The 57,015-nt window shown below is 63.3% G+C and carries 50 protein-coding genes (1 of these 50 only partly in view); 25 read left to right on the top strand and 25 right to left on the bottom strand.

The features are described 5' to 3' along the window. The coding region (locus tag P8H27_RS16165) for a retention module-containing protein (protein ID WP_289638643.1) at positions 1-949 on the bottom strand (949 nt) is incomplete at its 3' end. Between the two features lie 331 nt (positions 950-1,280). Here P8H27_RS16165 and P8H27_RS16170 point away from each other — a divergent pair. Genes P8H27_RS16170 through P8H27_RS16180 form a run of 3 tightly spaced genes read left to right on the top strand, consistent with a single transcriptional unit; the run spans position 1,281 to position 6,177 of the window. Continuing rightward, positions 1,281-2,624: a TolC family outer membrane protein gene (locus tag P8H27_RS16170; protein ID WP_289638645.1), complete on the top strand. Its 1,344-nt coding sequence runs from the start codon at positions 1,281-1,283 to the stop codon at positions 2,622-2,624. A gap of 33 nt (positions 2,625-2,657) precedes the next feature. Beyond that, positions 2,658-4,814: a type I secretion system permease/ATPase gene (locus P8H27_RS16175; RefSeq protein ID WP_289638646.1), complete on the top strand. Its 2,157-nt coding sequence runs from the start codon at positions 2,658-2,660 to the stop codon at positions 4,812-4,814. A gap of 58 nt (positions 4,815-4,872) precedes the next feature. Further along, positions 4,873-6,177, top strand: a complete 1,305-nt coding sequence (locus P8H27_RS16180; protein WP_289638750.1) for an HlyD family type I secretion periplasmic adaptor subunit — start codon at positions 4,873-4,875, stop codon at positions 6,175-6,177. A gap of 117 nt (positions 6,178-6,294) precedes the next feature. On the opposite strand, the gene mmsB is transcribed toward P8H27_RS16180, so the two are convergent. The 7 genes from mmsB to P8H27_RS16215 form a co-directional block, all read right to left on the bottom strand. Further along, positions 6,295-7,179 carry a 3-hydroxyisobutyrate dehydrogenase gene (gene mmsB / locus P8H27_RS16185; RefSeq protein WP_289638647.1) on the bottom strand — a complete coding sequence of 295 codons (885 nt, stop codon included), beginning with the start codon at positions 7,177-7,179 and terminating at the stop codon, positions 6,295-6,297. Positions 7,180-7,208: 29 nt separating this feature from the next. Beyond that, the gene (locus tag P8H27_RS16190) at positions 7,209-8,045 is read right to left on the bottom strand and encodes an oxaloacetate decarboxylase (protein WP_289638648.1); all 837 of its coding nucleotides are present in this window, start codon (positions 8,043-8,045) and stop codon (positions 7,209-7,211) included. Positions 8,046-8,059: 14 nt separating this feature from the next. Beyond that, the gene (locus P8H27_RS16195) at positions 8,060-9,163 is read right to left on the bottom strand and encodes an enoyl-CoA hydratase/isomerase family protein (protein WP_289638649.1); all 1,104 of its coding nucleotides are present in this window, start codon (positions 9,161-9,163) and stop codon (positions 8,060-8,062) included. A 44-nt stretch (positions 9,164-9,207) separates the two neighbouring features. Then, positions 9,208-10,026, bottom strand: coding sequence for an enoyl-CoA hydratase (locus tag P8H27_RS16200; protein WP_289638650.1), 819 nt, complete (start codon positions 10,024-10,026; stop codon positions 9,208-9,210). 152 nt (positions 10,027-10,178) lie between these two features. Then, positions 10,179-11,345 (bottom strand): acyl-CoA dehydrogenase family protein, encoded by a 1,167-nt coding sequence (locus P8H27_RS16205; protein ID WP_289638651.1) that lies wholly within the window; start codon positions 11,343-11,345, stop codon positions 10,179-10,181. 6 nt (positions 11,346-11,351) lie between these two features. Beyond that, positions 11,352-12,599, bottom strand: coding sequence for a substrate-binding protein (locus P8H27_RS16210; RefSeq protein ID WP_289638652.1), 1,248 nt, complete (start codon positions 12,597-12,599; stop codon positions 11,352-11,354). Positions 12,600-12,700: 101 nt separating this feature from the next. Continuing rightward, a complete protein-coding gene (locus tag P8H27_RS16215; RefSeq protein WP_289638653.1) occupies positions 12,701-14,194 on the bottom strand; it encodes a CoA-acylating methylmalonate-semialdehyde dehydrogenase in 1,494 nt (497 codons plus the stop codon). A 119-nt stretch (positions 14,195-14,313) separates the two neighbouring features. On the opposite strand from P8H27_RS16215, the gene P8H27_RS16220 reads away from it, so the two are divergent. Beyond that, positions 14,314-15,195 carry an AraC family transcriptional regulator gene (locus tag P8H27_RS16220; protein ID WP_289638654.1) on the top strand — a complete coding sequence of 294 codons (882 nt, stop codon included), beginning with the start codon at positions 14,314-14,316 and terminating at the stop codon, positions 15,193-15,195. Positions 15,196-15,273: 78 nt separating this feature from the next. Beyond that, a complete protein-coding gene (ung, locus tag P8H27_RS16225; RefSeq protein WP_289638655.1) occupies positions 15,274-15,966 on the top strand; it encodes a uracil-DNA glycosylase in 693 nt (230 codons plus the stop codon). Positions 15,967-16,103: 137 nt separating this feature from the next. On the opposite strand, the gene P8H27_RS16230 is transcribed toward ung, so the two are convergent. The 5 genes from P8H27_RS16230 to P8H27_RS16250 form a co-directional block, all read right to left on the bottom strand. Next, positions 16,104-17,138: an AbrB family transcriptional regulator gene (locus P8H27_RS16230; protein ID WP_289638656.1), complete on the bottom strand. Its 1,035-nt coding sequence runs from the start codon at positions 17,136-17,138 to the stop codon at positions 16,104-16,106. Beyond that, positions 17,131-18,639, bottom strand: a complete 1,509-nt coding sequence (locus tag P8H27_RS16235; protein WP_289638657.1) for a tripartite tricarboxylate transporter permease — start codon at positions 18,637-18,639, stop codon at positions 17,131-17,133. Before P8H27_RS16235 ends, P8H27_RS16230 begins: the two co-directional genes overlap by 8 nt. A 1-nt stretch (position 18,640) precedes the next feature. After that, complete coding sequence (locus tag P8H27_RS16240) at positions 18,641-19,084, bottom strand: tripartite tricarboxylate transporter TctB family protein (RefSeq protein WP_289638658.1); 444 nt, start codon at positions 19,082-19,084, stop codon at positions 18,641-18,643. A 153-nt stretch (positions 19,085-19,237) separates the two neighbouring features. Next, a complete protein-coding gene (locus P8H27_RS16245; RefSeq protein WP_289638659.1) occupies positions 19,238-20,215 on the bottom strand; it encodes a tripartite tricarboxylate transporter substrate binding protein in 978 nt (325 codons plus the stop codon). Between the two features lie 29 nt (positions 20,216-20,244). After that, on the bottom strand, positions 20,245-21,510 hold the full coding sequence (locus P8H27_RS16250; RefSeq protein WP_289638660.1) for an OprD family porin: 1,266 nt from the start codon (positions 21,508-21,510) through the stop codon (positions 20,245-20,247). Positions 21,511-21,817: 307 nt separating this feature from the next. On the opposite strand from P8H27_RS16250, the gene P8H27_RS16255 reads away from it, so the two are divergent. Continuing rightward, entirely contained in the window at positions 21,818-22,489 is a 672-nt protein-coding gene (locus P8H27_RS16255; RefSeq protein WP_289638661.1) for a response regulator, read from the top strand. Positions 22,490-22,505: 16 nt separating this feature from the next. After that, a complete protein-coding gene (locus P8H27_RS16260; protein ID WP_289638662.1) occupies positions 22,506-23,897 on the top strand; it encodes a sensor histidine kinase in 1,392 nt (463 codons plus the stop codon). A 72-nt stretch (positions 23,898-23,969) separates the two neighbouring features. On the opposite strand, the gene P8H27_RS16265 is transcribed toward P8H27_RS16260, so the two are convergent. Then, on the bottom strand, positions 23,970-24,806 hold the full coding sequence (locus P8H27_RS16265) for an HDOD domain-containing protein (protein WP_289638663.1): 837 nt from the start codon (positions 24,804-24,806) through the stop codon (positions 23,970-23,972). A 39-nt stretch (positions 24,807-24,845) separates the two neighbouring features. Then, the gene (locus P8H27_RS16270) at positions 24,846-25,787 is read right to left on the bottom strand and encodes a folate-binding protein YgfZ (RefSeq protein WP_289638751.1); all 942 of its coding nucleotides are present in this window, start codon (positions 25,785-25,787) and stop codon (positions 24,846-24,848) included. 200 nt (positions 25,788-25,987) lie between these two features. Here P8H27_RS16270 and P8H27_RS16275 point away from each other — a divergent pair, with 200 nt between their 5' ends. Both P8H27_RS16275 and P8H27_RS16280 read left to right on the top strand, forming a co-directional pair. Next, a complete protein-coding gene (locus tag P8H27_RS16275) occupies positions 25,988-26,242 on the top strand; it encodes a succinate dehydrogenase assembly factor 2 (RefSeq protein WP_289638664.1) in 255 nt (84 codons plus the stop codon). Further along, positions 26,226-26,678 (top strand): protein YgfX, encoded by a 453-nt coding sequence (locus P8H27_RS16280; RefSeq protein WP_289638665.1) that lies wholly within the window; start codon positions 26,226-26,228, stop codon positions 26,676-26,678. The genes P8H27_RS16275 and P8H27_RS16280 overlap by 17 nt, the downstream gene beginning before the upstream one ends. Here P8H27_RS16280 and nadB read toward each other — a convergent pair. Further along, a complete protein-coding gene (gene nadB / locus P8H27_RS16285) occupies positions 26,647-28,263 on the bottom strand; it encodes an L-aspartate oxidase (protein ID WP_289638667.1) in 1,617 nt (538 codons plus the stop codon). The two genes, P8H27_RS16280 and nadB, sit on opposite strands and share 32 nt — an antisense overlap. A 385-nt stretch (positions 28,264-28,648) precedes the next feature. On the opposite strand from nadB, the gene rpoE reads away from it, so the two are divergent. The 12 genes from rpoE to pdxJ all read left to right on the top strand — a co-directional run bounded on the left by rpoE (position 28,649) and on the right by pdxJ (position 39,167). Beyond that, positions 28,649-29,230: an RNA polymerase sigma factor RpoE gene (gene rpoE / locus P8H27_RS16290; RefSeq protein ID WP_289638668.1), complete on the top strand. Its 582-nt coding sequence runs from the start codon at positions 28,649-28,651 to the stop codon at positions 29,228-29,230. A 30-nt stretch (positions 29,231-29,260) separates the two neighbouring features. Further along, positions 29,261-29,851, top strand: coding sequence for an RseA family anti-sigma factor (locus P8H27_RS16295; RefSeq protein WP_289638669.1), 591 nt, complete (start codon positions 29,261-29,263; stop codon positions 29,849-29,851). A gap of 8 nt (positions 29,852-29,859) precedes the next feature. Next, entirely contained in the window at positions 29,860-30,816 is a 957-nt protein-coding gene (locus P8H27_RS16300) for a MucB/RseB C-terminal domain-containing protein (RefSeq protein WP_289638670.1), read from the top strand. Next, the gene (locus tag P8H27_RS16305; protein ID WP_289638671.1) at positions 30,813-31,268 is read left to right on the top strand and encodes a SoxR reducing system RseC family protein; all 456 of its coding nucleotides are present in this window, start codon (positions 30,813-30,815) and stop codon (positions 31,266-31,268) included. Before P8H27_RS16300 ends, P8H27_RS16305 begins: the two co-directional genes overlap by 4 nt. 36 nt (positions 31,269-31,304) lie before the next feature. Then, positions 31,305-32,732, top strand: coding sequence for a DegQ family serine endoprotease (locus tag P8H27_RS16310; protein ID WP_289638673.1), 1,428 nt, complete (start codon positions 31,305-31,307; stop codon positions 32,730-32,732). Positions 32,733-32,951: 219 nt separating this feature from the next. Beyond that, on the top strand, positions 32,952-34,751 hold the full coding sequence (gene lepA, locus P8H27_RS16315; protein ID WP_289638674.1) for a translation elongation factor 4: 1,800 nt from the start codon (positions 32,952-32,954) through the stop codon (positions 34,749-34,751). A gap of 5 nt (positions 34,752-34,756) precedes the next feature. Then, on the top strand, positions 34,757-35,611 hold the full coding sequence (lepB, locus tag P8H27_RS16320; RefSeq protein ID WP_289638675.1) for a signal peptidase I: 855 nt from the start codon (positions 34,757-34,759) through the stop codon (positions 35,609-35,611). Positions 35,612-35,723: 112 nt separating this feature from the next. Beyond that, positions 35,724-36,101 (top strand): DUF4845 domain-containing protein, encoded by a 378-nt coding sequence (locus P8H27_RS16325; protein ID WP_289638677.1) that lies wholly within the window; start codon positions 35,724-35,726, stop codon positions 36,099-36,101. Beyond that, positions 36,098-36,787 carry a ribonuclease III gene (gene rnc / locus P8H27_RS16330; RefSeq protein ID WP_289638678.1) on the top strand — a complete coding sequence of 230 codons (690 nt, stop codon included), beginning with the start codon at positions 36,098-36,100 and terminating at the stop codon, positions 36,785-36,787. Before P8H27_RS16325 ends, rnc begins: the two co-directional genes overlap by 4 nt. Beyond that, positions 36,780-37,682: a GTPase Era gene (era, locus tag P8H27_RS16335; RefSeq protein WP_289638679.1), complete on the top strand. Its 903-nt coding sequence runs from the start codon at positions 36,780-36,782 to the stop codon at positions 37,680-37,682. The genes rnc and era overlap by 8 nt, the downstream gene beginning before the upstream one ends. A gap of 50 nt (positions 37,683-37,732) precedes the next feature. Then, entirely contained in the window at positions 37,733-38,431 is a 699-nt protein-coding gene (gene recO, locus P8H27_RS16340) for a DNA repair protein RecO (RefSeq protein ID WP_289638681.1), read from the top strand. Further along, positions 38,424-39,167, top strand: coding sequence for a pyridoxine 5'-phosphate synthase (pdxJ, locus tag P8H27_RS16345; protein ID WP_289638682.1), 744 nt, complete (start codon positions 38,424-38,426; stop codon positions 39,165-39,167). The genes recO and pdxJ overlap by 8 nt, the downstream gene beginning before the upstream one ends. Before the next feature lie 147 nt (positions 39,168-39,314). Here the strand turns inward: pdxJ and cmoB are convergent, their stop codons facing one another. The 6 genes from cmoB to P8H27_RS16375 form a co-directional block, all read right to left on the bottom strand. Beyond that, positions 39,315-40,283, bottom strand: coding sequence for a tRNA 5-methoxyuridine(34)/uridine 5-oxyacetic acid(34) synthase CmoB (cmoB, locus tag P8H27_RS16350; RefSeq protein ID WP_289638683.1), 969 nt, complete (start codon positions 40,281-40,283; stop codon positions 39,315-39,317). Beyond that, the gene (gene cmoA / locus P8H27_RS16355) at positions 40,280-41,023 is read right to left on the bottom strand and encodes a carboxy-S-adenosyl-L-methionine synthase CmoA (RefSeq protein WP_289638684.1); all 744 of its coding nucleotides are present in this window, start codon (positions 41,021-41,023) and stop codon (positions 40,280-40,282) included. Before cmoA ends, cmoB begins: the two co-directional genes overlap by 4 nt. Before the next feature lie 185 nt (positions 41,024-41,208). Next, positions 41,209-41,781, bottom strand: coding sequence for a hypothetical protein (locus tag P8H27_RS16360; RefSeq protein ID WP_289638685.1), 573 nt, complete (start codon positions 41,779-41,781; stop codon positions 41,209-41,211). 160 nt (positions 41,782-41,941) lie between these two features. Further along, entirely contained in the window at positions 41,942-42,334 is a 393-nt protein-coding gene (locus P8H27_RS16365; RefSeq protein ID WP_289638686.1) for a protease inhibitor I42 family protein, read from the bottom strand. 115 nt (positions 42,335-42,449) lie between these two features. Continuing rightward, positions 42,450-44,861 (bottom strand): endopeptidase La, encoded by a 2,412-nt coding sequence (lon, locus tag P8H27_RS16370; protein WP_289638687.1) that lies wholly within the window; start codon positions 44,859-44,861, stop codon positions 42,450-42,452. A 57-nt stretch (positions 44,862-44,918) separates the two neighbouring features. Beyond that, positions 44,919-45,641 (bottom strand): hypothetical protein, encoded by a 723-nt coding sequence (locus tag P8H27_RS16375; protein ID WP_289638688.1) that lies wholly within the window; start codon positions 45,639-45,641, stop codon positions 44,919-44,921. Positions 45,642-46,042: 401 nt separating this feature from the next. On the opposite strand from P8H27_RS16375, the gene P8H27_RS16380 reads away from it, so the two are divergent. The 3 genes from P8H27_RS16380 to gdhA all read left to right on the top strand — a co-directional run bounded on the left by P8H27_RS16380 (position 46,043) and on the right by gdhA (position 50,898). After that, positions 46,043-46,795 (top strand): AraC family transcriptional regulator, encoded by a 753-nt coding sequence (locus P8H27_RS16380; RefSeq protein WP_289638689.1) that lies wholly within the window; start codon positions 46,043-46,045, stop codon positions 46,793-46,795. Positions 46,796-46,935: 140 nt separating this feature from the next. Beyond that, positions 46,936-49,278: a bifunctional diguanylate cyclase/phosphodiesterase gene (locus P8H27_RS16385; RefSeq protein ID WP_289638690.1), complete on the top strand. Its 2,343-nt coding sequence runs from the start codon at positions 46,936-46,938 to the stop codon at positions 49,276-49,278. 279 nt (positions 49,279-49,557) lie between these two features. Then, on the top strand, positions 49,558-50,898 hold the full coding sequence (gene gdhA / locus P8H27_RS16390; protein WP_289638691.1) for an NADP-specific glutamate dehydrogenase: 1,341 nt from the start codon (positions 49,558-49,560) through the stop codon (positions 50,896-50,898). Between the two features lie 169 nt (positions 50,899-51,067). Here the strand turns inward: gdhA and P8H27_RS16395 are convergent, their stop codons facing one another. Then, positions 51,068-53,083 (bottom strand): U32 family peptidase, encoded by a 2,016-nt coding sequence (locus tag P8H27_RS16395; RefSeq protein ID WP_289638692.1) that lies wholly within the window; start codon positions 53,081-53,083, stop codon positions 51,068-51,070. Between the two features lie 499 nt (positions 53,084-53,582). Continuing rightward, the gene (locus P8H27_RS16400; RefSeq protein ID WP_289638693.1) at positions 53,583-54,977 is read right to left on the bottom strand and encodes a PLP-dependent aminotransferase family protein; all 1,395 of its coding nucleotides are present in this window, start codon (positions 54,975-54,977) and stop codon (positions 53,583-53,585) included. A 340-nt stretch (positions 54,978-55,317) separates the two neighbouring features. Between P8H27_RS16400 and P8H27_RS16405 the strand changes: the two genes are divergently transcribed. Beyond that, a complete protein-coding gene (locus tag P8H27_RS16405; protein ID WP_289638752.1) occupies positions 55,318-56,526 on the top strand; it encodes a benzoate/H(+) symporter BenE family transporter in 1,209 nt (402 codons plus the stop codon). A 269-nt stretch (positions 56,527-56,795) separates the two neighbouring features. On the opposite strand, the gene P8H27_RS16410 is transcribed toward P8H27_RS16405, so the two are convergent. Further along, positions 56,796-57,015: the 3' end of a fumarate hydratase gene (locus P8H27_RS16410; protein ID WP_289638694.1), read on the bottom strand. The gene runs 1,304 nt beyond the window's last position; only the last 220 of its 1,524 coding nucleotides appear in the window; the start codon falls outside the window, past its right edge; its stop codon occupies positions 56,796-56,798.

Genomic DNA, 57,015 nt, shown 5'->3' on the forward strand with positions numbered 1-57,015 from the left:
CGGTCTGACGCACGTGAATGGTGTTGCTGCCTTCGACGGCAACCGGAGGCGTAGTGCTCCAGGTGCTGCCATCGGTGCTGTATTCGACGGTGGCGCCGGCTTCCAGGCCGCTGACGCTGTAGCTGCCGTCGTTGCTGATCAGATCGCCGGCCACACCGCTGTCGGTGTCGAGGCTGAGGGTCGGCGCGGCGACCAGGGTGTCGAGGGTGAAGGTCAGGCTGGACGGCGCCGAGGTGTTGCCGGCGACATCGGTCTGACGCACGTGAATGGTGTTGCTGCCTTCGACGGCAACCGGAGGCGTAGTGCTCCAGGTGCTGCCATCGGTGCTGTATTCGACGGTGGCGCCGGCTTCCAGGCCGCTGACGCTGTAGCTGCCGTCGTTGCTGATCAGATCGCCGGCCACACCGCTGTCGGTGTCGAGGCTGAGGGTCGGTGCGGCGACCAGGGTGTCGGCAACTACGACAGCGTTTTGAGCGTCGATACCGAGTTGCTCAGATTGGACAGAGTCATTGAAGTCCAGCCCTGCAGTCTCAAACCCAATTGTCGGATCAAGCTGCTGACCCGTTTCATTCAGCATCACAAAGCTGAGGCCGCCGCCTGCCGCGCCGCCTGCACCACCTGTCGCACCCGGGCCTGCGGCGGTAGGTTCGAGGTCGGCTGTCGGGTCGAAGCCGGCGGCGATGGCTTGTTCCAGTTCGGAGGTAGGCTCTTGCGCCGCCTCTGCTGGTTCTGAGGGTTGATCGCCTGCAGCTTGCCAGTTGCCGTTGGCAGCAATATCGATCACATCGCCATTGGCCAGTTGCAAGGTTGCCGAGCCGCCTGATGCGGTCACTACCTGGTCGCCCTGGAACAGGCGTTCACCTTCGAACACTTGCCGCTTGAGGCCGTCGAGGGAAACAACAAATACCTGGCCCACAAGACCTTTAATGACTGCGACAAAATTGCTCATGCTTAAGCTCCAGACGCGCAGGGCGTGGTGTGATCCTTGATTAATGCTACATAGGTCAGGATAGCGCCGAATTGACGTGCCAATTTAATGGCGTCAGCGGTGTGGTTCTGTTCCGATTAGGAATGCTACCATGCCAAACTATTGACCACTCTTTCGCGATGATACACACTCGCTATCGCTGATGTCACTTTGATATTGATCTGGTTGCTCATGCTGCATCCGCCACCTGACAAGGGTGAATGAGTGATTTTGTTGATTGAATTGCCGTGCATTAATCCACTTTTCCAGTATGCCGTCAGCCCCCTTCTGACTGAAAGGAATCTTATCTATCATGCGTTTCTCAGCTCTGCTTCCCCTGGCTCTGGCTGTTTCTCTGTCGGCCCACGGCCAAACACTCAATGAGGCCATGCAGAGCGCTCTTGAGGTGCATCCAGAAATCCAGGCGGGGATCAATGCACGTCTGTCCGTCGAGGAGCAGATGAAGGCGGCCCAGGGCGGTTATCTGCCGCAGGTCGACCTGCTTGCCGGCTATGGCCGCGAGGGCAGCGACACTCCGGGCACTCGTGGGCTTACCCACAACACCGAGACCCTGACCCGCGGCGAGTCGAGCCTGCGCTTGCAGCAGATGCTGTTCGACGGTTTTGCCACCAGCAGCGAAGTCGGCCGCCAGCGGGCGACTGTCAATGCCCGTGCCTATGAGTTGTTGGGCACGTCCGAGCGCACGGCGCTGACCGTGGTGCAAGTTTATCTGGAAGTGCTCAAACGTCAGGATTTGGTGCGTCTGGCGGCGGATAACCTGCGCAGCCACGAGCGCATCTACGACCAGATTTCGCTGCGCAGCGAACGCGGAGTCGGGCGTATGGCCGATCTTGATCAGGCCGAGGCGCGCTTGGCTCAGGCGCGGAACAACCTGATCACCGAACAGACCAATCTGGCCGACGCGCAGGTCAATTATTACAGCGTGGTTGGTCGCGATCCCAGTGAGTTGAGCATGCCGCAAGGGCTGCCGGGTCGTTTGCCGGAAAGCCTGCAGACCGCTCGTGAAGAAATGCTGGCGAACAACCCGTTTTTGAGTTCGGCCGAGTCCGATGTGCAGGCTACCGAGCAGCAGTATGAGGCGGCCAAGTCGGCGTTTTATCCGCGTTTCGATGCCGAACTGTCGCGCGGAATGGATAACAACCTGGATGGCGTGTCTGGTCATAGCAATGAATGGCAGGCGATGCTGCGCATGCGCTACAACCTGTTCGCTGGCGGCAGCAACAAGGCCGACTTGCAGTCCAAGGCGCACCAGATCAACCAGGCCATGGATGTTCGCAATAACGCCTTGCGCGTACTGATCGAAGATCTTGGCCTGGCCTGGAACGCCCTGGCGAATGCGCGTCAACAATTGCCTATCGCTCAGCAATATGTCGATTACAGTAGTCGGGTTCGCGATTCCTATCAGAAGCAGTTCGGCCTGGGCGAACGAACCCTGCTGGATCTGCTCGACAGCGAGAACGAACTGTTCACCGCTGCGCGCCGCCTGGAAGAAGTGCGCTTCACGGAACTGTTTACTCAATACCGGATCAAGGCGACCATGGGCTCCCTGCTGCAAAGCCAAGGTGTAGTCGCACCCATGGCCGCGGCACCGCTGGATGTGGTCAAGGCCAAGGTGACACTGCCGGGCCTGAACTGAGAGCGGCTTTCCTTCGAGCATGAGTGAACCTTTGTGGCAGTAGAAGTCAGCCAGGCCCCGACCCGTAGCGATCCGCGCGATCGCTACGATGACCCACTGCTCGACAGCTTGCTGTCACTTTGTGGCTTGCACCAGAAGTCGGTCAGCCGCGCCATGCTCACCGCTGGCTTGCCGCTGCCCGAACAGCGCCTGAGTGTCGATTTGCTACCGCGTGCGGCGGCCCGCGCCGGCTTGCAAGGGCGCTGGTTGCGCCGCGGTTTGCAACAAATTCCGGCGCTGGCCATGCCCGCCCTGTTGTTGCTGCACGAAGGTCGCAGCGCGGTGTTGCTCGGCTGGGACGAGCAGGGCCGTGCGCGGGTCATGCCCAGCGAGAGCGAGGGTGGTGAAGTCCTCGTCAGTGCCGAGGTGTTGGCCGAGGATTACAGTGGCCAGGTGTTCTTTGCCCAGCCGCTGCACAAGTTCGATTTCAACCGCGGCGAGTTGATTCCACGGGCCACTTCCTGGTTTCGCGACACCCTCAAACGCTCCCGCTGGCTCTATATAGACGCTATCGCGGCCAGTTTCCTGATCAGTCTGATCGGCCTGGTCACGCCGCTGTTCGTCATGAATGTTTACGATCGGGTGGTGCCCAACCAGGCAGAGGCCACGCTCTGGGTGCTGGCGATCGGTATCTGCGGGGTGTATCTGTTCGATCTGCTGCTGAAGACCTTGCGCGGTCTGTGCCTGGATCTGGCCGGTAAGAAGACTGACCTGATCATTTCGGCGACGCTGTTCGAACGTGTCGTCGGCATGGCCATGAAGTTCCGTCCGGCAAGGGTCGGTAGTTTCGCCCAGAACATCCATGAATTTCAGAGCCTGCGCGATTTCCTCGCCTCGCTGACCCTGGCCAGTGTCATCGATCTACCCTTTACCCTGTTGATTTTGGCGGTCATCGCGATGATCGGCGGCCATCTGGTGTGGATTCCGGTATTGGCCTTTCCGCTGGTCGCCCTGATCGGCTGGGCGTTGCAGCGGCCCCTGGCGGAAACCATGGAGCGCACCATGGCGCTGGCCGCCGAGCGGCAGTCGAGCCTGATCGAAAGCCTCGCCGGACTGGATGCAGTCAAGGTCAATAATGCCGAGAGCGAGCGCCAGTATCTGTGGGAGCAGACCATCGGCACCCTCAGTCGCCTGGAGTTGCGTGCGCGCATGCTCTCCAGTCTGGCGATGAATGCGACCATGCTGCTGCAGCAACTGGCCGGCGTCATCGTGATCGTCTTCGGCGTTTACCAGATCATCGACGGCCAACTGAGCATGGGTGGCCTGATTGCCTGCTACATGCTCAGCAGCCGTGCGCTCGGCCCCCTGGCCCAATTGTCCGGTCTGTTGACCCGTTACCAGCAGGCCCGCGTCACCCTCGACTCGGTCAATCAGATGATGACCCTGCCGCAGGAGCGTCAGGAAGAAGAGCGTCCGCTCAAACGTCAGGCATTGCAGGGCGCCATCGAGTTCCGCCAGCTGGATTTCCATTATCCGGATCAGCAGCAGGCCGCCCTGCAGAACATCAACCTGGTGGTGCGACCCGGCGAGAAGATCGGCATCATCGGCCGCAGCGGCTCCGGCAAGAGTTCGCTGGCCAAGCTGATCGTCGGTCTGTATCAGCCGGATGCCGGCAGCCTGTTGGTCGACGGCGTCGATGTGCGCCAGCTGGACGTCAGCGATCTGCGCCACAACATCGGCTACGTGCCCCAGGATATCCAGCTGTTTTCCGGCACGCTGCGCGACAACCTGGTGACGGGCGCGCGCTACGTGGAGGATGAGCTGGTCTTGCAGGCGTCCGAGTTGGCCGGGGTGCATGAGTTCGTGCGCCTGCATCCCAAGGGCTACGAACTGCAGGTCGGCGAGCGGGGGCAGAACCTTTCCGGTGGGCAGCGGCAGAACGTGGCCCTGGCCCGGGCGTTGTTGCTCGATCCGCAAATCCTGCTGTTCGACGAGCCAACCAGCGCCATGGACAACACCGGCGAAGAGCGGCTCAAGCAGCGTTTGGCGGCCGTTATCGGCAGCAAGACCCTGCTGCTGGTTACCCACCGTGCCTCCATGCTCAGTCTGGTCGACCGGCTGATCATCGTCGACCGCGGGCAGATCATCGCCGACGGCCCTAAAGGCAGTGTCATGGAAGCGCTGAAAAAGGGGCAGATCAGTGTCAGCTAAACCGTCGTCAAAAGGTCTGCGGCAAACCTTGGCATCTTACTTCGGCAGCCATGACGCCATGGGCGATGAACCCCTGCCGGAAGTCAGCAAGGCGCTGATCGAGGATGCGCCCAGGGTCATTCGCCTGACCATCTGGGGCTTGATTGCCTTCGTGGCCTTCTGTTTGCTGTGGGCGCATTTCGCCGTGGTCGACGAAGTGACCCGTGGCGACGGCAAGGCGATTCCTTCCTCGCGCCTGCAGAAAATCCAGAACCTGGAAGGCGGTATCGTTTCCGAACTGTTCGTCCGCGAGGGGCAGATCGTCAATGTCGGCGATCCGCTGCTGCGTCTGGATGACACGCGATTCGCTTCCAACGTCGGCGAGACCGAGGCCGACCGCCTGGCCCTGCTGCTGCGGGTCGAACGCCTCAGCGCGGAAGTGCAGGGGCGCGAATTGCTGGTGGTCGAGGAAGTGCGCGAGAAGGTACCGCGTCAGGCCGAGAACGAGGAGCAGTTGTTCAACAGCCGGCGCCAGCAGCTGCAGGACGAGGTGGCCGGGCTGGAAGAACAACTGACTCAGCGACGCCAGGAGCTGCGCGAGTTTGCTTCCAAGCAGAACCAGTTCCGCAGCAGCCTGGAGCTGTTGCGCCAGGAAATTCGCATGTCCGAACCCCTGGTGGCCGAGGGGGCGATTTCTCCGGTTGAAGTGCTGCGCTTGAAGCGTGCCGAGGTGGAGAGCCGCGGCCAGTTGCAGGCCACCACCCTGGCGATGCCGCGTGCCGAGGCCGCGATCAAGGAAGTCGAGCGCAAGATCGACGAAACCCGCGGGCGTTTTCGCAGCGAGGCGCTGACCCAGTTGAACGAGGCGCGCACCGATCTGAGCAAGATCCAGTCGACCGGCAAGGCGCTGGAGGATCGGGTCAATCGCACCCTGGTCACCTCACCGGTGCGCGGTATCGTCAAGCAGCTGCTGGTCAATACCATCGGCGGGGTGATTCAGCCGGGCAGCGACCTGGTGGAAATCGTACCGCTGGGCGAGAACCTGCTGGTGGAGGCGCGTATCCGTCCGCAGGACATTGCCTTCCTCCATCCGGGGCAGGAGGCCATGGTCAAGTTCACCGCCTATGACTACACCATCTACGGCGGACTCAAGGCCGAGCTGGAGCAGATCGGCGCCGACACCGTGACCGACGACGATGGCAACAGCTTCTACGTGATCAAATTGCGCACCAACAGGAGCCACCTGGGCAGCGAAGAACATCCGTTGCTGATCATTCCCGGCATGGTCGCCTCGGTAGACATCATCACCGGCAAGAAAAGCGTGCTCAGTTACCTGCTCAAACCGATCATCCGTGCCCGTGCCGAGGCGTTGCGCGAGCGCTGATCGGAGCTATGGGCAGATGAAAAAGCCGCAGGTATCTGCGGCTTTTTGCTATCTGCAGATCGTAGCCTCGTAGCCCGGATTGCACCCGCGCTACACGAGCGGCCCGTAGCCCTGCGCTTACTCGACGAACAGCTGCTGCACCACCGAAAAGTCCTGCTTGCCCTTGCCTTGTTTGAGCAGCAGGCGATACAGCTGCAGGGCCAGGGCGCCCATCGGTGTGCTGCTGCCGCTGAGTTGCGCGGCTTCCTGGGCCAGGCCCAGATCCTTGGCCATCAGCTCGGCCATGAAACCACCGGAATAGCCTTTGGAGGCCGGGGCGTTTTCCATCACCCCGGGCCAGGGGTTGTATTTCTCCAATGTCCAGTTGCCGCCGGAGCTCTGGCGCATGATCTCGGCCAGTACCGCCGGCTCCAGGCCGTTGGCCACACCCAGGGCCATGGCTTCGGCGGTGGCGATCATCTGCACCGCCAGCACCTGGTTGTTGCACACCTTGGCCACCTGGCCGGCGCCATCCGGGCCGGCGTGGAAGATGTTGCTGCCCATGGCGGCAAAAACGGGACGGGCTTTTTCCAGGGTGGCCGCTGCGCCGCCGATCATAAAGGTCAGAGTGCCGGCCGCCGCCCCGGCGGTACCGCCGGAAACCGGCGCATCGAGCAGGGCCAGGCCGCGCTCGGTGGCGGCCTGGTGTACCTTGCGCGCCGATTGCGGGGCGATGGTCGAGCATTCCAGCACCAGGGTGCCGGGCTTGAGCGCCTCGAGAAGGCCGTTCTCGCCCAGGTAGAGTGCTTCGACATGCCGGCTGGCCGGCAGCATGCTGATCACCACAGCCGCGCCTTGCACGGCGTCGACGGCGCTACTGGCGGCTTGCGCCCCGTCCTTGGCCAGTTCGTCGACAGCCGCTTGCACCAGATCGAAGGCGCTGAGTTTGAAGCCGGCCTTGAGCAGGTTGCGCGCCATGGGCAAGCCCATGTGGCCGAGGCCGATAAAGGCGATTTGCGTCATGGTTGTTCTCCTGGCCTGTGGTGTGGGGCTCAGCGTTGCGCGCTGAACAGCGTATTGATGCGGGCGAAAGGCTCTGCCTGTTCGGCGAAGGTGAAGCTGCCGTGCTGACGAACTTCTTCGGCGGCGCGCAGGAAGGCACCGAAGGCCGCGCGGGCCAGGGAGGAGCCCAGGCTGATGCGCTTGACGCCCAGCTCCGCCAGCTCGGCGACGGTGAAGCTGGGTGAAGCCAGCCCCATCACCACGTTGACCGGCTTGGGCGCCACGGCGCGCACCATCGCGGCGATTTCTTCGCGGCTGCGCAGGCCCGGTGCGTAAAGCACGTCCGCACCTGCTTCGGCGTAGGCCTGCAGGCGGCGGATGGTATCGGCCAGGTCGGTGCGGCCATGCAGGAAATTCTCCGCCCTGGCGCAGAGGGTGAAAGGGAAGGGCTGGGAGCGGGCGGCCGCGACCGCCGCCTGGATGCGTTCCAGCGCCAATTCGAAGGGGTAGATGGGGGCGTCCGCCAGGCCGCTGGCATCCTCGATGGAACCGCCGACCAGGCCGCTCAGGGCCGCCTGCTGGATGGTTTCGGCGCAGGCCTGTGGGCTGTCGCCAAAGCCGTTTTCCAGGTCGGCGGCGACGGGCAGGCGGGTGGCGGCGATGATCGTGCGGGCGTTGTCCAGCGTCTCCTCGCGACTGATCAGGCCTTCTCCATCGCGCCGGCCCAGGCTGCAGGCCAGGCCGGCGCTGGTGGTGGCCAGCGCTTCGAAACCGAGGGCGGCCAAGGCCTTGGCTGAGCCGGCATCCCAGGGGTTGGGGATGACGAAGCAGCCAGGGCGCTGATGCAGTTGCTGCAGGGCCAGGGCCCGTTGCAGTTGATTGGGCATGGGCTTGCTCCCGGTCACAGATCCAGCAATGGGTGTTCGCCTTCCCAGGCCGCGGCGAAGTGCGCCTCGATCACTTCCTCGGGAATGCTCGCGATATCCGGCCAGTGCCAGCGTGGGGCTTGATCCTTGTCGATCAGCCGGGCGCGCACGCCTTCGGCCAGTTCCGGGTGGCGGCAGCAGTTCAGGCTGATGGCGTATTCCATCTGGAACACTTGCGCCAGGGATAGGTACTTGGCCCGGGCGAGCTGCTGCCAGACCAGGTGCGCGCTCAGGGGGCAGCCGCCGGCCAGGGTCTTGGCGGCACGCGCCAGCAGCAGGTCGCTGTCGTTGTGCAGGGCGCTGAGGGCGCGCCAGGCGCCAGGTAGATCGGCCTGGTCGAGCACCGCGTCGATGCGTTCGCGGCGCGGCAGCCATTGGGCCTCCGGCAACTCATCGAGGGCTTCGTGCTGCAGGGCCTGGAGCAGGCTGTGCAGTTGCAGCCGGGTCTGTTCCTGCCAGTTCAGTTGCACCAGACCTTCGATCAGGGCGTCCTGCTGGCTGTCGAGCAGGAAACGGTCGGCCAGATCCAGATCCAGGGCGTCGCGGGCGTTGATGCTGCTGGCGGTCAGGCCGAAGAACAGCCCGAGCTTGCCCGGCAGGCGAGGGAGGAACCAGCTGCCACCGACGTCCGGGTACAGGCCGATATTGATTTCCGGCATGCCCAGACGGCTCGACGGGGTGACGATGCGCAGCCCGGCGCCCTGCATCAGGCCCATGCCGCCGCCCAGCACATGGCCGTGGGCCCAGCAGATCAAGGGCTTCGGGTAGCTGTGAAGGCGATGGTCGAGACGGTATTCGTCGGCGAAGAAGCGTCGCGCCAGGGGCGGTACTTCGCCGGGGTGTTCGCGGCACTGCTGCGCCAGTTGCACCACGTCGCCACCGGCGCAGAAGGCTTTGGTGCCGTTGCCGCGCAGCAGCACGCAGGCGATGCTCGGATCATCCGCCCAGGCCGCGAGTTTGGCATCCAGTGCCTCGATCATCGGCAAGGTCAGGGCGTTCAGGCTTTTTTCTGCATCCAGGCTGGCGATGCCGATGCGAAAGCCATGCAGGCTGTGCGGTTCTTCGAAAATCACGTTCATGTCGCGGATTCCTGGTGCGCACGGCGCACCCTGCGGGAATAGGCTTATTTATTGCGCCACTGCGGCGCGCGTTTTTCCAGGAAGGCGTTCACCCCTTCGCGGGTGTCGTCGGCGTCGAACAGGTCGATGAAGCGCTCGCGCTCCTCGCTCAGCCAGGTGCTCGGGCTGCGTGCGCGGGCGCCCTGGATCAACGGTTTGATGGTGCGCACCGCCACCGGGCTTTGCCGCGCGACCTTGGCCGCCAGCAGCAGGGCATGGCCGCGCGCTTCGCCGCTGTCGACCAGTTGTTCGACCAGACCGATGCGCAGCGCGGTTTCGGCGTCGATGCGCTCGCCGCAGAGGATCATGCGCTTGGCCCAGCCTTCGCCGACCAGCCAGGCCAGGTGCTGGGTGCCGCCGGCGCAGGGCAGCAGGCCTACCGCGGCTTCCGGCAGAGCCATTTGTGCCTGGCGTTCGGCGATGCGCAGGTCGCAGGCCAGGGCGCATTCCAGGCCGCCACCCATGGCGTAGCCGTTGATTGCGGCGATCGACACGCCGCGGAAGTCGCGCAGCGCCTCGAAGGCTTCGCCGAAGCGTCGGGCCATTTCCCGGGCGCGGGCCTTGTCGCCGTCGGCGAACAGGTTGAGGTCGGCGCCGGCGCTGAAGAACTTACCGCCCTGACCGGTCACCACCAGGGCGTAGATGTCGTCGTCGTGGTTGAGGTGCTCGAGCAGTTGCTTGAGGCCGATCAGCGAGTCGCGATCCCAGGTATTGGCCGGCGGGTGATTGAGGGTGATCAGCGCGGTGTGGCCGTGCTTTTCCACGGTGATCTTGTGGGTCAGGTCGAAAACGCCGGGATGGTAGGGTTCGATGGCGTGGCTCATAAGTGTCCTCGTTTTCAGTATGTTCCGATGGTGCCCGCGCTCTGCGTGGGCACCCAGCCTGGGACGCTCTGCGTCCCGCTTGCCCTGTGTCAGGACGCGGAGCGTCCGGGGCGGCGTTCCCGCGCGGGAAGTGGGAACGATCAAGTTGAACCTTACAGCAGGCGGTCGAGCATACCGCCCTGGTCGAGCAGGCGGCGGGCGATGATCAGCCGCATGATTTCGTTGGTGCCCTCGAGAATCTGGTGCACGCGGCTGTCGCGCAGCCAGCGCTCCAACGGGTAGTCGTTAAGATAACCGTAGCCGCCATGCAGCTGCAGCGCATCGTTGCACAGGGTAAAACAGTGATCGGTGGCGAAGCGCTTGGCCATGGCGCAGTACAGGCTGGCCTCGCCGTGGCCCTGATCCAGCTTGTGCGCGGCCAGACGCACCATCTGCCGGCTGGCGGTGAGGTCGGTGAGCATGTCGGCCAGCTTGAATTGCAGGGCCTGGAACTCGCTCAAGGGTTTGCCGAACTGTTTGCGCTCCTCCACGTAGCGCAGCGATTGCTCCAGCGCCGCCTGGGCCGCGCCGAGCGAGCAGCTGGCGATGTTGATGCGGCCGCCGTCCAGGCCCCGCATCGCATAGACGAAGCCCTGGCCCTCGGGGCCGATGCGGTTGCCGGCGGGGATGCGCACGCCTTCGAAGCTGATGGTGCGGGTCGGTTGGGCGCGCCAGCCCATCTTCAGTTCGTTGCGGCCGTATTTCACCCCGGCGGCATCGGCCGGCACCAGGAAGCAGGAAATGCCCTTGGCGCCGCTGTCCTCGCCGCTGCGTGCCATGACGATCAGCACCTCGGTCGAGCCGGCGCCGGAGATAAAGCACTTGCTGCCGTCGAGCACATAGTCGTCGCCGTCACGCCTGGCGCGGGTGCGCAGGTGCGCGGCGTCGGAGCCGGCATCCGGCTCGGTCAGGCAATAGGAGGCGAGCAGTTCGCCGCTGACCAGGCCGGGCAGCCACTGATCCTTGAGCGCCTGCTCGGCAAAGGAGGCGAGCATCCAGGTCGCCATGTTGTGGATGGTGAGGAAGGCCGTGGTGGCGACGCAGCCGGCGGCCAGTTGCTCGAAGATCAGCGCCGCGGACAGCCGCGACAGACCCAGGCCACCGTCGTCTTCCTCGAGGTACAGGGCCAGGTAGCCCTGCTCGGCGGCCAGCTTGATAACGTCGACCGGGAAGTGGTGGTCGCGATCCCAGTCGGCGGCATGCGGCGCCAGTTCGCGGCTGGCGAAAGCGCGGGCGCTGTCGACCAGCAGGCGTTGTTCATCGCTGAGTTCGAAATCCATAAATCCTCATTGCAGGGTCAGGGGTTGCCCGGCGGCGCGTCTTTCGGCCTGCCATTCGGCCAGGTTGGGCGCCGCCTGGCTGGCGTCGAGGCGATCGACGATTTCAAAGTAGTCCTGTTTCAGCGGATCCTTGAGCACCTCGGCGCGGGCTTTGACTTTGACGGCATACACCGTCTGCAGGTTCTGGTGATCGAAGGCGCGCCACTCTTGCGGGCCCTTGAGCAATTGGTAGCGGTGCCCCTCCAGGGCCTTGATCAGGGCTTCGCTGTCCAGGCTCTTGGCCCGCTGGGCAGCATCGGCCCATTGATAGACGATGCTGTAGGCCGAGGCGGCGGAACTGGACGGGTACATCGCATAACGCTCGCTGAAGGCGTTGACGAAGGCTTCGCCCTGGGCGGATTGCTCCAGTTTAGGCACGCGCCAGGTCCACGGCTCGCTGCCGAGCACGCCTTGCATCAGGCCGGGACCGGCTTGCTCGATGATGCTCTGGGTCAGGTTGGGTGCGACTATCTGCATGCGTTCGGTCAGGCCGAGATCCTTGGCGATGCGCATGGCGCGCACCAGATCCTCGCCGAACAGCACCAGGGTCAGCACCTCGGCGTTGCTCGCCGCCGCCTGGTTCAGCGCGTCCAGGTAGTCGGCCAGACGCGCGCCGGGGAAGGGCACCTTGAGCCCGGGGTGCTTGCCGGTATCTTCACTGCCGGTGGTCTGGCGTAGCGAGTTTTCGGTGGTGTGGCCCCAGGTGTAGTCGGAGGTCACGTAGAAATAGCGTCGATCCGGCAGGTGCTTGTTCAGGTACTGGCCGAGCACCCGCGCACTCATCCAGGCGTTGTTGCACTCGCGGAACAGGTAACGGTGCGCGTCCTTGCCGGTGGTGTCGTTGGAGTAGGTGAGGGTGCCGAAATACAGCAGGCCATGGGTCGCCGCGCGCTTGCCGGAGGCGATGGCCACCGCGCTGGAGGAGCCGCCGAACAGCATGGCCGCGCCCTCGCTGGCCAGCTTGTCGACATTGTGCACGGCTTTTGCCGGGCGCGAGGCGGTATCGCGGCTGGACAGGCGCAACGGGCGCCCGAGCACGCCGCCCTTGGCGTTGAGCTCGTCGATGGCGAGCAAGGCGCCGCGCATCTGGGCCAATCCTTCTTCCTTATAGGGGCCGGTGCGCGGGTAGTTGAGGCCGAGGGTGATCGGCTCTGCGGCCTGCGCGCAGGCGGTTAGCCCAGCCCAAAGGGCCAGGGCGGTAGTCAGTCGTGGCATAACAGCTCTCCTTGTTCTTTTTGTTGGAACCAGAAGAACTTTTTACTCGGTTAGACTAATTGCCGAGATCGTCTATTGGTCTAACAGGCCCTACGCCGTTCTCATTTCAACTGAATGGTCATGTTCGCTCCGGCCACGGCGTCTTCATCGAACCAGCGGCTGGTGACGGTCTTGGTCTCGCTGTAGAAGCGCACCGCCTGTTTGCCGTAGGCGTGCAGGTCGCCGTAGAACGAGCCTTTCCAGCCGGTGAAGGAGAAGAACGGCAGCGGCACCGGCACCGGGACGTTGATGCCGACCTGGCCGACCTCCACCGCGTGCTGGTAATGCCGGGCGGCGGCGCCGGAGCGGGTGAAAATCGAGGTGCCGTTGCCGTAAGGGCTGGCGTTGACCAGGGCGATGGCTTGTTCCAGGGTGTCGACCTCCATGCACACCAGCACTGGGCCGAAGATTTCTTCGCGGTACAGGCTCATCTTCGCCGTGACGCCACGGAACAGGGTCGGGCCCAGCCAGTTGCCGTTGGGGTAGCCCGCCACCGCGCAGTGCGAGCCGTCGAGCAGGCACTCGGCGCCCTCCGCCTTGCCCTCGGCGATCAGGCGTAGCACCCGTTGTTTGGCCTGCTGGCTGATCAGCGGACCGAAGGCGGCGTGGGCATCGCTCCAGTAGCCGGGCTGCAGTTCGGCCATCTGCGCCTGCAGCGCCGCGATCCATTGCTTCGACTCGCCGACGAACACCGCCACGCTGATCGCCATGCAGCGCTGGCCGGCGGCGCCGCAACTGGCGCCGACCAGGTTGCTCAGCACCTGCTGCTGGTTGGCGTCGGGCATGATCACCATATGGTTCTTGGCGCCGGCGAAGGCTTGCACGCGCTTCAGGTGCGCGGTACCGGTGCGGTAGATGTGTTGGCCGACCGGCACCGAGCCGACGAAGGAGACGGCGCGGACATCCGGGTGGGTGAGCAGGCTGTCGACCACCTCGCGGGCGCCGTGCAGCACCTGCAACACGCCCTTGGGCGCACCGGCCTTGATAAACAGTTCGGCCAGGCGGTTGGGGGTCAGTGGATCCTGTTCCGAGGGCTTGAGGATAAAGCAGTTGCCGGCGGCGATGGCCAGCGGGAACATCCACAGCGGAATCATCGCCGGGAAGTTGAACGGGGTGATGCCGACGCAGACACCCAGCGGCTGAATCCAGCTGGCGGTGTCGATGCCCGCGGCGACGTTCTCCATGGTCTCGCCCAGCATCAGGCTGGCGATATTGCAGGCCTGCTCGACCACCTCGATACCGCGCCAGACATCGCCCTTGGCATCGGCCAGGGTCTTGCCGGTTTCGCCGGCGAGGATTTGCCCCAGCTCGTCGTGATGTTCCTTGAGCAGGTGCTGGTAACGCAGCATCAGGCGGGCGCGCTCGGACACCGGCACCTCGCGCCAGGTGACAAAGGCCGCCTTGGCGCTGGCGATGGCCGCCTCGATTTCCTCGGCAGTGGCCTTGGGCGCCAGGGCCAGGACTTGCTGGGTCGCCGGATCGGTGACTTCGATGAATTCGCGCGCGCGGCTCTCGCGCCATTCGCCGTCGATCAATTGCGCGATTGCCTTGCTCATGGCGCTCTCCGCTTGGATTCGCTCGTTGTGTCAGTGTTATAGCCGCCTCTCGAGGTTTTGTGGATTGACGATCTTGGTCGCTGGATGGACTATCTTGCTGTTGAGTTGGCGGAGGACAGATGAGCGCTCGAGTCGAAACATCGAATTGGCCATTGCCGGCCAACGGCGTGCGCTTTATCACCCCGCCGCGCTTGCGCCGCACCTTGAGCCGCCACCCGCTGGCCGCTGGCTGCTTTCCACTGGCGCTGGGTTTTTATCCGCAAGCCTGTGGGCATCGCATGAATCGTCCGCTGCCGGACGATTACCTGCTGATCTATTGCCGTGCCGGCCAGGGTTGGCTGGAGGCCGGTGATGGACGAATCGCTATCGCAGGGGGCGATCTGTTGCTGTTGCCCAAAGGCATCCCCCACGCCTATGGTACCGACCCCGACAAGCCCTGGACGCTGTACTGGGTGCATTTCGATGGCGAGCTGGTGGCGGAGTTTCTCCGCCCTCTGGGCAAGGGACCGCTGTGGCGCATCGGCGTGCAGCCGCGCCTGCTGGCCGAGTTCGATGCGCTGCTCAATCTGCGCAAACAGGGTTTGCACCTGCCGCACTTTATCCATGCCGCGCACCAATTGCAGGCGCTGCTGACCTCGCTGGCGGTGCTGCCGGCGCGGACCACGCTGAAATCGGGGCGGGTGCTGGATGTCGATGCGGTGCAGGCGGTGATGCGCGCCCACCTGCATGGCAGCCTGAATCTGGATGAGCTGGCGGCGCAGTTCAAGCTGTCGCGGTTTCACTTCGCCAAAACCTACCGCGCCCTGACCGGCCACGCGCCTATCCAGGATTTTATCCAACTGAAAATGGCCCATGCCTGCCGCTTGCTCGATGAAGGCGCGCAGGGCATCCGCCAGATCGCCGAACAGCTGGGTTATGACGATGTGTATTACTTCTCGCGCTTGTTTCGCAAGGTGGTGGGCATGGCGCCCAGCCATTACCGGGCGCTGCACCAGGGCTGATTGGGCGGGCCGCGCCTTGACTTGCCCCAGGCGCTTGTCTAGCGTGCCGTTTCCGTTCGCACGCTCAGGAGTCAGGCAATGACCGCCGCCGATAACATCAAGCTCGAAGCGGGCTGGAAAGCGGCCCTGCGCGAGGAGTTCGCCAAGCCTTATATGCAGGCACTGGCCGACTTTCTGCGCCAGGAGAAAGCCGCCGGCAAGGAGGTTTATCCACCGGGGGCGCTGATCTTCAATGCGCTCAACTCCACCCCGCTGGAGCGGGTCAAGGTGGTGATCATCGGCCAGGATCCCTACCACGGCCCGGAGCAGGCCCATGGTCTGTGCTTCTCGGTGCAGCCGGGGGTGGCCACGCCGCCGTCGCTGCTGAATATCTACAAGGAACTCAAGCGCGACCTGAATATCGACATCGCCGCCCATGGCTGCCTGCAGCACTGGGCCGAACAGGGGGTGCTGTTGCTCAACACCTCGTTGACGGTCGAGCGCGGTATTGCCGGCTCCCACGCCGACAAGGGCTGGGGGGTATTTACCGACCGGGTGATCGAGCTGGTCAGTGCGCACTGTCCACACCTGGTCGTTCTGTTGTGGGGCAAGCATGCGCAGAGCAAGGCGCGCCTGATCGACCCGAGCAAGCACCTGGTGCTGTGTTCGCCGCACCCTTCGCCGTTGTCGGCCCATCGCGGTTTTATCGGCAACGGTCACTTCAGCCGCTGCAACAAATTCCTCGTGCAGCACGGCATGGCGCCTATCGACTGGCGTCTGCCGGCGCTTTAGGCGGAGGCGACACCGGGCGGCTCGAGCAGATCACGGTGCAGGTTGCGCCGGCGTTCGCGTTGTGGGCTGCGGGGCGATTGCAATATTCGCTAAAAAAGAGCCCGCGCGAGGCGGGCTAAACGTGGCCGAAATATGCGCTAGCGACGTTGCCACAGGCGGAACAACGGCTCGGCCAGAAACATCACCAGGAACAGCCGCAGCACCTGCAGCGCGGTGACCAGCGCCACCGACAGCTGCAGGGCTTCGGCGGTCAGGCACAGCTCGGTGATGCCGCCGGGCATCATGCCGAGCATCAAGGAGGGCGGGTCTTGGCTGGCCAGCCCGCTGAACCCTTGTGCCAGTAATGCGGCGCCGAGCATGGCGAGTAGGCTGAACAGCAGGATACGGGCGAGAAAACCCGGGGCGCTGCGAAAAAACGTGCGGTCGAAGTGGCAGCCCAGGGCGCAGCCGATCAGCCACTGGCCGGCCTGGCCGAGGCCGCTCGGCAAGCCGATGTGCAGGTCGAAGCCGACGCTGGCGACGGCGCACGCCGTCAGCGGCCCGAGCATCCAGGGGTTGGGTTGTCTGAGTCTTTTCCACAGCAACGCCAGCAGCGCGCCGGCGGGTAACAGTGCGGCCAGCCAAGGCCAGCTCACAGTCGCAGCCGCTGGCGGCTCGATGGGCGGCAGGCTCCAGGTGAACAGCGCCGGGATCAGCAGCACCACCAGCAACAGGCGCAGGCTGTGCGCGGCGGCGACCCGGGCGATCTGCGCGTCGTGGCGTTGCGCCAGGTTGACCATCTCGCTGGCACCGCCGGGCATGCTGGCGAAAAACGCCGTGGCGCGGTCGACCCCGGCGCGGCGCAGCAGGGCAATGCCGATCAGGCTGAGCAGCAGGGTGCCGAGTGCGCCGGCGAGGATCAGCGGGAAATGGCTGAGCACTTGCGCCATCACCGCGCCGGTGAAGTGCAGGCCGAGGCCGCTGGCCACCAGCCATTGACCGGTCTGCCGGCCGCCCGGCAGCTCAGTGACCAACCAGCCGCTGCAACGGGCGGCGATCACCGCCAGCAGCGAGCCGATGATCCACGGCAGCGGCCAGCCGATCAGGCTGGCCAGGTAGCCGCCGGCCAGACCAATCGGGGGCGTGAGCCACCAGCTGCGCCAGTGCTGCAGCGCCGCGGGCAGTTTAGGCATGGGCCAGGCGCGCCTTGTTGCGCGCACGCCACCAACGCAGGCCGGGCAGGGCCAGCATCAGCGCCGCCAGCGCCCACAGGCACAGGCTGATCGGGCTTTGCCAGAGGATGCCTAGCTCGCCAGCGGAGATCGACAGGGCGCGGCGCAGGTTGTCTTCCATCAGCTCGCCGAGGACGAAGCCGAGGATCACTGCCGACAGCGGGAAGTCCAGCTTGCGCAGGATATAGCCGAACACCCCGAGGCCGATCATCAGCACCAGGTCGAAGGTGGTGCTGTGCACCGCGTAGACGCCGACCATGCTGATCACGCTGATCGCCGGCACCAGTATCCAGTTGGGCACGCTGAGCATGCGCGAGAACAGGCCGACCAGCGGGATGTTCATCACCAGCAGAATCACGTTGCCGATGAACAGCGAGGCGATCAGGCCCCAGACCACATCCGGCTGCTGCTCGAACAGCAGCGGGCCGGGGGTGATGTTGTACAGCGACAGGGCGCCGATCATCACCGCGGTGGTGCCCGAACCGGGTACGCCCAGGGTCAGCATGGGAATCAGCGAGCCGCAGGCCGAGGCATTGTTGGCCGCTTCCGGGGCGGCCAGGCCGCGCAGGTCGCCTTCGCCGAACTTGCCGCCGCTGCCGGCCAGGCGCTTCTCGGTCATGTAGGTCATGGCGCTGGCGATGGTCGCGCCGGCGCCGGGCAGGGTGCCGATGACGAAGCCGGCCAGGGAGCTGCGGATCATGGTCCAGAAGGTGGCGCAGAATTCCTTGAAGTTGAACAGCAGGCGACCGCTGGCTTTCACCGCCTTCTGCCCGCTGTGGGTGTTTTCCAGCATGACCAGGATCTCGCTGACGCTGAAGAAGCCGATCACCACGATGATGAACTGGATGCCGTCGGACAGGCTGACGCTGCCGAAGGTAAAGCGGTACACGCCGGTGGTGGAGTCGACGCCGACGGTCGCCAGGGCCAGGCCGATCAGTGCGGCCATCAGGGTTTTCACCGGCTTGTCGCCGACCATGCCGCCGAGGCAGGCGATGGCGAAAATCATCAGCACGAAGTATTCCGCCGGGCCGAAGGCCACCGCCCATTTCGCCAGCAGCGGGGCGAACAGCACCACGCCGCAGGTGGCGATGATGCTGCCGGTAAAGGAGCTGACCGCCGACAGCGACAGGGCGATACCTGCCTTGCCCTGACGCGCCAGCGGGTAGCCGTCGAGGGTGGTCATCACCGCTGCGGCGTCGCCCGGTACGTTGAGCAGGATGGCCGAGATGCGGCCGCCGTACTCGCAACCCAGGTACACCGCGGCCAACAGGATCAGTGCGGTTTCCGGCGGCAGGCCGAAGGCGAAGGCCAGCGGCAGCAGCAGGGCCACGCCGTTGATCGGGCCGAGGCCCGGCAACAGGCCGACGATGGTGCCGACGAAGGCGCCGAACAGCGCCACCAGCAGGTTGTTCGGGCGGGTGGCGACATCGAAGCCTTGTAACAAGAAATGTAGGGTTTCCATCTCAGCTCTCCACCAACGCTTCGAACAGGCCGAGGGGCAGCGGCACGTCCAGGACTAAATCGAACAGGCCAAACAGCAGCACACCCATCAGCACGCCACTGATGGCGCAGGGCAGCAGGCGGCCGGTGAACAACAGGCCCATGGCGAAGGTGGCCAGGGCGGTGCTGAGGACAAAGCCCAGCGCTTCGAACGTCAGGGCATAGGCCAGCAGGGTCAGCACGCACAGCAGCGCGCGTTTAGCGCTGGGCAGATGCAGTTGTTGCTGCAGCACGCCCGGCTTGAACAGCAGCCACAGCGAGCCTGCGCTCATCAGTGCCAGCAACAGCAAGGGGTAGGCGCGAGGGCCGACCGGGTCGTAGGCGAAGGGCGCCTGGAAACCCCAGGCGATAACGGCGAGCCCGGCGCAAAGCAGCAGCCAGACCGCGGAAAACAGGCGGACGTACATAACTGGGGTACCTCGACGAGGTCAGGAGATTCGAGCAAGCGTAGCGAGCGATGGGAAGGCAAGGCGGCAAGCGGTGAGAAAGCGCAGTTTACGTCTGTAAATGAGCATTTCGAGCCGCTTGCCAGCGCTGCATTATCGAGCGCAGTAGCTTCCTTACTGGACCAGGCCGAACTCGCCGGCCAGCGTCTTGTACTCTTCCACTTGCTTGAGGACGAAGGCCTTGAGCTCGTCGCCGGTCATCGACAGCGGCAGCAGGTCGCGCTGCTCGCGCAGCTTGGCGAAGTCTTCGCTGGCCAGCAGGCTGTCGAACTGCTGCTTCCACCAGTCGTACTGTTCGTCGCTGACCTCGGGGCCGACATAGAAACCGCGAATTACCGGCCAACTGATGTCGTAGCCCTGCTCCTTGGCGGTCGGGATGCTGGCCAGCTTGCCCGGCAGGCGCTCATCGGCGAGTACCGCGAGGATGCGCACCTTGTTCGCTTCCAGTTGCGGGGTGACCTCGCCCAGGCCGCTGCTGGTCACCTGCACGTGGCCGCCGAGCATGGCGGTGAGGGTTTCGCCGCCGCCCTCGAAGGCCACGTAACGCAGGTTCTTCGGGTCGATGCCGGCGAGGCGGGCGATCAGCGCGGTCTGCATCCAGTCCTGGCCGTCGATGGTCGCGCCGGCGCCGAAGACGATGCTCGACGGGTCTTTCTTCAGCGCCTCGACCAGGTCGGTGAGCGTCTGATAGGGCGAGTCGGCACGCACGGTGATGGCGCCGTAGTCGGTGCCCACCGCGGCCAGCCAGCGCACGGCGGTTTCGTCGTAACGGCCGAACTTGCCCTGGGCCAGGTTGAGCAGCGAACCACTGGAGAAGGCGATGATGGTGCCCGGGTCGTCGGCGCGCTGGGCCACTACCGCGTTGTAGGCCACCGCGCCGACACCGCCGGGCATGTAGGTGACGCGCATCGGCGCCTTGAGCAGGCCGCCGTCTTTCAGGCCGCTCTGCGCCAGCTTGCAGGTCAGGTCGAAGCCGCCGCCGGGCTTGGCCGGGGCGATGCATTCGGGGCGCTTGGGTTCTGCGGCCAGCAACTGGCCGGCGAAGGCCAGGCAGGCGCTGGCCAGGGCGAGTCGGGTAAAGGCAGTTTTCATGGTGGATTCCTCTCGATTGTTATTGTGGGTTACCAAATCGGTAGTGTGTAGCCGACGATCACACGGTTCTCGTCCGCATCGCGGGCGAAGTCGGAACGGAAGCTGGCGTTGCGCAGGCGCACATAGAGGTTCTTTGCCGGGCCGCTCTGCACCACGTACTTGAGTTCGAGGTCGCGCTCCCACTCGCTGCCGCGGGCGCTGCTGCCGGTGATGCGGGCGTCGTCGCCGCTGACGTAGCGGGTGAGGAAGCTCAGGCCAGGCACCCCGAGGGCGGCGAAGTTGTAGTCGTAGCGGGCCTGCCAGGAGCGTTCGTCGGGGTTGGCGAAGTCGTTGATCTGGACGAAGTTGACCAGGTAGGGGTCGCCGCCGTCGATGTAGGCGTAGCCGGTGTCGCCGCTCATATCCTGGTAAGCCAGGGTCAGCTTGTGGCCGCCGAGGGCGTAGGCGAGGCTGCCATTCAGTGCGCGGTTGTCGACCTTGCCGGCCTTGGCCGCACCGCTGTCGTCGCTGAGCATCAGGCGCAGGTCGGCGGACAGGGTGCCGGGGCCGACCTTGTGGCTGGAGAGCAGGTTGAAGAAGTGCTGGCGGTAGATGTCGTCCAGCTCGCCGTAGAAGTAGCGGCCACTGAAACCAGCCCCGAACTGGTAGTCGAGGCCAGCTAGGTCCAGGTGGTCGGCCGTCACACCGCCCGGGAAGCGCTTGTTCTTGCTGTTGAGCAGCAGCTCCTCGGAGTCGGTCGAGGCGCGGTCGATGACCTTGTCCAGGCGCCCGCCGGTGAAGGTCAGGCCGTCCAGCTCGCTGGAGGTGAGCAGACCGCCCTCGAATACCTGAGGCAGCAGGCGGCTGTCGCTGGCCTTGACCACCGGCAGCTCGGGCACGTGCGAGCCGTAGCGAAATTCGCTGGCGGACAGCTTGACCTTGGCGGTCAGGCCCAGGCGGCTGAACTCGTCCGGGGTGCCGCCGTCGTCCTGCACCGGTAGCAGGTCGGTGCCGGTGCGGCCGCTGCCGGAGTCGAGCTTGACGCCGAGCAGGCCCAGGGTATCAAGGCCGAAGCCCACTGTGCCTTCGGTGTAGCCGGACTGGAGGTCGAGGATAAAGCCCTGGCCCCATTCCTCGCGCTTGTTCTGGCCAGTGCCTTCGCGGAAGTCGCGGTTCAGGTAGATATTGCTGGTGGACAGGCTGGCTGTGCTGTCTTCGACAAACGCGGCCTGGGCGACGGGCGCGAACAGCGCTGCGGTTACGGCTAGGCTAAGCAGGCGGGCTGGCGGCAATGCTTGAGGCGATGCGATGGGCATCCTGTGGTCTCCAATATTGTTTTTGTACGGCGGCGCACCACTGCGCGAACCGTTTTAGTAGGTGGATCGAGCCACCTGGGGCTGATCCTAGGCGGTCAAGCTTTCGCCAAGCTTTCAGCGCTGAAAAAAACGCCTGGAGCGTTTTTGCACGTCGCCTGCGACGGCCCGCAGGGTGGCCGCCAGGGATGGCAGGCCACAAAATTTTTTCGTGGCGGCGGCTGCGTGCGGGCATTAAGAAGGCGCTTCACGGTGCTCGCCGCGGCGCTACACTGCGCGCCTTGAACGAGCTTTATCGGCGGGGGTGAGGGTGCGAATTCTGCTGGTCGAAGACCATCCGCAATTGGCGGCGAGCGTGGCTCAGGCGCTCAAGGGTGCAGGCTGGACGGTGGATGTGCTGCACGATGGGGTGGCCGCCGATCTGGCCCTGGCCAGCGAGGAGTACGCCCTGGCGATTCTCGACATCGGCTTGCCGCGCCTCGACGGTTTCCAGGTGCTGGCGCGCCTGCGCGCACGCGGCAAGACCCTGCCGGTGCTGATGCTGACCGCCCGCGGCGAGGTCAAGGACCGCGTGCATGGCCTCAACCTGGGCGCCGACGATTACCTGGCCAAACCCTTCGAGTTGAGCGAGCTGGAGGCGCGGGTCAAGGCGCTGCTGCGCCGCAGCGTGCTCGGTGGCGAGCAGCAGCAGCGCTGCGGCGAGCTGGTCTACGACCTGGCGACCCGGCGCTTCAGTGCACGGGGTGAAAGCCTCAGCCTGACCTCCCGCGAGCAGGCGGTGCTGGAGGCCATGATCGCCCGGCTGGGGCGGGTGATGAGCAAGGAGCAGCTGGCGGCCCAGGTCTTCGGTCTGGATGAGGAGGCCAGCAGCGAGGCCATCGAGATCTACGTCCATCGCCTGCGCAAGAAGCTCGAGGGCAGCGGCGCACGGATTGTCACCTTCCGTGGCCTGGGTTATTTGTTGGAGGCAGTCGGTGGCTGAGCGCTGGAGGCGCGGGGTGGCTGAAGTCGGCAGCCTGCGCGGGCGGCTGCTGCGGCGTCTGGCGCTGTTGCTGGCGCTGATGTTGCTCGTCAGCAGCATGAGTGCCTACTGGAGTGCCCGGCGCGCCGCCGACACCGCCTATGACCGCACCCTGCTGGCGTCGGCGCGGGCGATTGCCCAAGGGTTGTACAGCGACGATGGCAGGCTCAAGGCCAACGTGCCCTATGTCGCCCTGGACACCTTCGCCTACGACAGCGCCGGGCGCATTTACTACCAGGTGCTGGATCTGCGCGGGGAGCTGGTGTCCGGTTATGAAGACCTGCCGACGGCGCCCCCCGGCACCCCGCGCACCGACGATTACCCGGCGCTGGCGCATTTCTACGATGGCTTCTACCGCGGCCAGGGTGTGCGGGTGGTCAGCCTGCTGCAACCGGTCAGCGAGCCGCTGCTCAATGGCATCGCCGAGATCCGCGTGGCCGAAACCCTGGGCGCGCGCGAACGCATGATCCGCGAGTTGCTGGTCGGCACGCTGTGGCGCATGGGCTTGCTGGCATTCAGCGCGCTGCTGCTGGTGTGGCTGGCGGTGAGCGCCGCGCTACGCCCGCTGGAGTCGTTGCGGCGCAGCGTGGCCGCGCGCGCCAGCGACGACCTGCGGCCGTTGCCGGACGCCGAACTGCCGCGCGAGCTGCGCCCGCTGGTGAAGGCGTTGAATCAGTTCAACGACCGGTTGCGTGGCCTGTTCGAGCGCCAGTCGCAGTTTATCGCCGATGCCGCCCACGAGTTGCGTACGCCCCTGGCGGCGCTCAAGGCGCGGGTCGAGTTGGGCCTGCGTGCGCAGCAGCCGGCAGTCTGGCGCAGCACCCTGGAAGAGGCCGCGCAGAACAGCGACCGCCTGACTCACCTGGCCAATCAACTGCTCTCGCTGGCGCGCATCGAAAGCGGGGCGCGGGCGCTTGCCGAAGGCGGTGCGCAACGCCTCGATCTCAGCCAGTTGGCCCGTGAACTGGGCCTGGCGCTGGCGCCACTGGCCCATGCCCGCGGTATCGCCCTGGCACTGGAGGCCGAGCAGCCGGTGTGGCTGCGCGGCGAGCCGACCCTGCTCAACGAGTTGTTGTGCAACCTGGTGGATAACGCCCTGGCGCATACCCCGGCCGGCGGCAACGTGATCCTGCGGGTGCTGGCGCCCGGCATCCTCGAGGTTCAGGACGACGGCCCGGGGATCCCCGCAGAGGAGCGCGAGAAGGTCTTCGCGCGTTTCTATCGGCGCGGTGTGCAGGGTTCGGGGGCGGGTCTTGGCCTGGCCATCGTCGGCGAGATCTGTCGCGCGCATCAGGCCAGCATCAGCCTGCATCAGGTGCAGCCGCAGGGGTTGCTGGTGCGGGTGGCATTTCTGTTCGAGGACGCTTGAGCGGTTCGGTATCGCTCTGCTCTGGCCGGCCCGCCAGGCGGCGGCGAGCAGGCCGCCGCATGCCTCTGCGCCTTACTGCAGCATGCCCATGGCCGCTTCCATGGCGGCGGAGAGGTCTTCGTCGTCGTTCAGGTTCTGTTGCGGATCCAGGCCGAGTTTGCGGAAGGCCGGAATCTGGCTCCAGTCCAACTGGGTGTAGGGGTGTTGGCTGCCCAGGTAGCTCTGCAGGGTGGCGACCTGGACGATGTCGACGTAGTCGACCTTGGCGCTGTCGCGGCTGAAGTCCAGGTGTTGGCCCGGCACCATGGCGATCAGTTCGGGGAAGTCCCAGGTGCGCAGGATCTTGTCGCCGATCAGCGGGTGAATCTGCTCGATGACGTGATTGAGGCTGATCGAGTCGGTCAGCAGCTCGCTGTGCTCTTCGGCGTAAGTGAGGATCGGCAAGACGCCGATCTGGTGCACCAGGCCGGCGAGGGTCGCCTGATCCGCCATCAAACGGGTGTAGTGCTTGCACAGCACGTGACAGATCCCGGCAATTTCCGTGCTCTTGTTCCAGACTTCGCGCATCTTGCGGTCGACCACATCCGAGGTGGCCTGGAACATCTGTTCCATCGCCAGGCCGGTGGCCAGGTTGCAGGTGTAGTTGATGCCCAGGCGGCTGACGGCCATCTGCAGGTCGGTGATTTCCTTGTTGGTGCGCAGCAATGGGCTGTTCACCACCTTGATGATGCGCGCGGTCAGCGCCGCATCGTTGCCGATGACCTTGCTGATCTGCGGAATGCCGATGTCCGGGTCTTCTGCTGCTTCACGGACTTTCAGGGCGACTTCCGGCAGGGTCGGCAGTACCAGGTCATCGTTGTCGATGGCCCTGATCAGTTCCTCTTGGACTTTCTCGGCAAGCTTGCTCATGGGGCAGATCTCTTCTAATCGGCTGCAGGTGCGGTGTGGTTAGCGTTGGATTTCGCGGCTGCTGTCCAGGGTGTAGGGCAAATCGAGCAGCCTGAGCGGCAGGCCTTGCGGGGTGCCGAGGTGAATGCGGCCGTCGCTGACCGCGTCTTCCAGCAATACCGCGAGCAGTTCGAAGCCGCTGTCGCTCTGTGCGGCCAGTACCACTTCACCGATGCTGCTGTCGCGCTCGGGGGTAAACAGCTCGACTGCCGGGGCGGGCAGTTGCTCGCCGTCCACGGCCAGGCGATACAGACGGCGCTTGAGCTTGCCGAGGTACTGCATACGCGCGACGATCTCCTGGCCGGTGTAACAACCTTTCTTGAAGCTGACGCCGCCCAATGCTTGCAGGTTGAGCATCTGCGGGATAAACAGTTCGCGGGTGGGGCCCAGCACCTGGCCGATGCCGGCGCGCACTTGGGCCAGCAGCCATTGATTCAATGGGGCTTGCGCCAGTTGGGCGGCGAGCTGAGCGTGCAGGGTTTCGGCCTGGCTGGCCGGCGCCCAGAGTTCGGCGCGGCCGTCGCTCAGGCGCAGCGCCAGCAGGTCGTCGGCCCGCGCCACGCTATCGGCGTGCGGGGCTAGAGTCAGGCCCAGGTCGGCCAGCGCGGCGTCGCCGTCATGCAGGCCGAAACGTACCCAGGCGGTGCTTTCGTCGATCAGCTTGGATTTGCTGAATGCGGCGTATTTCTGCAAGTCGGCTCGTTGCGGTTCGACCAGTTCGCTGGCCATCGCCAGGAGGAAACCGTCGACCACGCTGACAATCCGAAAGCTCGACAGCATGCGTCCTTTGGGGGTGCAGCGGGCGCCGAGGCTGGAGCTGGCATCGCTCAGGTAATTAAGGTTGCAGGTCAGTTGGCCCTGGAGAAATTTGCTCGCATCAGAACCGCGAACGGCGAGAACGCCTTCGTGGCTGAGGGTGCAGAAAAACGCGGTATCGGCCATAGGAATAAACAGTCGCTGGATGGAAGTGAGGGCCATCATCATAAAAGCAGCCACAAGCCGCAAGCTACAGGCTTTGCGTAAAAGCCGAGAAAAACCCTGGGGAGTGACCGGCTCGAACCATCCTTGATTGGCTTGCAGCTTGTGGCGGACTGTTATACTGCGTGGCCATATTCCTGCCAGGCTCTATCAAGGAACCGCCCATGGTCGAATCGACAGAACTCAATCGCCTTTACTGGCACAGCCGCCGCGGCATGCTGGAACTGGATGTGCTGCTGGTGCCATTCGTCCAGGAGGTTTACCCGAGCCTCGATGCCGAAGATCGCGCGCGTTACCGCAAGCTGCTCGAGTGCGAGGATCAGGATATGTTCGGCTGGTTCATGCAACGTGCCGAACCCGAAGATGCCGACCTGAAACGCATGGTTCGCATGATTCTGGATCGTGTCCAGCCCGAGTGACGGCTTCGAGTGCCGCTGGCGGCCTTCGCGGCGCTTGCTGCTGCTCTATGGCAGCGTCCAGGCGCTAGCGCTGCTCAGTTTGTCGCTGGTGGCGATTCCAGGGTGGGCGCTGGCGCTGGGTGTCGCTTTGGGTCTGGGGCATGCCGCCTGGGTATTGCCGCGGCATATTCTGCTGAGCTCGCCGCAGGCGTTTAGCGCACTGCGTTGCACGGCCGATGGTTGGCAGCTGTGGAATGCCGCCACTGGCTGGCAGGCCATCCAGCTGCGCCGCGACAGCCTGGCGTTGCCGTTGGTCGTGGTGCTGCGCTTTCGCCTGGTCGACGGGCGCTGGGTGCGTGGCCTGTGTATCCCGCGCGATGGCATGGCGGCGGACATGCACAGGCGCTTGCGCGTGCGCCTGAAGTTCAGTCGCCGTAGGTGGGTGGCTGCACAATAGTGTCTTTGGCCTCGGGCAACTGCTGCGGGTAGTCCAGGGTGTAGTGCAGGCCCCGAGACTCCTTACGTTGCATCGCTGAGCGGATCATCAGTTCGGCGACCTGGGCCAGGTTGCGCAATTCGATCAGATCGCGGCTGACTTTGTAGTTACTGTAGAACTCGTCGATCTCGTCGAGTAGCAGGCGCACCCGGTGTTCGGCGCGTTGCAGGCGCTTGTTGGTGCGTACGATGCCGACGTAGTCCCACATGAAACGCCGCAGTTCGTCCCAGTTGTGCGCGATGATCACGTCTTCGTCCGAGTCGGTCACCTGGCTGGCATCCCAGGTCGGCAGGTTGCTCGGCGCGCTCACCTCGTCCAGCTTCTGCAGGATGTCGGCCGCCGCCGCGCGGGCGTAGACGAAGCACTCCAGCAGCGAGTTGCTGGCCATGCGGTTGGCGCCGTGCAGACCGGTGAAACTGGTTTCACCAATCGCATACAGACCCGGGACATCGGTGTGCCCGCTCTGATCGACGACTACGCCGCCGCAGGTGTAATGCGCGGCCGGCACTACCGGGATCGGCTCGCGGGTGATGTCGATGCCGAAGTCCAGGCAGCGCTCATAGACGGTGGGGAAGTGCGCCTTGATGAAGTCGGCCGGCTTGTGGCTGATGTCCAGGTACACGCAATCCACGCCGAGGCGCTTCATCTCGTGGTCGATGGCGCGGGCGACGATGTCGCGTGGCGCCAGTTCGGCGCGCGCATCGAAGCGTTGCATGAAGCGCTCGCCGCCCGGCAGTTTGAGCAGCGCGCCTTCGCCGCGCAGGGCCTCGGTAACCAGAAAACTTTTGGCCTGCGGGTGGTACAGGCAGGTCGGGTGGAACTGGTTGAACTCCAGGTTGCCGACCCGGCAGCCGGCGCGCCAGGCCATGGCGATGCCATCGCCGCAGGCGCCGTCCGGGTTGCTGGTGTACAGATAAACCTTGGCCGCACCGCCGGTGGCGAGGATGACGAAGCGTGCGCCATAGGTGTCAACCTCGCCGCTGCTGCGATTGAGCACATAGGCGCCCAGGCAGCGTTGGCCTGCCAGGTCGAGTTTGCGCTCGGTGATCAGGTCGACCGCCACGCGCTGCTCGAGTAATTCGATATTGGCCCGTAGCTTGGCTTGTTCGAGCAGGGTCTTGAAGATCGCCGCGCCGGTAGCGTCGGCGGCATGGATGATGCGGCGGTGGCTGTGGCCGCCTTCGCGGGTCAGGTGGAACTCGAAACCGCCGTCTTCGTGGGCGGTCTGGTCGTCGCGGGTGAAGGGCACGCCCTGATCGATCAGCCATTGAATGGCTTCGCGGCTATGCTCCACGGTGAAGCGCACCGCCTCTTCGCGGCACAGGCCGGCACCGGCATTGAGGGTGTCTTCGACATGCGATTCGACGGTGTCCATGTCGTCCAGCACCGCCGCCACGCCACCTTGAGCCCAGTACGTCGAGCCATTGGCCAGGTTGCCCTTGCTCAGCACGGCAATGCGCAGGTGTCCGGGCAGGGTTAGCGCCAGCGTCAGGCCGGCGGCCCCGCTGCCGATGACCAGAACGTCGTGTTGGTAGTGTTGGCTCATGTCGTGATCCCGCAAGTAAGCGGCCCCTAGTATATAGGGGGGGCGGGCGGCACAATAGCCGGCTTATGACCGACTGTGGCGCTGGGGAACTTCCTTAGTCTCCCAGGTTCCATAGAGGGTCGCCCGCAGAGGGACATGCCCGTTTGTCGGAGTATCTTGATGGCGTTTCAGCGCCTTCCTGTTTGGCCGATGGGCGATCTAAGATTATTTGCGCTAGCAGGCCTGTAGGCTCTGCTGCGCCACTCCGTGTGGGACAGAATGCGTTCTGCAGGAAGCTTGTTTGGAGGGGAGAACTTTTGCGCAACGCCCGAGTCTATCTTGGCAAGCCGATTAATTGGCTGGCTCCGCACTCTTTCGAGCTCTTCGGGCTCAATGAGGAGTGTTCATGCTAGCTCAGGAAGAAGATCAGCAACTGGTCGAGCGCGTCCAGCGCGGCGATAAGCGCGCGTTCGATCTGCTGGTATTGAAGTACCAGCACAAGATTCTCGGGTTGATCGTGCGCTTCGTGCACGACAGCCATGAAGCGCAGGATGTGGCGCAGGAAGCCTTCATCAAGGCCTATCGGGCGCTGGGGAATTTTCGTGGTGACAGTGCGTTCTACACCTGGCTGTACCGCATTGCCATCAACACGGCGAAGAACCATCTGGTGTCGCGTGGTCGGCGGCCGCCAGAGAGCGATGTCAGTGCCGAGGATGCGGAATTCTACGATGGCGATCACGCCCTCAAGGATATCGAGTCGCCAGAGCGAGTGTTGCTGCGGGATGAAATCGAAGCCACCGTGCATCGAGCCATTCAGCAATTGCCAGAAGATTTGCGCACTGCACTAACCTTGCGTGAATTTGATGGTCTGAGTTATGAGGACATTGCCAGTGTCATGCAGTGTCCGGTCGGTACCGTGCGATCGCGAATTTTTCGAGCTCGTGAGGCCGTAGACAAATCCTTGCAACCCTTGTTGCAGGAAAGTTAAGACAGCGGCGACAGCCAAAGAGGAACCGCCATGAGTCGTGAAGCCCTACAGGAATCGCTGTCCGCGGTTATGGATAATGAAGCGGATGAAATGGAACTGCGGCGTGTGCTCAGTGCGAGCGACGACGCCGAACTGCGTGCTACCTGGTCGCGCTATCAGATCGCTCGTGCGGTGATGCACAAGGAATTGCTGGAACCGCGTCTGGATATTGCCGCAGCAGTATCCGCGGCACTGGCCAATGAAGCCTTGCCGGTGCAGCGCGAGACCGTTCGCGGCCCATGGCGTGCGGTCGGTCGTTTGGCCGTGGCGGCTTCTGTAACAGTTGCTGTACTGGCAGGTGTGCGTTTATACAATCAGGACGAAGTTGCAGGTGCGCAATTGGCCCAGCAAGCCGCTCAGCCGGCATTGAACACTCCGCAAGTGCAAGGCCCGGCGATGCTGGCGGGCTTCAATGCTGCAGGCGAGCAGCAGGCTGCGGCTGAAGCGGCCAGTGAGGATGCGCCAGGCTGGCATGAGCGGCGTCTGCCAGATTATCTGCGCCAGCATGCTCAGCAAGCGGTCATGAATGCCAATGAAAGCGCGCTGCCTTACGCGCGCGCTGCAAGTCTGGAAAGCCGCTAGGGAGGCGCATGCGCTTTATTCCTGTCATTGCTCTGCTGTTCGGCAGTTGGCTGCTGGCATTGCCCGCTGTCGCTACCGAGGCGCAAGATTGGCTGCGGCGCTTGGCTGAGGCTGAGCGTAGCCAAGGCTTTCAAGGTACTTTTGTCTATGAACGTAACGGCAGCTTCTCTACCCACAGCGTTTGGCGGCGGGTGGAGGGGGCGGGTGTCGTGCGTGAACGTCTTCTGCAGTTGGACGGCCCGGCGCAGGAAGTGCTGCGTGTCGACGGGCGCGCCCAATGCGTCAGTGGCAGTCTGGTCGATCAGGCCGCGGATCACCAGGAGTGGCCGGCGCGCGAGCTGAATACCCTGCGCTTGCTCGATTCGTATGACCCGCGTGTCATCGGCAAGTCCCGTGTGGCGGGGCGTGCGGCTGTGGTGCTGGCGCTGTCGCCGCGTGATCAGCATCGCTACAGCGTTGAGCTGCACCTGGATCAGGAAAGCGCTCTGCCGTTGAAGTCCCTGTTGCTGAATGACAAGGGGCAGTTGCTCGAGCGTTTTCAATTCACTCGCCTGGAGGTCGGTGCGGTTCCTTCCGAGGAAGCTCTGCAGCCCAGCGCAAGTTGCCGCCCGGTACGTGTCGCCAAAGCGACCGCCGAGGTTGTCGAGGCCTGGCGCTCCGATTGGCTGCCGCCGGGTTTCACCTTGAGTTCGGTGACTGAACGGCGCAGTCCCGCCTCCAGCGAGCAAGTCGCCTGCCTGGTTTATGACGATGGTTTGGCCCGCTTTTCGGTCTTCATTGAGCCCTTGCGAGGGGTCATGGTCGAGGATGCGCGTAGCCAGCTGGGGCCGACTGCAGTGGTTTCGCGGCGCCTGGCAACCGCTGATGGCGATGTGATGGTGACGGTTGTCGGTGAGGTTCCTCTGGGCACGGCGGAGCGTGTCGCCTTGTCGATGCGTGCCATAGCCGTGCAGGCTAAACAATGATCGAAGAGCAGGGGCGGGTCGTGGCTGTCGAGTCGGGCGCCGTTTGGGTTGAAACCATGCGTAAGAGCACCTGCTCCAGTTGCTCGGTGAGTGCGGGCTGTGGTCATGGTGTGCTCGACAAGTTGGGGGTCAGTGGCCGTCCGGGCTATGTCCGGGCGCTCTGTGATTTGCAGTTGAGCGTGGGCGATGCAGTGGTGATTGGCGTGCGCGAAGAGTTGCTGGTGCGTGGGTCGCTGCTGGTTTATCTGCTGCCTTTGATCGGTTTGTTCGGCGCGGCATTGCTGGCCGAGCAGCTAGCCTTGAGTGAGCCGTTGGTGATCCTGTCGGCCTTTGCCGGCTTGCTTGCGGCCTGGTTGGCGGTGCGCTGGCAGAGTGCCCGCACGGCCGATGACCCGGCCTTGCAGCCGGTTGTCGTGCGCGCCTTGCTCGCAGGTTCTGCTGTGGGATTTTGAGCCTTTTGCTCGTTTTCGATGGGGAGTTCTATACCGATGCCTAGCCTGAAGTCGTCTTTCTATTCCTTGATCGCTTTGCTGCTCTTGGGGCAGGCGGTGGTTGCTCAAGCAGAGCTGCCGGACTTTACCGAGTTGGTCGAAGAGGCCGCGCCGGCGGTGGTCAATATCAGCACCCGACAGAAAATACCGGAGCGTGTGGCAGGTGCTGGCGAATTGAGCATCCCCGATCTGGAAGGCCTGCCGCCGATCTTTCGCGAGTTTTTCGAGCGCAATATTCCGCAAATTCCGCGTGCTCCGGGCGGTGGCCGGCAACGTGAGGCGCAGTCGCTGGGCTCGGGCTTCATCATCTCTGCTGACGGTTATGTGCTGACCAATAACCACGTAGTCGCCGGTGCCGATGAAATCATTGTGCGCCTGCCTGATCGCAGCGAACTGGAGGCCAAGCTGGTTGGTGCCGATCCGCGCAGCGATGTGGCCTTGCTCAAGGTCGAAGGCAAGAACTTGCCGACGGTCAAGTTGGGCAAATCCGAAGATCTGAAAGTAGGTGAGTGGGTGTTGGCCATCGGCTCGCCCTTCGGCTTCGACCATTCGGTGACGGCCGGTATCGTCAGCGCCAAGGGCCGTAGTCTGCCGAATGAAAGCTATGTGCCGTTTATCCAGACCGATGTGGCGATCAATCCGGGTAACTCCGGTGGTCCGCTGTTCAACCTGGCGGGTGAGGTGGTGGGCATCAACTCGCAGATATTCACCCGTTCCGGTGGCTTCATGGGCTTGTCTTTCGCGATTCCAATGAGCGTTGCCATGGAGGTGGCCGATCAGTTGAAGACCGACGGCAAGGTTAGTCGCGGTTGGTTGGGGGTGGTGATTCAGGAGGTGAACAAGGATCTGGCCGAGTCATTCGGGCTGGATAAGCCTGCAGGCGCACTGGTTGCCCAGGTGCTGGAAGGCGGTCCGGCGGCCAAGGGTGGCTTGTTGGTTGGCGATGTGATTCTCAGCATCGATGGTGCCACGATTGTCATGTCGGGGGATCTGCCGCATCTGGTGGGGCGCCTCAAGCCGGGTAGCCAGGCTGAACTGGATGTGGTGCGTGACGGCTCGCGCAAGAAACTCAAGTTGACTATTGGCGCCTTGCCGGAAGACGGTGAAACCTTGGCCGGCGCGACTGGGCCGGGTGTGGAGCGGAGCAGCAATCGGCTCGGGGTCAAGGTGGTCGAATTGACGCCCGAGCAGAAAAAAAGCCTCGATCTGAAGGGCGGCGTGGTGATCACCGAAGTGCTCGACGGTCCCGCTGCACTGATCGGCTTGCGTCCGGGCGATGTGATCACCCACTTGAATAATCAAGCCATCGACTCGGCGAAAACCTTCACCCAAGTGGCTCAGGAGCTGCCAAAGAACCGCTCTGTTTCAATGCGCGTGCTGCGCCAGGGACGTGCCAGTTTCATCACCTTCAAGCTGGCGGAGTGATGGCGGCACGGGTTGCCGCCTGGCTGTCCGTCGCAGATACGGCGCCGCCGACCTGTTAGAGCTGGAGTGCGGCCCGCAAGGATGAAGAAGGGCGATTTCGATCGCCCTTCTTCATATCCGCCGATTGGCGCCTGGGCGTGACGGCTGCAGCCTCAATCGGGTACACTTCACGGCTATTTTCGGCGGGCTGTTGCCTGCGACCTTTTCGAGTGTTGTCCTGTGAGTGACCTGAGTCATATCCGCAATTTCTCCATCATCGCCCATATCGATCATGGCAAGTCCACTTTGGCCGATCGCTTCATTCAGATGTGTGGCGGCCTGGCCGATCGTGAAATGGAAGCCCAGGTACTGGATTCCATGGACCTCGAGCGTGAGCGCGGGATTACCATCAAGGCGCATAGCGTGACCCTGTATTACAAGGCGCGCGACGGCAAGACCTACCAGTTGAACTTCATCGACACCCCCGGCCACGTCGACTTCACCTATGAAGTCAGCCGTTCCCTGGCCGCCTGCGAAGGCGCGCTGTTGGTGGTCGATGCCGGCCAGGGTGTCGAGGCGCAATCGGTCGCCAACTGCTACACCGCCATCGAGCAAGGCCTCGAGGTCATGCCGGTGCTGAACAAGATCGACCTGCCGCAGGCCGACCCAGACCGGGTCAAGGAAGAAATCGAGAAAATCATCGGCATCGACGCCACCGATGCCGTGACCTGCAGTGCCAAGACCGGCCTGGGTGTCGACGAAGTGCTCGAGCGTCTGGTGCATACCATTCCCGCGCCGACCGGGAATATCGAAGACCCGTTGCAGGCGCTGATCATCGACTCCTGGTTCGACAACTACCTGGGGGTGGTCTCCCTGGTGCGTGTGCGTCATGGGCGGATCAAGAAGGGCGACAAGGTGCTGGTGAAATCCACCGGCAAGGTTCACCTGGTCGACAGCGTTGGCGTATTCAACCCCAAGCACAGCGCCACCGCTGACCTCAAAGCCGGTGAAGTCGGCTTCATCATTGCCGGCATCAAGGACATTCATGGGGCGCCAGTGGGCGATACCCTGACCCTGAGCTCGACCCCTGACGTCGACATGCTGCCAGGCTTCAAGCGCATCCAGCCGCAGGTCTATGCCGGCCTGTTCCCGGTTAGCTCCGATGACTTCGAGGATTTTCGCGAGGCCCTGCAAAAGCTCACGCTGAACGATTCATCCTTGCAGTACACCCCGGAAAGCTCCGATGCCCTGGGCTTCGGTTTTCGCTGCGGCTTCCTCGGCATGCTGCACATGGAAATCATCCAGGAGCGCCTGGAGCGCGAGTACGACCTGGATCTGATCACCACCGCGCCGACGGTTATCTTCGAGTTGCTGCTCAAGACCGGGGAAACGGTTTACGTCGACAACCCGTCCAAGCTGCCCGACCTGTCGAGCATCGAAGACATGCGCGAGCCAATCGTGCGGGCCAATATCCTGGTGCCGCAGGAGCACCTGGGTAACGTCATCACCCTGTGCATCGAGAAGCGTGGCGTACAGCACGACATGCTGTTTCTCGGCTCCCAGGTGCAGGTGACCTACGACCTGCCGATGAACGAAGTGGTGCTGGACTTCTTCGACCGTTTGAAGTCGACCAGCCGTGGCTATGCCTCGCTGGACTATCACTTCGATCGTTATCAGTCGGCCAATCTGGTCAAGCTGGACGTATTGATCAATGGTGAGAAAGTCGACGCCTTGGCGTTGATCGTGCACCGTGACAACGCCCACTACAAAGGGCGTGCGTTGACCGAGAAGATGAAAGAGCTGATCCCTCGGCAGATGTTCGATGTGGCAATCCAGGCTGCCATTGGCGGGCAGATTGTCGCGCGAACCACGGTCAAGGCGCTCAGAAAGAACGTGCTGGCCAAGTGTTACGGTGGTGACGTGAGCCGTAAACGCAAACTGTTGGAAAAGCAGAAGGCCGGTAAGAAAAGGATGAAGCAGGTCGGCAACGTGGAAATCCCACAAGAAGCCTTCCTTGCTGTGCTCAGGTTGGATAGTTAGATCCTATGTCGCTAAATTTCCCGCTGTTGCTGGTAATCGCCGTCGCTGTTTGTGGTGCGTTGGCGTTGTTCGATCTGATTTTTCTGGCCCCGCGCCGCCGTACGGCCATTGCCAACTACCAGGGTCAGGTCAACCAGCCTGACGAAGCGGTGGTCGAGCGCTTGAACAAAGAGCCGTTGCTGGTGGAGTACGGTAAATCGTTCTTCCCGGTGTTGGCGATTGTGCTGGTGCTGCGCTCCTTTCTGGTCGAGCCGTTCCAGATCCCGTCCGGCTCGATGAAGCCAACCCTGGAAGTGGGCGATTTCATCCTGGTCAACAAGTTCGCCTACGGCATTCGCCTGCCGGTGCTGGATACCAAGGTGATCGACGTGGACGACCCGCAGCGTGGCGATGTCATGGTGTTCCGTTACCCGAGCGACCCGAACATCAACTACATCAAGCGAGTGGTGGGTCTGGCCGGTGACCGCATTCGCTATAGCAGTGACAAGCGTCTGTTTATCAATGGCGAATCAGTGGCCCAGCAGTTGCTCGGCGAAGAGTCCGGCAGTCTCGGTAGCGTGGCCCTCTACGAGGAGCGTCTGGGCGCGGCCGAGCATCTGATCCGCAAGGAAATGAGCCGTTATCGAGTCGAACCGGGGCGTGAATGGGTGGTGCCGCAAGGGCATTATTTCATGATGGGCGACAACCGCGACAACTCCAACGACAGCCGTTACTGGAACGACCCGGCCATTCCCAAGCCGTTGCTGGGCATGGTGCCGGATCAGAATATCGTCGGCAAAGCCTTCGCCGTCTGGATGAGTTGGCCTGACCCGAAATTGCACAACCTGCCGAATTTCTCGCGCGTCGGTTTGATTCACTGACGTTTCGCGCCTGAGTTCATAGAATAAGTGCGGCGCTGTTCAATACGGCGCCGCAGGCTATATATAGTCTTAGCCCGCTGGGCACTCACATTGGTCGAACTTGGGGGCAAACATGACATTTGCACGTTCGCAGAAAGGCTTGTCGATACTGAGCTGGTTGATGGTACTGGCGGTCGTGGCGTTCTTCGCCAGCACGGTATTCAAGATGTTGCCGCATTATCTCGACTATATGTCGATGGAAAAAATCATTACCTCGGTGGAAACCGACCAAAGCATGGACATTCGCACGGTAGGCGCTTTCTATGGGCATGTCGGCAAGGGCATGGAGGTCAACAGCATTCGCGACCTCGATCTGCGTGAAGCGTTGAAGGTGAAAGTCGAGAACAACGAGTTCCGTGCTCATCTGAAGTATGAAAAGCGCGAGCCGCTGATCGAGAACCTCGATCTGGTGGTGCGGTTCGACAAAGAATACCGCGTGCGCATGCCGTGAGTGCATCGTTAGCTCGTCTCGAACGCCAGCTCGGTTATAGCTTCAAAGACCAGGATCTGATGGTGCTGGCGCTGACCCACCGCAGTTTCGCCGGGCGCAACAATGAGCGCCTGGAATTTCTCGGTGATGCCATCCTCAACTTCGTCGCCGGCGAGGCGCTGTTCGAGCGCTTTCCTCTGGCGCGCGAAGGTCAGTTGTCGCGTTTGCGCGCGCGCCTGGTCAAGGGCGAGACCCTGGCCATATTGGCGCGCGGTTTCGACCTGGGCGACTACTTGCGGCTCGGCTCGGGCGAGTTGAAAAGCGGCGGCTTCCGCCGTGAATCGATTCTCGCCGATGCTCTCGAGGCGCTGATCGGCGCCATCTACCTGGATGCCGGGATGGACGCCGCGCGCGAGCGCGTGGTCGCCTGGTTGAGCAACGAGCTGGAAAGTTTGACCCTGGTCGATACCAATAAGGATCCGAAAACCCGTTTGCAGGAATTCCTGCAATCGCGGGCCTGCGAACTGCCACGCTATGAGGTGGTGGATATCCTTGGCGAGCCCCATTGCCGGACATTCACCGTCGAGTGTCAGGTCAGCCTATTGAATGAAAAGACCCTGGGACAGGGTGCCAGCCGCCGCATCGCCGAACAGGTCGCTGCGGCCGCTGCCCTGATTGCCCTGGGGGTGGAGAATGGTCATGACTGATACACCCGTTACACGCTGTGGCTATGTCGCCATTGTCGGCCGGCCCAACGTGGGCAAGTCGACCCTGCTCAACCACATCCTCGGGCAAAAGCTGGCGATCACCTCGCGCAAACCGCAGACCACCCGGCACAACATGCTCGGGATCAAGACCGAAGGCGCCGTGCAGGCGATCTATGTGGATACCCCCGGCCTGCACAAGAACAACGAGAAAGCCCTCAATCGCTACATGAACAAGAATGCCTCGTCGGCGCTGAAAGACGTCGACGTGGTGATCTTCGTGGTCGACCGCACCCGCTGGACCGACGAGGATCAGCTGGTTCTGGAGCGCGTGCAGTACGTGCAGGGGCCGGTGATCCTGGCGATCAACAAGACCGACCGCCTCGAAGACAAGGCCGAGCTGATGCCGCATCTGGAGTGGCTGGCGACCCAGTTGCCCAACGCCGAGATAGTGCCGGTCTCCGCCCAGCACGGGCATAACCTCGATACCCTGGAAAAACTGGTGGGTGAACGCCTGCCCGAGGGCGTGCACTTCTTCCCGGAAGACCAGGTTACCGACCGCTCCAGCCGTTTCTTCGCCGCCGAACTGGTGCGCGAGAAGATCATGCGCCAGCTGGGCGCCGAGCTGCCGTACCAGATCACCGTGGAAATCGAGGAATTCAAGCGCGATGGCCGTATTCTGCATATCCACGCGCTGATCCTGGTCGAGCGCGATGGTCAGAAGAAAATCATCATTGGCGACAAGGGCGAGCGGATCAAACGCATCGGCCAGGAGGCGCGCAAGGACATGGAGGTGATGTTCGACTCCAAGGTCATGCTCAACCTCTGGGTCAAGGTCAAAGGCGGTTGGTCGGACGACGAGCGCGCCTTGCGTTCACTGGGTTACGACAACATTTGAGCTGCGCGCGGGCGCACCCTGGCGCCCGCCATGCCGAGTAAACACCCGCCATGCTCCCGGTCAGCCAGCCAGCCTATGTTTTACACAGCCGTGCTTACCGCGAGAGCAGTGCGCTGGTGGATTTCCTCACCCCGCAAGGCCGCCTGCGCGCGGTAATGCGCGGTGCGCGGGGCAAGGCCGGCAGCCTGGCGCGTCCGTTCGTGCCGCTGGACGTGGAGTTGCGCGGGCGCGCTGAGCTGAAGAGCGTCAGCCGTCTCGAGGCCGCCGGCATCCCCAACCTGTTGCACGGCGAGGCCCTGTTCAGCGGCCTCTATCTGAACGAACTGCTGATCCGTCTGCTGCCCGAGCAAGACCCGCACCCGGCGACTTTCGAGCACTATGCCATGACCGTCCAGGCGTTGGCCCAGGGCCGTGCGCTGGAGCCCTTGCTGCGTTCTTTTGAATGGCGTTTGCTCGACGAACTGGGCTATGGTTTCGCCCTGGATCAGGATCGCCTTGGCCAGCCGATCGTCGCGGCGGGCCTCTATCGTCTGCAGGCGGAGGCTGGTCTGGAAGCGGTCGGGCAGTTGCAGCCGGGGGTGTTCCATGGCACCGAGTTACTCGCCATGGCCGAGGCCGACTGGAGCGTCCCCGGCGCCCTGGCCGCGGCCAAGCGCCTGATGCGCCAAGCCCTGGCGCCCCATTTAGGCGGTCGACCGCTGGTCAGCCGCGAACTCTTCATGACGCTCAAGGAGCCTCCACGTGACTGACGCCAACCGTATTCTGCTGGGTGTGAACATCGACCATGTGGCGACCCTGCGCCAGGCCCGCGGTACGCGTTACCCGGATCCGGTCAAGGCCGCACTGGACGCCGAAGAGGCGGGTGCCGACGGCATCACCGTGCATCTGCGCGAAGACCGTCGGCACATCCAGGAGCGTGACGTGCGGGTGCTCAAGGAGGTCATGCAGACGCGCATGAACTTCGAGATGGGCGTCACCGAAGAGATGCTCGCCTTCGCCGAAAGCATTCGTCCCGAACATGTCTGCCTGGTGCCGGAAACCCGTCAGGAGTTGACCACCGAGGGCGGCCTGGACGTGGCCGGGCAGGAAGCGCGGATTCGCGCCGCGGTTGAGCGCCTAAGCCGGATCGGCTGCGAAGTCTCGCTGTTCATCGACCCGGATGAGCGGCAGATCGAAGCCTCGAAGCGCGTCGGTGCGCCGGCTATCGAACTGCATACCGGGCGTTATGCCGATGCCAGCACGCCGGCCGAAACGGCCAAGGAGTTGGCGCGGATTCGCGACGGCGTGGCTTGCGGCCTGGCCCACGGCCTGATCGTCAATGCCGGCCACGGCCTGCATTACCACAACGTCGAGGCGGTGGCGGCGGTCCCCGGGATCAACGAGCTGAACATCGGCCACGCCCTGGTCGCCCATGCCCTGTTCGTCGGCTTCAAACAGGCGGTGGCGGAGATGAAGCAGTTGATCGTTGCGGCAGCCAATCGCTAGCGCATAGGTGTGGACTGACGCTGTAGGGCGTACTCGCGAAGCAGTACGCCGTTGCTGCGGGTAATGGTGGACTGTTCGCTGCGCTCCTGAGTCCACCCTACGAGTTGAATGATTCAGCCCACCCCCGGTACGAATGAACGCCGACAATCACGGCTTGCGGGCGATCAGCACGGCGCGGGTCGGTGCCGGCAGGCCTTCGAGGGTGCGGCTGTGGTCGGCCGGGTCGAGGAACTCCGGCAGCGACTGGAAGCGCATCCAGTCGGTGGCGCGCTGCTCCTGCAGCGAGGTGGTGTTGACGTCCACGCAGCGCACATCGACGAAGCCGGCGCGGCGCAGCCACAGTTCCAGCGCCGGCACCGAGGGCAGGAACCAGACGTTGCGCATCTGCGCATAGCGGTCTTCGGGTATCAGCACCTGCTGGGCATCGCCGTCCACCACCAGGGTTTCCAGCACCAGTTCACCGCCCTTGACCAGGCAATCCTTCAAGTCCAGCAGGTGATCGATCGGCGAGCGCCGGTGATAGAGCACGCCCATGGAAAACACGGTGTCGAAGCCTTGCAGCTTGCTTGGCAGTTCTTCGAAGGCCAGCGGCAGGTGCCAGGCCGCAAGTTCGGGCAGGTAGTGCTTGATCGCCAGGAACTGGCAGAGGAACAGCCAGTTGGGATCGATGCCGACCACGCTGCCGGCACCGGCACCGAGCATGCGCCACATGTAATAGCCGTTGCCGCAGCCGACGTCCAGCACGCGCTTGCCGGCCAGGTCGAGGTAGGGCGCCACGCGCTGCCACTTCCAGTCCGAGCGCCATTCCGTGTCCACATGCACGCCGAACAGCTCGAAAGGACCCTTGCGCCAGGGGATCAAGCCTTGCAGCGCGGTGTGCAGTTCGGCACGGGTGCTGTCATCACAGGCGCCGCCGAAGGTGAAGGCAGTCAACAGCTCCAATTGCTCGACGTTCAGCGCCGGTAAGGCCTGAACGGCGGCGTACCAGCGCTGCAGGTCGCCATGGCCGATGGCTAGTTTGGCGTCGATCTGTCCGGGCAGGCCGGCTGACCAGTCTTGCAACGGGGTGCCGGCCAGCGCAGCTTGCAGGGCATCGAGGTCGAGGCGGTTGATCATGGCAGGGCAATCAATGAGGTGAAGTTGAGGCACTGGAACCAGGGCACCACCTTGCTGAAACCGGCGGCCAGCAGGCGTTCGCGGTGCCGCTCCAGGCTGTCGGGCAGCATGACTTTCTCGATGGCGCTGCGTTTCTGGGCGATTTCCAGTTCGCTGTAGCCGTTGGCGCGCTTGAAGGCGATGTGCAGGTCGCCGAGCAGCTTATCTTGCTCGGTATCTTCGAAGCGCAGTTTCTCCGAAAGGATCAGGGCGCCGCCGGGCAGCAGGGCCTGGCGAATCCGCCCAAGCAGTGCCAGGCGCTGTGGCGGCTGGATGAACTGCAGGGTGAAGTTCAGCGCCACCAGCGAGGTCGGCTGCAACTCCAGGCTGAGAATATCGGTCTCGATCACCTCGACCGGCAACAGCTCCTGGAACATCGAGTCCTGGGCATGCAGGTATTCCCGGCAGCGTTCGACCATGGCGCTGGAGTTGTCCACCGCGATCACCCGGCAGTCTTCGACCTGGACGTGGCGGCGCAGGGCCTGGGTCACCGCGCCGAGGGAGCTGCCAAGGTCATACAAGACGCTGTGCGGCTGGGCGAACTGGCCGGCGAGTACGCCGATGTTCTCGACGATGGTGGGGTAACCGGGCACCGAGCGCTTGATCATGTCCGGGAACACCCGCACCACGTCCTCGTTGAAGGCGAAGTCCGGCACCTGGGCCAGGGGCTGGGCGAAGAGACGGTCGGGCTGTTTTTTCACGGTGGTTCCGCGCAAGGTCGAGAAAGCCGGCAATTTTAGCGTGAAAGTTGCGCAGCGACGACGTCCTTGTGTCCTTCCCCCGTCGGCCGTGCGGTTGAGGGCGATGGGTATGGCAGGCGTTGGCGACTCGGTGGCGATCTCGTGGCATGCCGCCCAACCAGGGGCGGCGTCCAGGCAAACCACGGTTACTTCAATTGATCGGAGAAATACTCGCCGGCGCCCTGCAGCGGGCCGAGCGGGTTGCGCTTGACTTCGAAATGCCGAATGTTCGGCTCGCCGTTGCTGACTTTGTGCACCAGGGTGTCGTCGACCAGCACGAACACCGCGCGGAACGACCAGCCTTGCAGCGCGCGCTGTTTACGGAAGTTGAACACGTCGGCCCAGAAGCTGCCGACCCGCTGGGTATCGGTCTTGGTGAACTCGAAGGCGTAGCCGGCGCAGCGATCCTTGGCTTCCAGGCATTGCACCAGGCCGTCGGGCAGGTAGGCGATGGGGATGTTCGGCTGCACGAACATCAGCCGCACGTCGATGAACGAGAGCATCTTGCCGTTGCCCTGGGCCAGCGGATCGAAGCCCAGGGAAAACAGCTCGGCGCGGCTGGTCATGCCGCTAATGGCCTGGGAATAGCGCATTTGCGCATCCTGATAATCAATGAATGGCGACTGCACTTCGGCTCGTTCGCTGGGTAAAAGACTGCCGCACCCGCTCAACCAGAACAGCGTTACGACCACTACTGCTTCACGCCAGAGCCGCGTCATGTGGTTTCCCTCGAAAGTAGAACCCTTGTATTTGCTATAGCCGATTAAACCGGGTTCTGCTTGCTTCGCGAGGACAACATTCGCTGCATGGCGATAGTCGCCAGCCTGATCCAGGGCCGACGGCAAGGCCGTAATGGCCGGATAGAGCTGGCGAGCGGGTTTACTTGACCCTGAGCCGGCAATCGAAAGTTTTCGCCGGGGCGACTTCGCTTTCCCAGGGCCGCTGATAGGTCAGCAGCAGGTGGCCTTCGCCGGGGTGCTTGGCCTGGAAACGCCAGGTCGACTGGCCGGCACTGCCGATCAGCCCCACGTCTTCCGGGTTGCTGTAGACCTCGGGGCCGAGGCTGTCGAGCAGGCTGGCGGCAGCGTCGCGCAGGATCCAGCGGAAACCGGTGGTGGGGTTGCTCGGCAGGGTCAGGATCAGTTGTTGGCCGCTGCGCAGACTTAGCGGGCACTGGCTTTGCTGGTGCACGGTCAGGCTGCCGGGTTGGTGGACGCAGGCGCTCAGCAGGGCGAAGCCGAGCGGCAGCAGCAGGCGGGGGGCGGTGGGCATCGGCAAAGCTCCTGGCAGCGGTCAACGCCTGCCAGCATAGCCGCTGTACAGGCCAAGACGTAAGCCGCCGAGGACTTTTGTAGCCCGGATGCCATCCGGGCTACGGGTGCAGCGGCTAGTCGAACAGCACCTTGGCCACATCGCTGTAGCGTTTGGCGAAGTGCACGCTCAGGCCTTGCTTGAGGTAGTCCGGCAGCTCCTGGTAGGAGCCGCGGTTGGCCTCCGGCAGGATCAGTTCGAAGATCTTCTGTCGGCGCGCGGCGATGACCTTCTCGCGCACCCCGCCAATCGCCAGCACCTGGCCGGTGAGGGTCAGTTCGCCGGTCATGGCCACGCCTTTCTTCGGCGCCTGGTTGCGTGCCAGCGAGAGCAGCGCGCTGGCCATGGTCACCCCGGCGCTGGGGCCGTCCTTGGGCGTGGCGCCTTCGGGTACGTGCAGGTGGACGAAGGCCTGGTCGAAGAAGCCGGGCTCGCCGCCGAACTGTTTCAGGTGCGAGCTGATATAGCTGTGAGCGATTTCCGCCGATTCCTTCATCACTTCGCCGAGTTGGCCGGTGAGTTTGAAGCCGCGATTGAGGGTGTGGATGCGCGTCGCCTCGATCGGCAGGGTCGCGCCGCCCATGCTGGTCCAGGCCAGGCCGGTGATCACGCCGACGCCCGAAAACACCTGCTCGCGGCGGAACACCGGCATGCCCAGATAACTCTCCAGATCCTTGGGGTTGATCTTGATCGTGCCGGCCGGGTCGTCGAGCAACTTGACCACCGCCTTGCGCACCAGTTTGCCGAGCTGTTTTTCCAGCTGACGTACGCCGGCTTCCCGGGCGTAACCCTCGATCAGCAGCTTGAGCGCGGCATCGCTGATGGTCAGGCGCTTCTTCGGTACGCCGGCCTTGGCCAGTTGTTTGGGCCACAGGTGGCGCTTGGCGATGGCCAGTTTTTCCTCGGTGATGTAGCCGGACAGGCGAATCACTTCCATGCGGTCGAGCAAGGGGCCGGGGATCGAGTCGAGGGTGTTGGCGGTGCAGATGAACAGCACCTTGGACAGATCCAGGCGCAGATCCAGGTAATGGTCGAGAAATTCGACGTTCTGCTCCGGGTCGAGGGTTTCCAGCAGTGCCGAAGCCGGGTCGCCCTGGTAGCTGCTGCTGAGCTTGTCGATCTCGTCGAGCATGATCACCGGGTTCATCACCTCGACCTCTTTCAGCGCCTGCACCAGCTTGCCGGGCAGGGCGCCGATATAGGTGCGGCGGTGGCCCTTGATCTCGGCTTCGTCGCGCATGCCGCCGACGCTGAAGCGATAGAACGGCCGGCCGAGGGACTCGGCGATGGATTTGCCAATGCTGGTCTTGCCCACGCCGGGCGGGCCGACCAGCAACACGATGGAGCCGGCGATCTCGCCCTTGAAGGCGCCCACGGCGAGGAATTCGGTGATCCGCTGCTTGATGTCGTCCATTCCGGCGTGGTGCGCATCGAGCACCTGGCGCGCGTGCTTGAGGTCGAGCTTGTCCTTGCCGACGATGCCCCAGGGCAGTGCGCTGGCCCAATCCAGATAATTGCGGGTGACCGCGTACTCCGGCGAGCCGGCTTCCAGAATCGACAGTTTGTTCAGCTCTTCATCGATGCGTTTGCGCGCCTGCTCGGGCAGGGTCTTGCCCTCCAGGCGCAGCTCGAACTGCTCGATGTCGGCGCTGCGGTCGTCCTTGCTCAGGCCCAGTTCCTGCTGAATGATCTTCAGTTGCTCCTTGAGGAAGAATTCGCGCTGGCGCTCGCCGATTTTGCTATTGACCTCCGCCGACAACTCCTTTTGCAGGCGGCCTACCTCGACCTCCTTGCGCAGCAGCGGCAAGACCTTTTCCATGCGCTTGAGCATCGGCACGGTATCCAGCACTTCCTGCAGTTCGTGGCCAGGGGCGCTGGTCAGGGCGGCGGCGAAGTCGGTCAGCGGCGAGGGGTCGTTGGGGCTGAAGCGATTCAGGTAGTTCTTCAGCTCTTCGCTGTACAGCGGGTTGAGCGGCAACAGCTCCTTGATCGCATTGATCAGCGCCATGCCGTAGGCCTTGACCTCGTCGCGCGGATCGGGCGAGCTTTTCGGGTACTCGACTTCCGCCAGGTACGGCGGTTTGCGGCTGAGCCAGCCGCGGATGCGCACACGGGTCAGGCCCTGGGCGACGAACTGCAGTTTGCCGCCTTCCTCGCTGGCATGATGCACGCGCACCAGGGTGCCGTGCTCGGGCAGGCTGTCCGGGTCGAAGCTGGCGCTGCCGGCCGCAGGCGCGTCCATATAGAACAGCGCCAGGCTCTTGTGCGCGGTGTTGGCTACGCGCTCCAAGGTTTTGCCCCAGGGATCCTGGTTGACGATGACCGGCAGCACCTGGGCGGGGAAGAAGGGGCGATTGTGAATCGGGATCACATACAACTTGTCCGGTAATTGCTGGTCGGGCAACGCCAGGCCATGGCTGCTACGGCTGTCGTGGTCGTTTTCGCGGGCTTGTTCTGCGGCGATTTCGATGTCCTGTGGCTCGTTCATGCGGCACCTGTAGTTGCACGTTAAATGCTACATGGGGCGGTGCCTGGGGTTTTTCAATCAGGCGGCTGCGATGTGCGCTTTGAGGGTGTGGCGCAAGTCATGCAAACGACCGTCGATCAGAGGGGTGAGCAAGCTGAAGCAGTCATGGGGTGCCAGGCGAACCTGGGGCGCCTCTAGCAGTTCCACCTCCAGGCGTTGCAACAGGCTGTGCAGCGGTTCGCTGCGGGCGGGGTCGTCGAGGCGCCGGCACAGCACGCGTATCTGCATGTGCAGGCCGGCCGGACAGCGTCGGTAGTTGGCCGCGCGCACCGCCAGGCCGCGTAGCCGCGCCAGGTCTTCCAGGTTGCGGCAGGCCGGCTCCAGGCCTTGCAGCGCGGCCGTGTCGCGCAGGCACAAGCGCTCTTCGAGTTGTTCGACGACGGTCAGCAAGGCCTCGATCATTCGGCAATGGGCCTCGAAATCGGCTGGATTGCGCCGCAGTTGCGGCCAGTCCTGCTGCAGTGGTGCCAGTTGCAGGCTGGGGCCCGGCCAGTTCAGCCAGAGCCGGTCGATCTGGCGGGCCAGGGCGTTGCGCTGGCTGACGCTGACGATGTCCTGCGCCGCTCCCAGGCAGCGATGTTTTTGCAAGGCCTGCAGCAGTTCAAGGGTGCGCAGCAGGGTAGCGCCCTGGAGTTGGGCAAGCGTCTGCCGATGGCGCCGACTGGCACGTCGGGTGAGCCACTGGCCAAGCAGAAAAAGACCCACGGCCAAGGCGAAGGCCAGGGCAATACTGAGTTCCATTGGGTGACTCCTCGGATCGGCAGCAGGGACGCTGCCGGTCACGTGGGTGTAAGCAACTCTCCTGCCAACCGGTGGAAACCCCGGTCTGCGCGGCCGCGCCGCCGCGCGCTGCTGCATCGTTGGGCGTGCGGCCGCTGGCCCGACTTTTTTGGTGCACTCGCCGGGCGGTGCTTGCGATCCGTTTCAGGGCTGGCTGGCGGCGCAATGGGGCGGTCGCCGGCGTTACCGGCTTGGCGCTTGACTGCCCCCGACGCTCATGGGCAAATGCACGGCACTGGCCTGCTATTGCCTGGCAACCGCGGCCGTTGCAGGGGGCTGGGCTGCCGCTGGTCGCGGAGCGTGACGGCGACCCGCACAACTGGTTAAAGTGCCATCACATCGTCTGCGGAATTGTCGTTGCAATGCTCAAAGCGCGCCTGCTGCGCCTGGATGACCAGGCCCACGAACACACTCACGATCACCACCAGTTGGTGCTGTCGCTGACCGGGCGCGCGGAGTTCGAGGTCAACGGCCGCGGTGGCGAGGTGTGTCGTATGCGCGCCTGCCTGGTGCCCGGCGATGCCGATCACCAGTTCGCCGGGATGGGCGACAACCGCATGCTGATCGTCGACCTGGATGAGCAGGGCACTTCCAGCGAAGACCTGGCGCTGCTCACCCATCTGTTCGAGACGCCGCGTTACCCGCAGCTGGACGCCGACTTCCAGAACCTGCTGAGCTATGCCGGCGCCGAGTTGGGGCGCTACGGCAGCGACCCGCTGCTGGCACGCGCCCTCGGCGGCGTGCTGCTGCGTGCGCTGCACCTGCGCCTGTTCGGCGAGCAAGCCGGTCGCACGCCCGGGGCACTCGATCTGGAACGGCTGGACGGTTACATCCTCGAACACCTGGCGCGGCGCATCAGCGTCGCCGAGCTGGCCCAGGTCGCGTGCCTCAGCCCGAGCCATTTTCATGCGCAGTTCAAAGACAGCGTCGGCCTGACGCCCCATCAATACCTGCTGAAAACCCGTCTCGACAGTGCTTCCCGGCTGTTGCGCGAGAGCGGCCTGCCGTTGATCCGCATCGCCGAGGAGTGTGGTTTCTCCAGCCAGAGCGCGCTGACCACCGCCATGCGGCGCTATCTCGGCCTGACCCCCAAGCGTCTGCGCGGCGCTCAATAACCCCGTGTCCACTACTGCCGGGCAAGCACATTGCGAGCGGCGCCTGTATCAGGGGACACGCAGTGAGCCGGTGCCGTTCGATAGCCCGCCGCTGGGGCGGTCGAATGCCTTTGCTGATGCTTTCAATAAAACGGTGCGCGATGCTGCCCGGTAGTTTTCAGGCGCGTATCGCCAGCGTGCTGATCCTGCTGCTGCTGGTCGTGGTCGGCGCGCTGTATTTCGCCGTGCAAGCCGCCACCGCTGTGGCTGTGCGCGACCAGGCCCGCGAACAGTTGGATGTCGGTACGCGGGTCTTCGAACAATTGCTCGAAGTGCGCGGCCGGCAGTTGCACGACGCGGTGCAGGTGCTGGCGGCTGACCTCGGCTTCAAGGCAGCGGTGGCCGGCGGCGATAGCGAAACCATTCGCTCGGCACTGGCCAGCCATGGTGCGCGGATCAATGCCAGCGCGGCGATGCTGCTCGGCCTCGATGGCCGTCTCGCGGTGAGCACCGAGCGACGCATCAGTGGGCAGACGGCCGCGCGCCTGAGCACCTGGGTGAAGGCGCAGCGGCGCGACGGCGTGCAGATTTTCCTGCTGCCGATTGGCGACAGTATCTACCTGATGGAACAGGCCACGGTCAGCGCTCCCCTGCCGAGTGCGCGGGTGATGATGGGCTTCCAGATGGACGAAGCCTTCGCGCGCGAGCTGCGTGAGCTGACCCTGCTCGAATTGACCCTGGTCGCCAGTCAGGAGGGGCTGCCGGCGATCTGGATCAGTACTTTGCCGGCCTCGACGCAGGCGTTGCTGCAGGACGACACGGCTGTTGAGCACAGCATCGCCAGCGTCCCGCTGCAGGTCGGCGCGGAGCGCTATCTCGGCCAGCGCCTGGTGCTGGCCAGTGGCGAAGATTTTCAGATCCAGGCTCTGCTGCACAAATCCTTGACTCAGGCACAGCAGGCCTTTGCCCCGCTCGATCGCCAAATCCTGCTGATCGCCTTGGCCGCACTGCTGGCCTCGCTGGGCGGCGCCTTGCTGCTGGCGCGCACGCTTTCGCAGCCGGTACAGCGCCTGGCGGCGCTGGCCGAGCGGGTGGGGCAGGGCGATTACCAGATGCCCCTCGAATTGCACCGCAGCGATGAACTGGGCAGTCTGGCCAAGGCATTCCACCGCATGCAACTGGGCATTGCCGAGCGTGAGCGGCAACTGGCGCATAACGCCCTGCATGATGCGCTGACCGGTCTGCCCAATCGCGCCCTGGCGCTGGAGCGGCTCGGCAGTGCGATTGCCGCCGGGCGGCCAACGGCGCTGTTGTGTGTGGGCGTGGGCAACTTGCGTGCGGTGAACGACAGTTGTGGTCCGGGCGCCAGCGATCTGGCCCTGCAGCAACTCAGCCAGCGTCTGCAAGACAGCCTGCGCCCCGGCGACAGCCTGGCTCAGCTGATGACCAGCGAGTTGCTGCTGTTGCTGGAAAACAGCGACGGCGACAGTGCGGTAGTGGTCGGCGACCGCTTGCAGCACTTGCTCAGCCAACCCTTGCGCCTCGGCAAGCAGGAGGTCGTGCTGGATTGCTGTGTCGGCATCGCCGCCTACCCGGTCGATGGTGAAACCGCGGATGACCTGCTGCGCCGCGCCAGTATCGCCATGCAGGACGCCGCGCAACTGCCGGGGCGCCTGCAGATGTACGAGCGTGGCCGCGACGCCGCACACCAGCGCCAGATTCGTCTGATTCGTGACCTGCGCCTGGCGCCCGACAACGCGGAACTGTTGCTGCATTACCAGCCCAAACTGGATCTCGCCGCCGGTCAGGTGCGTCAGGCCGAAGCCATGCTGCGCTGGCGGCATCCGCAACTGGGGATGATTGCGCCAGGCGAATTCATTCCCTTGGCCGAGCGCACCGGCAGCATCCAGGGGCTCACCGCCTGGGTGCTCGAGGAGTCCCTGCGGCAGTTGCGCGAGTGGAATGGCCGCGGCCTGCGCGTGCAGCTGTCGTTGAATATCTCCACCGAGGATCTGGTCGATCCCAAGTTGCCGGTGCGCGTTGGCCAGTTGCTGGCGCGCTACCAGGTACCGGCCGAGCAACTGATTTTCGAGATCACCGAGAGCGGGGTGATGGTCAATCCCACCCTGGCGTTGCAGGTGCTGTACGGTCTGCGCGACCTCGGCATCAGCCTGTCGGTGGACGATTTCGGCACCGGTTATTCCTCGCTGACCCAACTCAAGCGCATGCCGGTGCAGGAGCTGAAAATCGACCAGTCCTTCATCCGCAACCTCGATGACGCCAGCGAAGACGCGGTGATCGTCCGCTCGACCATCGAGATGAGCCACAGCCTGGGCCTCAAGGTGGTCGCCGAGGGCGTCGAGCTGGCCTGCAGCCTGCGCCTGCTCGAACGCTGGCAGTGCGATGTCGCCCAGGGCTACCTGATCAGCCCGCCGCTGCCGGCCAAGGCCTTCGAGGCCTGGATCGCCCAGCCGTTAACGGCGCCGGTATTGAAGGGGGCTTGAGCCTATAGCGCACTCGAAATCGCTTGGCGTCGTGCGGTTAGCAGGTCTATCGCCTGCAAACCGGGCCATGCTCCGGCGACCGGGCAGGATCGACATCCGGCCAACCATGATCTGCCCTTGAATCATGCTCGTGGCTGAAGGGGCATGATTTATGTTTTTGCACCAAAAAGATTCATAATGGCGACATTTTGCTCTATTGCGGTGCGTTTGCTGCTGCTAAAGTGCAGCCCTCATTTTAATGTGCGACCGTGCCCTGCTCGGTCATTCGAGGGCTGCTTCATGACCGACTCCGTAGAGTTTTTCCTTGCCCGCCTCAAGCGGCGCGATCCTGATCAGCCGGAGTTTCACCAGGCCGTCGAGGAAGTGCTGCGCAGCCTCTGGCCGTTTCTCGAAGCCAACCCGCGCTACCTGCAGAGCGGCATCGTCGAGCGTATGGTCGAGCCTGAGCGCGCCATTCTGTTCCGGGTGCCATGGAGCGACGATCAGGGTCGGGTGCAGGTCAATCGCGGCTATCGGGTGCAGATGAGCAGCGCCATCGGCCCATACAAGGGCGGTCTGCGCTTCCACCCCTCGGTGAACCTGGGCGTGCTCAAGTTCCTCGCCTTCGAGCAGGTGTTCAAGAACTCCCTGACCTCGCTGCCGATGGGCGGCGGCAAGGGTGGATCGGACTTCGACCCCAAGGGCAAGAGCGACAACGAAGTCATGCGTTTCTGCCAGTCGTTCATGAGTGAGCTGTATCGGCATATCGGCGCCAACCTTGACGTGCCGGCCGGTGATATCGGCGTGGGCGCTCGCGAGATCGGCTATATGTATGGCCAGTACAAGCGCCTGGCCAATGAGTTCAGCTCGGTGCTGACTGGCAAGGGCATGGCCTTCGGTGGCAGTCTGATCCGCCCGGAAGCCACCGGTTTCGGCTGCGTGTATTTCGCCGAGGAAATGCTCAAGGGGCGTGAGCGAACCATCGATGACCTGCGTGTGGCCATCTCCGGTTCGGGCAACGTGGCGCAATATGCCGCGCGTAAGGTGATGGATCTGGGCGGCAAGGTGATCTCGCTGTCCGACTCCGAAGGCACTCTGTATGCGGAGGCCGGCTTGAGCGAGGAACAGTGGCAGTATCTGCTGGAGCTGAAGAACGTGCGTCGCGGGCGGATCAGTGAAATGGCCGTGCAATTCGGCCTGCAGTTCAACGCCGGTCAGCGGCCCTGGAACCTGCCGTGCGATGTTGCGCTGCCGTGCGCCACGCAGAACGAACTGGATGCCGCCGACGCCCGTACCCTGCTGAAAAATGGCTGTTTCTGTGTGGCCGAAGGCGCCAACATGCCCTCGACTCTGGACGCCGTGGATGTGTTCATCGACGCCGAGATCCTCTATGCCCCAGGCAAGGCCTCGAATGCCGGCGGTGTCGCGGTCAGTGGCTTGGAAATGAGCCAGAACGCCATGCGCCTGCACTGGACGGCCGGCGAGGTCGATGAGCGACTGCACGGCATCATGCAATCGATTCATCATGCCTGTATTGGTTACGGCACCGAGCCGAGCGGTTTCGTCAACTACGTCAAGGGTGCCAACATTGCCGGCTTCGTCAAAGTCGCCGATGCCATGCTGGCGCAAGGAGTGGTTTGAGCCGATTGGCATCGTTCGCCGCCAGGTGACGGCGCCTGCATGGGGTCGTCAGCCAGCGCTTGTTCGATGTCCTCGGCTGGCGCCGCCGGTCGTGCGCTGACGGCGTTGTTCGCGGCAACCCATGTGAACATGGCCTGAATCAATCGCGGAGATCGGCTCCGGCAGCCCCTCAGTGGCTGCCGGGCGGTTTTTTCTTGATGCTCTTGAGCAGGTCTTCCGGGGTGATGTAAGCGAGCGTGCCGCTCGTGCTGGCGGCGCTGCCCGGTTGCGGCTGGTGCAGAATATGGCCCTTCATTTTTCCGATGATGTGCATCTCGCAGGGTTTGCAGTCGAATTTCAGGGTGAGCACTTCGTCCTGATGGATCAGTTGCATGTCCGACACTTTGGTGCGCACGCCGGTGACGCCTTTGGCCTGTTTGGGGCACAGATTGAAGGAGAAGCGCAGGCAGTGCTTGGTGATCATCACCGGCACCTCGCCGGCTTCTTCATGGGCCTCGTAGGCCGCATCGATCAGCTGCACGCCGTAACGCTGGTAGAAGGCGCGGGCCTTGTCGTTGTAGACGTTGGCCAGAAAGGTCAGGTGCGACTCGGGGTACAGCGGCGGCGGCACGCTGACCGGCTTGCGCCCGCCACGCGGATGGACGGCGACGCGCGCTTGGGTCAGCGCCTCGATGGCTTCGCGGCGCAGGGCCTTGAGTTGCGAGCCGGGGATAAACGGCACGGCCTCGCAGTCGATCTGCACAGCGGTGCTGTAGTAGATGGTGGTGCCCAGCTTGCTCAGGGTATCGGCCAGTTGCTCGCGGGACTGCCCGGCATCCTTGGCGGCGGCGAACGGGCCGGCCAGGCTGACGCTGACGACCACGCCCTCTTCGCTGCTTACGCTCAGGTGCAACTGATCACCCTGCACCGCCACCTGCCAGGTGACTGCGACGCGGCGCTCGGCCGAGGTTTTCTGCAGAGCCTGCTGCCAGTTGTGGTCGAGGTTGCGATTGAGTGGCTGCTGCGGGCGCACGCGCTGCATGGCCTCGGGCATTTCGTTGGGCTCGACGCGGTAGCGGTAACGCTTCTCGCCGTCCTCGTCGAACTCCGCTTTCAGTTCGCAGATGTTGCTGCGAAAACCCACCACTTCGCGTTTGATCAACACATTCAGGCCATCGCCGTTGGACAGCGGCGTATCGGTGACGGCGATCAGGTCGCGCTTGCCGACCTTCTCGACATAGCCCACCGCCAACCCGGTAAAGGTCGGCGAATCGAACGCGCCGATGTCCACCTTGCGATCGGTGACGAAGTAGTCGGTGCTGCCACGGTGGAAGGTCTTGTCGGTGTCCGGGGTGAAGAAGTGCTCGGTGCGGCCGCTGGCGGCGCGCGCCAGCTGCGGGCGCTGTTCGAGAATGGCGTCGAGCTCCTGGCGGTAGTGCGCGGTGATGTTTTTCACGTAGCTCATGTCTTTGTAGCGCCCTTCGATCTTGAACGAGCGCACGCCGGCATCGACCAGATGGATCAGGTTGTCGGTCTGGTTGTTGTCCTTCATCGACAGCAGGTGCTTATCAAAGGCCACCACGCGGCCCTGATCGTCTTTCAGGGTGTACGGCAGGCGGCAGGCTTGCGAGCAGTCACCGCGGTTGGCGCTGCGCCCGGTCTGCGCGTGGGAGATATTGCACTGCCCGGAGAACGCCACACACAGCGCGCCGTGGATAAAGAACTCGACCGCCGAATCGACGTTGCGGCAGATGTTGCCGATTTCTTCCAGGTTCAGCTCGCGGGCCAGCACCAGCTGGGAGAAGCCGGCGCCATCGAGGAAGCGCGCCTTGTCCAGGCTGCGGATATCGCACTGGGTGCTGGCGTGGATCTCGATGGGCGGAATGTCCAGCTCCATCACGCCCATGTCCTGCACGATCAGCGCATCGATCCCAGCCTCGTACAGCTGCCAGATCATCTGCCGCGCCGGCTCCAGTTCATCCTCATGCAGGATGGTATTGAGGGTGACAAACACCCGCGCATGGAACAGATGGGCGAACTGCACCAGCTCGGCAATCTCGGCCACGCTGTTGCTGGCGTTATGCCGCGCACCGAAGCCGGGGCCGCCGATATACACCGCGTCGGCGCCATGCAGGATGGCTTCCTTGGCAATGCCGACATCGCGCGCGGGGCTGAGGAGTTCGAGATGGTGCTTGGGCAGGGACATGGCGTGGCTTCAACCAGATAGGAAATGTGCAAAACGACAAACCCGGCCTGCGCCGGCCGGGTTTGTCGGGTGACGCGCGAGAAGTTTACTTGATTTCGACGGCCAGGCTGTCGGCGATCTTCTGGTTCCAGGGCGCCGGGCTGCTGCCGTCCGTCTCGACCTTGTCGCCTGGTCGATCTGGATGAACGCCGTCAGCACCTGAATAGCGGTGTGTGGTGGTTTTTGCGTGCAATTGCAGGGGGGGGGCTTCGCCTGCTGTTGTTTCGGCCGCGTGGGGCTTTGGTTTTCTTGGGGGCTAACAGGCCGTTGAAAAATGTAGGCGAGGCAGCCAAGACAAGGCAAAAATGGCCGCAACGTAGCGCAGCGGAGTAACAGCCGCAGGCTGGCCCCGAAGGGGTGAGCGTAGCGAATCAAAAGCGGAATTTAGGTGGTGTAAATGAGCATTTTGAGGCCATTTTTAACGCAGTATTGGCAACGCAGGTAGTTTTTCAACGGCCTGCTAATAAAATCTTCGAGGGTCAGGGGTATTGATCAAGCTCGCTAACTGAGTCAAAGCGAATCGCAGTTCGTCGTGGCTGGTCGGCGACATAAGCACAATTCTGACGCTATTACTCGTGGTGTCGGAATGCTCGGCCTGAAATTGGGATTCGCTCAGTATCAGAACGCCGTTAGCTCGAGCTAACAGGGCGAACTCGTCGCTACTCCAGGGTTTTGGCAGGGTTAGCCAAAGATGATAGCTGTTAGGTTGGGCCTTGATCTGGAGGCCGCTAAATATCTCGGCAGCAATAGCCTGGCGGACGGCGGCCTCGTGCCGCTGAATGCGAATAAGCTTGTGATCGAGGCCTTCAGTAATCACATTACTGGCCAGTTGCGCCGTCAGCGGCGACGCCATCCAGACACTGCTGCGCACCATCGAAGACAGCCGTGAAAGCATTTTTGGCGGGCTGTATAGGTACCCCACTCGAAGCGCAGGCATTACTGACTTGGACAGGCTTGTCAGGTACACCGAACGGTCTGGCGCGAACGCGGATAATGGCTTGATGCTGGGGTCGGTGGCGAGAAAACCGTAGATGTCGTCGTCCAGAATGATGAAGTCAAACTCTTCGGCGAGTGCGGCAATCTGCTCGCGACGCTTATGGGACATGGTCGCAGTGGTTGGGTTCTGGCAGGTCGCAACACACACCAGCATCGCCGGTTTATCCCGAGTGCAGATCTCCCGCAGCGCCTCGGGAATGATTCCTTCCTCGTCCATTGCAACGCCGCGCAGCTGCCGCTCCAGGCTATGGGCAACCGAAATGATGCCGGGATAGCAAAGCGACTCGCAGAGTATCAGATCCCCGGAGTTGGTCAGTGCGCTGATTGCCACCATCAATCCATGCTGAGCGCCGCTGGTGATCACCACCTGTTGCCATTGTGCGTCCGGCAGTGAATGGCGCAGCCATTGTGCTCCGGCTTCGCGGTGCAGCGGGTGACCGCCATCCGGCGCGTAATCGAGAGCCCGTTCGAAGTCGGTGCTCTTGGCCAGGTTCACCAGCGCGTCCCTTAGCCAATATTCCAAGGCCTCTCCATGCGGCTTGATGATCGACAGGTCAAGAATTTCCGGGTGCGTGGGCGGGATAGACTGGGCGGGGGTAATTATGTGTGACTGCAAAACGTTTCTTTTGAGCACGTAGGTGCCGCGGCCCACTTCACCCTGCACCAGTCCGCGCCGCTGCGCCTCGCTGTAGGCGCGGCTGATAGTGCCGGGTGTGACGTCCAGGGCTTTGGCCAGTTCCCTTAAGGTCGGAAGACGATCCCCGCGTTGTAGCGAGCCGTTGTTGATGTCCTGCTCCAGCGCATCGGCGATCAACAGGTACATCGGCTGATTGAGCTCGTTGAGTTGAGGAGTCCACATGCTGTCGCTACCGATTGTAGTAATGATTGTTTTGGAAAATAGCACATTGAGTCGATCACTAAAATGATCGACTCAATGTGCGCTGTTTTGCGCGAGATATGACGGGGCTTCCAGGTCGGGTCGAGGGTCGAGGACCCTCTTGTCATGCAAGGCTATGGGTATCTTTCGATAAATCAATGGCTTGTGATAATCCTCCGGGCATGGTGGAAGGTGGTTGCGCGGAAAATAAATCGAAATGTAAATTGCACCTATTGAATCAGCTCAATTTTCTGAAATACACTCCATGGCGAATCGAGTCAATCGGCTCATTTCCTCTAATCATCCTGTGGGATCAAGCACCATGGACAGAGTTAGGCAGGATTTATCATTGTCAGCGGTCGTTGCGGGCTTCATCGCTGTGGTCATTTCCTATGCAGGGCCATTGATCATCGTGTTTCAGGCAGCGCAAAGCGCGCGATTGAGCGATGCCGAGGTATCGTCATGGATCTGGGCGATATCCATTGGCAGCGGGGTCACGGGTCTGCTGCTGAGCTGGCGCCTGCGTATCCCGGTGATCACCGCCTGGTCGACGCCGGGGGCGGCCTTGCTGGTTTCCATGCTGCCCATGGTGTCACTGGCCGAAGCGGTCGGAGCCTATATAGTGGCGTCGCTGATTATCGCAGTGGTGGGCCTCAGCGGTGCGTTCGACAAGTTGATGGATCGCCTGCCCAAAGCCATTGCTGCCGCGATGCTTGCCGGCATCTTGTTCCGCTTTGGGGTGGATTTGTTTACCTCGGTCAAGATCCAGCCTTGGTTGGTGTTGTCGATGATCGTCGCTTACCTGGTGTTCAAGCGCCTGTCGCCACGTTACGCCATCCTGTCGGTTCTGATCGTTGGCTGCGCGGTCGCCGCTTCCATGGGTGAACTCAATAGCGGTTCGATCATCATCGATGTGGCGCAACCGCTCTTCATTGCGCCGCAGTGGAGCTGGCACGCAATCGTCAACATAGCTCTGCCGTTGGCGCTGGTAACCCTGACCGGACAATATGTTCCCGGCATGGCGGTGCTGCGCACGGCGGGCTACCAGACTGCGGCGCGATCAATCATTTCGGTGACGGCCATAGGTTCGGTATTGCTGGCACCGTTTGGCTCCCATGGCTTCAACCTGGCGGCTATCACCGCCGCCATCTGCACTGGCCGCGAGGCCCACGAAGACAAGAGCAAGCGCTATGTGGCAGGTATCGCCTGCGGCGTGTTCTATATCGTGATGGGGACTTTGGGCGCGACCTTGGCTTCGGTGTTTTCCGCGCTGCCCAAGGAGTTGATCGCTTCGCTGGCCGGGCTGGCCCTGTTTGGTGCTATCGCGACCGGTTTGGCCGGGGCTATGGCGGATGAGAAGCAGCGCGAGGCGGCTCTTATTACTTTTCTGGTTACGGCGTCGGGCATGAGTTTTCTCGGCCTGGCCGCAGCGTTCTGGGGTTTGATCTTCGGGCTAGTGGCGCACTTCATTCTCAGCTATACCCATGCCGCCAAGGTGAGCGACATAGCGGCGGTGCGCGGCCATGAATAATCTCTATGGCTTTATCGTGGCCGGCGAGGGCTGGTGGCTGGCGTTGGCGTACCGGCGATGGGCAGATGCTGCAGGCGCCTAGGGTTGTCAATGCGCCAGGCCCTGGGCGGCCCGCTAGCTGATGTGGTTAAGGTCACGGCTTCATCGCCGGCTTAAGTGAATTTCCAGCCTTAGGCCGCGTGTGGAAGAGTATTTCAGCCAGCCTTACCCTGCATTAACGACAAACCCGGCCTGCGCCGGCCGGGTTTGTCGGGTGACGCGCGAGCAGGTTACTTGATCTCGACCGCCAGGCTGTCGGCGATCTTCTGGTTCCAGAGCGCCGGGCCGGTGATGTGCACCGACTCGCCCTTGGTGTCGACCGCCACGGTCACCGGCATGTCCTTGACCTCGAACTCGTAGATGGCTTCCATGCCCAGTTCGGCGAAGGCCAGCACCTTGGATTTCTTGATCGCTTGCGACACCAGGTAGGCGGCGCCGCCGACGGCCATC

It is taken from the genome of Pseudomonas sp. sp1636 (assembly GCF_030376615.1).
Taxonomy (GTDB): domain Bacteria; phylum Pseudomonadota; class Gammaproteobacteria; order Pseudomonadales; family Pseudomonadaceae; genus Aquipseudomonas.

Excerpts from the sequence above, each read along its gene's own strand:
- P8H27_RS16170 (WP_289638645.1), top strand. The coding sequence starts at position 1,281 with ATGCGTTTCTCAGCTCTGCTTCCCCTGGCTCTGGCTGTTTCTCTGTCG.
- P8H27_RS16180 (WP_289638750.1), top strand. The coding sequence starts at position 4,873 with ATGGGCGATGAACCCCTGCCGGAAGTCAGCAAGGCGCTGATCGAGGAT.
- mmsB (WP_289638647.1), bottom strand. The coding sequence starts at position 7,179 with ATGACGCAAATCGCCTTTATCGGCCTCGGCCACATGGGCTTGCCCATG.
- P8H27_RS16190 (WP_289638648.1), bottom strand. The coding sequence starts at position 8,045 with ATGCCCAATCAACTGCAACGGGCCCTGGCCCTGCAGCAACTGCATCAG.
- P8H27_RS16195 (WP_289638649.1), bottom strand. The coding sequence starts at position 9,163 with ATGAACGTGATTTTCGAAGAACCGCACAGCCTGCATGGCTTTCGCATC.
- P8H27_RS16200 (WP_289638650.1), bottom strand. The coding sequence starts at position 10,026 with ATGAGCCACGCCATCGAACCCTACCATCCCGGCGTTTTCGACCTGACC.
- P8H27_RS16205 (WP_289638651.1), bottom strand. The coding sequence starts at position 11,345 with ATGGATTTCGAACTCAGCGATGAACAACGCCTGCTGGTCGACAGCGCC.
- P8H27_RS16210 (WP_289638652.1), bottom strand. The coding sequence starts at position 12,599 with ATGCCACGACTGACTACCGCCCTGGCCCTTTGGGCTGGGCTAACCGCC.
- P8H27_RS16215 (WP_289638653.1), bottom strand. The coding sequence starts at position 14,194 with ATGAGCAAGGCAATCGCGCAATTGATCGACGGCGAATGGCGCGAGAGC.
- P8H27_RS16220 (WP_289638654.1), top strand. The coding sequence starts at position 14,314 with ATGAGCGCTCGAGTCGAAACATCGAATTGGCCATTGCCGGCCAACGGC.
- ung (WP_289638655.1), top strand. The coding sequence starts at position 15,274 with ATGACCGCCGCCGATAACATCAAGCTCGAAGCGGGCTGGAAAGCGGCC.
- P8H27_RS16230 (WP_289638656.1), bottom strand. The coding sequence starts at position 17,138 with ATGCCTAAACTGCCCGCGGCGCTGCAGCACTGGCGCAGCTGGTGGCTC.
- P8H27_RS16235 (WP_289638657.1), bottom strand. The coding sequence starts at position 18,639 with ATGGAAACCCTACATTTCTTGTTACAAGGCTTCGATGTCGCCACCCGC.
- P8H27_RS16240 (WP_289638658.1), bottom strand. The coding sequence starts at position 19,084 with ATGTACGTCCGCCTGTTTTCCGCGGTCTGGCTGCTGCTTTGCGCCGGG.
- P8H27_RS16245 (WP_289638659.1), bottom strand. The coding sequence starts at position 20,215 with ATGAAAACTGCCTTTACCCGACTCGCCCTGGCCAGCGCCTGCCTGGCC.
- P8H27_RS16250 (WP_289638660.1), bottom strand. The coding sequence starts at position 21,510 with ATGCCCATCGCATCGCCTCAAGCATTGCCGCCAGCCCGCCTGCTTAGC.
- P8H27_RS16265 (WP_289638663.1), bottom strand. The coding sequence starts at position 24,806 with ATGAGCAAGCTTGCCGAGAAAGTCCAAGAGGAACTGATCAGGGCCATC.
- P8H27_RS16270 (WP_289638751.1), bottom strand. The coding sequence starts at position 25,787 with ATGGCCGATACCGCGTTTTTCTGCACCCTCAGCCACGAAGGCGTTCTC.
- P8H27_RS16275 (WP_289638664.1), top strand. The coding sequence starts at position 25,988 with ATGGTCGAATCGACAGAACTCAATCGCCTTTACTGGCACAGCCGCCGC.
- nadB (WP_289638667.1), bottom strand. The coding sequence starts at position 28,263 with ATGAGCCAACACTACCAACACGACGTTCTGGTCATCGGCAGCGGGGCC.
- rpoE (WP_289638668.1), top strand. The coding sequence starts at position 28,649 with ATGCTAGCTCAGGAAGAAGATCAGCAACTGGTCGAGCGCGTCCAGCGC.
- P8H27_RS16295 (WP_289638669.1), top strand. The coding sequence starts at position 29,261 with ATGAGTCGTGAAGCCCTACAGGAATCGCTGTCCGCGGTTATGGATAAT.
- P8H27_RS16300 (WP_289638670.1), top strand. The coding sequence starts at position 29,860 with ATGCGCTTTATTCCTGTCATTGCTCTGCTGTTCGGCAGTTGGCTGCTG.
- P8H27_RS16305 (WP_289638671.1), top strand. The coding sequence starts at position 30,813 with ATGATCGAAGAGCAGGGGCGGGTCGTGGCTGTCGAGTCGGGCGCCGTT.
- P8H27_RS16310 (WP_289638673.1), top strand. The coding sequence starts at position 31,305 with ATGCCTAGCCTGAAGTCGTCTTTCTATTCCTTGATCGCTTTGCTGCTC.
- lepB (WP_289638675.1), top strand. The coding sequence starts at position 34,757 with ATGTCGCTAAATTTCCCGCTGTTGCTGGTAATCGCCGTCGCTGTTTGT.
- P8H27_RS16325 (WP_289638677.1), top strand. The coding sequence starts at position 35,724 with ATGACATTTGCACGTTCGCAGAAAGGCTTGTCGATACTGAGCTGGTTG.
- era (WP_289638679.1), top strand. The coding sequence starts at position 36,780 with ATGACTGATACACCCGTTACACGCTGTGGCTATGTCGCCATTGTCGGC.
- recO (WP_289638681.1), top strand. The coding sequence starts at position 37,733 with ATGCTCCCGGTCAGCCAGCCAGCCTATGTTTTACACAGCCGTGCTTAC.
- cmoB (WP_289638683.1), bottom strand. The coding sequence starts at position 40,283 with ATGATCAACCGCCTCGACCTCGATGCCCTGCAAGCTGCGCTGGCCGGC.
- P8H27_RS16360 (WP_289638685.1), bottom strand. The coding sequence starts at position 41,781 with ATGACGCGGCTCTGGCGTGAAGCAGTAGTGGTCGTAACGCTGTTCTGG.
- P8H27_RS16365 (WP_289638686.1), bottom strand. The coding sequence starts at position 42,334 with ATGCCCACCGCCCCCCGCCTGCTGCTGCCGCTCGGCTTCGCCCTGCTG.
- lon (WP_289638687.1), bottom strand. The coding sequence starts at position 44,861 with ATGAACGAGCCACAGGACATCGAAATCGCCGCAGAACAAGCCCGCGAA.
- P8H27_RS16375 (WP_289638688.1), bottom strand. The coding sequence starts at position 45,641 with ATGGAACTCAGTATTGCCCTGGCCTTCGCCTTGGCCGTGGGTCTTTTT.
- P8H27_RS16380 (WP_289638689.1), top strand. The coding sequence starts at position 46,043 with ATGCTCAAAGCGCGCCTGCTGCGCCTGGATGACCAGGCCCACGAACAC.
- P8H27_RS16385 (WP_289638690.1), top strand. The coding sequence starts at position 46,936 with ATGCTGCCCGGTAGTTTTCAGGCGCGTATCGCCAGCGTGCTGATCCTG.
- gdhA (WP_289638691.1), top strand. The coding sequence starts at position 49,558 with ATGACCGACTCCGTAGAGTTTTTCCTTGCCCGCCTCAAGCGGCGCGAT.
- P8H27_RS16395 (WP_289638692.1), bottom strand. The coding sequence starts at position 53,083 with ATGTCCCTGCCCAAGCACCATCTCGAACTCCTCAGCCCCGCGCGCGAT.
- P8H27_RS16400 (WP_289638693.1), bottom strand. The coding sequence starts at position 54,977 with ATGTGGACTCCTCAACTCAACGAGCTCAATCAGCCGATGTACCTGTTG.
- P8H27_RS16405 (WP_289638752.1), top strand. The coding sequence starts at position 55,318 with ATGGACAGAGTTAGGCAGGATTTATCATTGTCAGCGGTCGTTGCGGGC.